Raw genomic sequence first — 57,671 nt, 5'->3', positions numbered from 1 at the left:
GTCGAGCCGGCGCTGGCCGGAATGACGGAACGCCATCCGGTCGTGATCCGGCGTGCTGCGCTCGAGCCCGTTTCGCCTGCCGCCGTGCTGGCCGCCCCGGGGTGTGCAGGGCTGATCATCGAACTGGTCAACGGCTGGCCCTGGCCCGCACACCTGAAGCTGGCCCGCAAGGCCTTGCTGGCGGGCAAGCGGGTGTTTTTTTACTGGCCGCGTGAGCAGGTGGTCGAGGTGGCTGATGCCGAGCGCCTGCGCAGCTACTGGCGCCTGTGCTGGATGGTTTGGCTGGTCAACCAGGGCGTGCGGATCTTGAACACATTGGGTGTGGCGCGTTGGGTGCGAGCGGCGACAGGGCTGTCCGCACCTGCCGCAGAAGCGGCGGCGGCCCCCGTGGTGGCGCCCAGCACGCCGGTGGAGCGGCTCCAGATCCTGGACAAGCTGGCATCGTCCGCGCCCACCAGCCTGCAGCCCGCCCTGGTCCAGGACAGCGGAGCCTGGCGGGTGGCCGGGCGTGGCGTCTACCTGCGCACGGATTACTGGGGTCGCATCACGTCGGGCGGCAGCTATGGCCATACCTGCCATGTGGCACATGAGCTGGCGCGGGCTTCCGATGGGCTGGTGTGCTTCATGGCAAACCATTTCTCGATGTTGGACGAGATGGGGCTGCACCAAGTCATTGTTGGCCCGCCCTATGCGGAGTCGTCGGAGCAGTCGCTGCTGGCGGCCAACGAGCATTTCTACGTCCAACTCAAGACCGCTTTGGAGGCGCTCCAGCCGGCCTATCTGTACGAGCGCGCCGTGCTCGGGAACTATGTCGGTGCGCGCCTGGCGGCCGAGCTCGGGATTCCCTACCTGCTCGAGTACAACGGCTCCGAGATATCCATCCAGAAAAGCTTCGGAACGACCCGCTTCGAGCACGAAGAGGAGTTCCTGCGCATCGAGTCTGTGGCATTCAAGCAGGCCACGGTGATCTCCGTGATCTCCGAGCCCGTCAAATCCGACCTGGTGGCCCGAGGCATTGCCGCCGACAAGATTCTGGTCAATCCGAATGGCGTGGATCTCGACAGCTATTGCCCGGCTTCACCCGACGAGCGCACAGCGCTGCGTGCTGAACTGGGCTTCGGTCCGGATGACCGCGTGATCGGGTTCACGGGCACCTTCGGCGGCTGGCATGGCATCGACACGCTGGCCAGTGCATTGCCGATGATCATCAAGCGGTGCAAGAACGCCCGTGTGCTGCTCATCGGCGATGGTCATAAAAAGGCCCTGGTCGATCAGGCCATCCACGAAAATGGCCTGTGGGATGTGGTTCATTGCGTGGGGCGCGTGCCTCAGCAGGAGGGCGCACGCCTTCTCAAGGCCTGCGATATCTGCATTGCGCCGCACAACGCGCACATGGTTGATGGCAAGTTCTTCGGGTCCCCGACCAAGCTGTTCGAATACATGGGCATGGGGGTCGGTATCGTTGCGAGCGACCTTGAGCAGATGGGCGAGGTTTTGAATCCTTCGGTCCGGGCCGAGGACCTGCCGGCGATCAACATGCTGGACAAACAACGGGCGATCCTGTGTGCGCCAGGGGATCTGCGACAGTTTGTTGAAGCCGTGGTCTATCTGTGCAAGCACCCCGAGGTTTCGGATGTCCTGGGGCGCAACGCCCGGCAGGCTGCGGAGTCGTACTATGCCTGGCGTCACCATGTCCAACGGCTGCTTGGCTTCGCGGCCGGCCATGTTCCCGCATCCGTGCTGGTGCCCCAGGCGCCCGTGCAGGCTGCGCCTTTGCTGGTCACGGGTGATCGCTACAAGGACGAGGTGCAGAACCAGTGGGACCATGACCCTTGTGGCTCCCACTACGTCAAGGACGTTCCGAAGCACACGCTGGAGTGGTTCCTGGAGGTCGAGCGCTACCGCTATGAACAATATGGGCCCTGGATGCCCCGCTTGATGGAGTTTGACCAGCACGCGGGTGAAGAGGTGTTGGAGATCGGTGCCGGCATGGGAACGGACCATGCCCAGTTCGCACGGCATGGCGCTCGCATGACCGATGTCGACCTGTCGGCCGGGCATCTGGCGTTGGCCCGGGAGAACTTTCTCCTCAGGGGATTGCAGGGCACTTTTGTGCACCACGATGCGGAGAATTTGCCCTTTCAGGACAATCACTTCGACTTGGTCTATTCCAATGGCGTGATCCATCACACGCCCAATACCCAGCAGGTGGTGGATGAGATCTACCGGGTGCTGAAGCCCGGTGGCAAGGCGATCATCATGGTCTACGCCGAAAACTCACTCCATTACTGGCGCAATTTGGTGCTGGAAATCGGCCTCGGCCAGGCCCAGATCTACGAGAAGTCGATCGGAGCCATCATGTCGGAAGCGGTCGAGATCAGCGAGAACGACGCCAAGCCCCTGGTCAAGGTGTACACACCGGCCCGTTTGAGGCAGATGTTCTCGGCCTTCACCGACATCGAGATCACCCAGTGCCAGCTCACCCCGGCGGAGGTCCCGCCGATCCTCAAGCGAGTCCCCCTGGAGACCCTTGGGCGCTGGATGGGATGGAATCTTGTCATCAAGGCTTACAAGCCACGGGCCTGAAGCATGTTCTCCTTTCTGAGGCGATTCCTGACCCGGTCCAGGGCCAGCAGCATCACGGTGCCCCAGTCCGTGGACATGGCCTGGACGCTGGCGCCGGAGGATGTGGCCGCGCTGCGCTCCCCTGCGCGCCTGCCCATGGGGCCGAACCCGGCCCGCATGGAGCGGCTGCGCAACGAGTGGCCTGCCGAGATCGACCGCACGGTGGCCGCTGCCGAGCAAGTGCTGAGCCATCGGTTCAGCTTGCTGGGGGTTGACGATTTCGAGCCCGGGGACTTGTCGAGGCCGCCGCACCCCGATGGCTATCGCTGGATCGACTGGCACCTGGACCCGGGGCGCCAACTGCGCTTCCCCACAGGATTTCCCCACAAGAGCTGGGACATGGCCACCATGAGGCCTGGCCTGGCAGACATCAAGCTTCCCTGGGAGCTGGCTCGCTGCCAGCATTGGCCCCTGCTGGCCCAGGCCTGGGCGCTGACGGGCGATGAGCGCTACGCGTGCGAGATCGCGCACCAACTCGACGATTTTGTGGCCGCCAACCCCGTGGGGGTCGGTGTCAACTGGGTCTGCACCATGGACGTGGCACTGCGTGCTGCCAATTGGGCCGTGACCTTGCAGATTCTGCAGGCCTGGGAGGGGCCGGATCCGGATTTCTGGTCCAGGGCCTGCCATCACCTGCTGGCGCTGGGCCATTTCATCCGAGGCAACCTGGAAGACAAGTACGAGGTCACCAGCAATCACTTCCTGAGCAATGTGGTGGGGCTGCTGTATGTGGCTGCGGTCTTTGTTGATCGACCTCAGGGGCAGCAATGGCTGGATTGGTGTGTCGCCATGTTGGAGCGCGAGATGCGGGTCCAGATCCTGCCGGACGGTGCCGACTTCGAAAGCTCCATTCCCTATCACCGCCTGGTCACAGAACTGTTTCTCGGCGCCTGGCACGTGAGTCACTGGATCCGGCGACCCTTGTCGGAAGGTTTTCGTACCAGTCTGGAGAAGATGATCGACTACCTGGTGGGTGTGATGCGCCCTGATGGGCTCATGCCTCAGGTGGGGGATGCCGATGATGGCCGTTTGCACATCCTGTCCGGGTATGGCAACTGGCAACCGCAGGACGCACGGCATTTGCTGGCGCCTGCGGCGCTCGCCCTTGGACGACCGGATTGGCGTGGGTTGGCCGGTCCGGTGGGGGCCTGGGAGGCGGCCTGGTGGGGTTTCGACGAAGTGACGGGCACAGAGGTCTCGGTGCCTCTCGGTGTTTGGCCAGCCCATGCCACGTTCTACCCGAACGCCGGACATGCCGTCTCGCGGGCTGGCGGTCACTACTTGTTGGTCAGCAACGCCATCGTTGGGACCGAAGGTTTTGGCAACCACAAGCACAACGACCAGTTGTCCTTTGAGCTGCACATCGCGGGGCAACCGTTGATCGTTGACCCCGGGAGCTATGTCTACACCTCTGACCCGGAGGCGCGCAACCGTTTTCGGGGTACCGCCTTTCATAACACCGTCATGGTGGATGGCATCGAACAAAACGAAATGAACCCTGAGTGGTTGTTCCGATTGTTCGAGAAAGCGTTGCCGCAGACCCTGGCCTTCGAGGCCTCTGCGTCCCGCATGGTCTACGAGGGCTGTCATGAGGGCTATGCGCGCCTGCCGGTGCCGCTTCGCCATCGGCGCCGTTTCGTGCATGATCGGCAGACGGGCCAACTCGATGTCGAAGACGAACTTCGATCAGAGGGCGGACATGAGCTCAGTTGGCACTTCCATCTGGCGCCGGGTGTCTCGGCCCAGTTGGATCCCGGTGGGGCGATATTGAGGCTGTGGGCTGGCGGCCAGCACTTTGAACTGCAATGGTCGGGCCCGGAATTGGTGGCCGAGCTGACGGCCAGCCAGTACTCTCCCTCTTATGGCCGGGCACAACCCTGCCTGGCCTTGAACCTGCGGACGAAGATGCAGATGGTGGGAGGCTCGTGCTGGGCCTTCCGTCTCTGTCAGTCCTCGCCTCGCGCGGAATGCTTGTCATGATTTCTTCCAAATCGATGCGTTGGCACCCCACGCATCTGCTCCGGCTGGTGCTGAAAAATCGGCGGGTGCTGTTTGCCGTCACCAAGGTGGAGCTGGAAAAGAGGCATTCCGGCTCTGCCTTTGGCCGCTTGTGGCTCTTGCTGTACCCACTGCTGTTGCTGAGCATCTACCTGTTCATCTATGCCGTGGTCTTCAAGACCCAACTGCCCGGCTATGAGGGGCTGGGGTACGCGATCTATGTGTTTTGTGGCTTGATACCCTTCATTGGTTTGTCGGAAAGCCTGTCTGCCGGGACCGTCAGCCTGAGGCAGAACATGCATCTCATCAAGAACGTGATGCTGCCGATCGAGTTGGTACCGATCCGAGCCGTCTTCGCCAGCCTGGCCACCCAGATGGTGGGAATGGCGGTGCTGCTGATCCTGGTGCTGTGGGGCGGCTACGCTTCCCTCAAGCTGCTGTGGCTGCCGCTGGTGCTCTTCTTTCAGGTGCTGCTGCTGGTCGGTCTGGTCCTGATCCTGTCGGCGCTGGCTGTGGCATTGCCTGACATCGGCAATGTGGTGAATCTGCTCATCCTGCTGATCATGTTTGTTTCGCCGATCGGTTTCACCCGGGACATGGTGCCGGGTGCCTTTGCGATCCTGGTGGATCTCAATCCGGTCAGTCATATGCTGGAAGCGTTCCGATACAGTCTGCTGGTGAACTATCCTTTCAATGGCTTCAAATTACTGATGTTTGTGTTGTTGTCCTCGGGCGTTTTCCTGCTGGGTTCGCTGTTTTTCCACCGATTCAAGGGCGTGTTGGTGGACTATGAGTGAGCGCATCATCGAGCTGAGCAATGTCAGCAAGGTGTACCGGCTGTACAAGAAGCCGCACTATCGGTTTCTCGATATGTTCGGGTTGTTGAAAGTCCGGGATGCCTACACCGAACACACGGCTCTGAGTGGGGTCACGTTGTCGATCTCCCGGGGCGAAAAAGTGGCCTTCATCGGGCGCAACGGGGCGGGCAAGAGCACCTTGCTCAAGCTGATCACAGGCGTCATCGAGCCCACGTCGGGCCATTTGGACGTGCGCCAGGGCGTGCATGCCCTGCTGCAGATCGGTTCGGGATTCCACCAGGACTTCACCGGGCGCGAGAATGCCTTGGCCTACCTGGCCCACCAGGGCATCTCGGGTGCGCAAGCCAACCGGATCCTCACGGACATCGTCGACTTCGCCGAGCTGGAGGAGTACATCGACCAACCCATCAAGACCTATTCCACCGGCATGATGGCCCGCCTGATGTTTGCCACCTCGACCGTGATCGAGCCCGAGCTACTGGTGCTGGATGAAATCCTGGGGGTGGGCGATGCCTACTTCGCCAGCAAGAGCTTTGAGCGCATCCGAGCGTTGTGCAGCACCCGGGGAAGCAGCCTGTTGCTGGTCTCGCACGATGTCTATTCGGCCGCCAAACTGTGCGATCGGATGATCTGGATCGACAAGGGCCAGTTGGTGTGCGATGGATCGTCCAAGGATGTCATCAAGGCCTATGAAACCTCCATCCGGGCCCAGGAGGAAAAGCGGTTGCGCACCAAGCGCCTGGTCCACAGCGAGGCGGCTGTGGCACCTGCCAGCACGCCGTCGCAGTCCGAGGGGCGACGCCTGTTGTTGGAGTTCTGTTCCCTGGCGCCGCTGTCCCAACCGGTTGGCCTGTCCGCGCTGCGAGTGAGTCTGCCAGATGCATGGAGCATCGACATTCCCCTGATGGGCGATGCGGCCTTCCTGGACACTGGACCTGCCAGTCTCGTGGCGGGCGAGAGTAATTGGGGTGAATCATTCCTGTTGGACGAGCAGCCAGCCCGTTGGGTGAACCCATATGGGTCACCTTTCCTGAAGGTGGGCGCGGTGGTGCGCCTGCCTGAACTGGTGGCTGATGATTGGGAGCGCCTCATTTTCTCGGGTCGCGTTCAATCCCACGATGGCGCTCACTTGGCGCTGCGGGTGTTCGATCAAGAAGGGCATCAGCGTCTGAGTCGGACCCTGGGGGACAGTGCGGGGCAATGGCGCGATTTCCAGATCGGGATGGCACAAGGCTCCGATGATTCAGCCCGTTGGTTGGCACGCCACATTGGTAATCAACGGATTGCCATTGAGGATGTTTATTTTGTTGATACCCATGGTCAGGACACCTATTACCTTCGTCATGGGTACCCGGCCCAGCTCTTGATCCGCTGCCGCGTCCATGACGAGATGCTGGATGAGTGTCCGCACGTCGTCGTGGCCCTGCACCGCGATGGGTCTCAGGATGTTGCCCGTTACCTTTGTCGGGATCTGCGCCTTCAGGGTCGCGCCCGGCCTCTGGTGGACATCGACTTCAAGTTGGACGCCGTCCCGTTCAGTGCGGGCACCTATACGGTGACGGTGTTGATCGCCGAGCCTGGTTATTACGACCGGTTCCAGGAGCAGTACTTCTCGATCAATCCCGGCGTCTATGCCTGTCGGTCCAGATCGCTGGAGTTTGAAATCATCGACGATTCACCGCTGTCCGTCGGCACGGTGGTGGTGGGGCAGGCCAGTTGGTCGGCCCAGATGAACCTGTCTTCGGCACGCGACCCGGACGAGTCAGGTGTTGCGCCTGAGTTGGCGATCAGACTCACCCAGGCCCAGCAGTTGGCCGATTTCAAGCCGATCACGTTTTGTCCCGCCTGGGATTTCGGCCTGGATCTGCGCCGAGGCGGCCGTCTGGCCCGCGAGCGGGAGGCGATACTTGAGGACCTTCGAGGCTTACCCAAACCTGTCGATCTTCAAGTGCCTTGGGTCAATGGTCTGGATCTGGTTTTGCCCACCAAAGGCGATCTGGCCCGTGTCCTTTATGTTGGGGGCAGTCTTGAGCCAAATGAAATGACTGTCTTGGAGGCCTTGAGCCCTCCTGGCGGGGTGGTGGTCGATGCCGGAGCTAATATTGGCCTTTTTACGCTCCTGTTGGCCAATAAAGTCGGTCCTACGGGTCGTGTCTATGCCTTTGAGCCGAGTGGGCGCGAGCGTCGAACGTTGTTGCGCAACATTGATATCAATGCACTTCACCACGTTCATGTGGAGGCTGCAGCTCTCGGCAGCCGACGCGGTCCGGGCAAACTTTATCTTGCGAGTGATGAATTAGCGGGGCACAACTCGCTCAACGGCATATTGAGATTGCCGGTCATTCGGACCACAGCAGGCGTACAGCCCTCTGTCTGGACGCCTGCCTGGGAAGGGTGCCGAAAACTGTCGTTCGAGGCTGAGGGTTGGGCGGAAATCTATTTGTATAGCGAGCTTGGATTTGTCTATGCCATCCAACCGGCTGGGCCGTCCAGCATGGCGGGCGAGTCAGCGCCGTGTGAGATCTTGGCGACTATTTTTCCAGATTGGGATATCTCATTCAGTGCGGGTCTGACGATGCATTGGGATGGTCAACTGCTTCTGCGCGGTGGGCCTGGGGATCACCTTTGTCTTCGACGGCTGGTGAAGCGCGATGAGATCGTTGAGGTGGTTTGGCGAGGGGTTGTGATTGCGGATGAGCAGGGGCCCTCGGAGTCGATCCGGATCGAGTGTCTGGATGAGTTTATGGGCGATGAGCAAGTGAAGCGATTTGACGTCCTCAAAGTCGATGTCGAGGGCTCTGAGTTGGCTGTGCTCGAAGGCGCGCAGGAATGCCTTCAACGATGGAGGCCTCACGTTCTTTTTGAGACGTCCAGCGAACAGCGCCCAGAGGCCTACGCTGGCATCGTTCGCTTGCTAGATTCGTTGGGCTATCGGATTCATGACTTTGATCCCATCACAGGTCGATTGGCCTCGCCGTGCGAGACGCCACGCAGCCCCAACGTGGTCGCGGTCCATCAATCGCGATGGGCGGATGTCCCGTCTCATGTGAAGTTGGGGTGATCCATTGCGTAGTTTTCACACGAATTTGGCAGGGAGTTCACGATGTGCGGCATAGCAGGGGCATACCGCCCTCAGGGACGGCCTGTTTGTGAGGATCGGGTTCTGGCCCGCATGAGGGATCGCATGGTGCATCGCGGGCCAGATGGTGGAAGCCTCTGGCGTGCGGTGGATGGGCGGTGCGCCCTGGTCCACAGGCGCCTGTCCATCATCGATCTCTCGACCTCTGCTTCGCAGCCGATGTCGAATGCCGCCGGAACGGTGCATCTGGTTTTCAATGGCGAGATCTACAACCATGCCGAATTGCGCCGTGCCCTGGTCGCCACCGGCAAGTACCAGTGGGTGACCGACCATTCAGACACCGAGGTGCTGCTGCATGCCTACGAGGAATGGGGGCTGGACTGTCTGCACCGTTTCTACGGCATGTTCGCGTTCGCCGTCTATGACGAGCGGGTTCCCGGCCGGCCGGTCATGCACCTGGCCCGCGACCGCCTGGGGGTCAAGCCGCTGTATTTCTCGCGCACCTCATCGGGGGAGTGGCTCTTTGCCTCCGAAATCCGGGCTCTGTTTGCCCACCCTGAGCTGTCGCCCCAGATGGACCGCACGGCCTTCTGGCACTACCTGACCTTCATCGTGACGCCAGCGCCCATGACCTTGTTCAAGGGCGTGTTCAAGCTGCCGGCTGGACATGTGATGAGCATCGATGCCCAAGGCCAGGCCTCAGCCCGTGTCTGGTGGGACTGCGTGCCCTCCGCGTCGAAGACGCTGACGGAGGCCCAGTTGAGCGAGCCGGAAGCGGTTGAGCAACTGACGGGACTGCTGCGCAAGTCCATCGAGCGGCGCATGGTGGCGGATGTGCCCTTTGGTGTGCTGCTCTCCGGGGGCGTCGACTCAAGCATGAACGTGGCCTTGATGAGTGAAATGATGGACCGTCCGGTTTCCACCTTCACGATCGGCTACGAGGGCGAAGACAAGTCCAACGAGTTCGAGTTCGCCCGCCGCATCGCGCAGCGCTACAAGACCGAGCACCACGAGACCCTGATCAACCGTCAGGATGCTCAGGACTTTCTTCCCTTGCTGGTGCAGCTCCAGGATGAGCCGATTGCCGACAACGTCTGCATACCGCTGTATTTCCTGTCCAAGCTGGTCAAGGAAAGCGGCACGACCGTGGTCCAGGTCGGCGAGGGTGCCGATGAGAACCTGCTGGGCTATTGGTGGGTTGAGCACTACCGCCAGAAGCATGAGAGTCTGTATGCCCCCTTGCGCCAGGGCCAGTCATTGCCCTGGTGGCGCCGCCTGTTGTCCAGGGGCAAGTCGGGGCTGCCGAACCTGGGGCGCGAGGACCTTGAGATCCAAAAGCGGGCGATGGCTGGGCAGGAGCTGTTCTGGGGTGGAGCGGTCTGTTGGTGGGGTGGCATGCGCGAGCAGCTGACACCGCTGCTGGGGCCGTTCTCGGACACGGTCGATTGCCCCGTACCGGGTCTGCTGCCTCCGGCCTTTGCCCAACTGGACAGCCATGCCGTGGTCAATCACTACCTGGGGCCCCTTTCTGGCCAACTGGCGCAACCCGAGGTTTTGCAGAAGATCACCTACATGGAGCTCAAGCTGCGCCTGCCCGAGCACCTGCTGATGCGGGTGGACAAGCTGACCATGGCGCATTCGATCGAGGCCCGGGTGCCGTTCCTGGATCACGATCTGGTCGAGTTCGCCATGCGCCTGCCCCTGTCCTATAAGTTGCGCAACGGAGAAGGCAAGTACCTGCTGAAGCGGGCGGCGGAGCCTTACCTCGACCACGACATGATCTACCGCAAGAAGCAGGGCTTTGGTGCGCCGATGGAGTCCTGGTTCAAAGATCCAGCCTTTGCCCGTCGCTGCCATGCCGCGCTGGACCGATCACGCTTGCTGCGTGAGGGGTTCTTCGACGCCGGCTACCTCAAGGACCTGTTGCAGCAGCAGACGGGTTCGGGCGGGGGCTACAGCTTTCATCTGTGGACGGTCCTCAATGCCTTGCTGTGGTACGAATCGTGGATTGAAGGCCATGCCGATTGTTTTTGACGTTCGGGCAGAGGTGCATTGATGTGTGGATTTGCCGGAGCGTTGGCGCTGGGGGCCGGGCAGGCCGTTGACCCCGCGCGCTTGCTCGACATGCGCGAGGCCATGCGCCATCGGGGGCCCGATGGCGAGGGCCTCTGGCTGGCACCGGACCGTCGCATCGGCCTGGCACACCGACGCCTGGCAATCATCGACCCGGTGCCGGCGTCGGCCCAGCCGATGGGCAACCAGGCGGGAACGGTGCAATTGGTCTTCAACGGCGAGATCTACAACCACGCCGTGTTGCGCCTTGAGCTGATGCGCTGCGGGCACGTGTTCAAGACCGATCATTCGGACACCGAGGTGCTGGTGCACGGCTACACCCAATGGGGTGTAGCCGGATTGCTTCAGCGCCTCAAGGGCATGTTCGCCATCGCCCTTTGGGATTCGCAGCAGCAGCAGCTCTTCCTGCTGCGAGATCGGCTGGGTATCAAGCCCCTGTATTGGACGGTCAGCCACGGGCTGCTGCTGTTCGCCTCGGAGATCAAGGCCATCCTGGCGCATGGCGGGGTGCGCCGCACCATGAACCCGGTGGCGATGTACCACTACCTGAGCGGCATGGTGGCCCCGGCGCCGCTGACGATGTTTGAGGGTATCAGCAAGTTGCCGGCAGCGCACGGTCTGGTCTTTGGGCCAGGCACGGCCCAGCGGGCTTTCTCATATTGGGATCCGCTACCGCGGGTGTGCCATGCCGCAAATGACGAGGCGGCGCGGCTGGAGGTGACCCGGGCCCTGTCCGAGCGGTTCCAGTCCTCGGTCAACGAGCACCTGGTGTCTGACGTGCCGGTGGGGGTCTTTTTGTCCGGCGGCGTGGACTCTTCGTCCATCCTGGGGGCCATGACCCGTGCCGGCCAGCAGGCCGTCGAATCGTTTTCGGTTGGGTTCAAGGACCACGAGCACCTCAATGAACTGGCCCAGGCCCGCGAGGTGGCCCGCCACTTCGGCAGTCGACACCATGAGGTGATCATCGGAGAGTCGGACCTGCGAGAGTCCTGGGATGAGATCCTTTTCAGCCAGGACGAACCCCTGGCCGACTGGGTCTGCATTCCCCTGTTCCATGTGTCTCGCCTGGCGGCCCGGCATGTCAAGGTCTGCATGGTGGGGGAGGGCGCGGACGAGCCATTTGCCGGCTACTCCGGCTACCAGGACTTCATGCGCGTGCACCAGACCCATTGGAAGACCTTCACAGGGCTGCCGGCCTGGTTGCAGAGCGCCCTGGCGGGGGGCGCCCGGCGCTGGGCCTCTCTGCGTTGGGATGCCTCGGTCGGGGCTGATTTTGCCGCTCGGGCTGCTGGTGATCGTGAGGTCTTCTGGAGCGGTGCCTCGACGTTCTGGGAGACGCAGAAGCAGATCTTGATGGACTGTCAGGCCCTGCCCGTGCCAGAGCCCGCGGCCTATCCGGCGGGGCTGATGGCCCCGGGCGAGGGCTATGACAGCTACCAGGTGATCGCTCCCTGGCGCGCCCATCTGGAGCAGGCCGGCGCCGGCCAGGACCTGCTCGGGCGGATGATCTACTACGAATTGAAATGCCGTCTGCCTGAACTGCTGCTCATGCGTGTGGACAAGATGACCATGGCCCATGCCCTGGAGGCCCGGGTTCCTTTCCTGGACCACGAGTTGATCGAGTTGGCCATGCAGATGCCTTCGGCCTGGAAGACTCGAGGGGGCGTGGGGAAGGCGGTGCTGAAGGACGCGATGCGGGGGCTGATTCCTGACGAGGTCATCGACCGGCCCAAGCGTGGCTTTGGCGCACCGATGGCCGAGTGGCTTCGGGGCGACTGGGGCCATGAGGTCGAGGCCCGCATCCTGGGCTCCGGCCTGTTCCGGGCCGGGTGGTTTCGTGCCTCCGTGCTGCGCACCCTGTTTGCCCGGCACCGTTCCGGGCACCGCAACCATGCCCACTATCTCTGGGTGATTTTCAACCTGTGCGCCTGGCATGAACGCTTCATCGAGTCGGGGGCGTGGGGATGACATCGGCCTTGACCTCGGCCAGGCCCACGTGCCTGTTGATCCTCGATGGCCGCCTGCCACCTGCGGGCGATGCCCAGACCGAGATGCTCGATCTGCAGGCCTTTGTGGCGCTGGCCTACCAGGGGCATTGGATGCGGCGGCTGCTGGCCTATCGCGAGGTGCGGCTGCTGACCTACAGTGCCCGGCACCTGCCGCGGCGCTTTCTGCTGATGCTCCTGTTGTGGTGTCTGGCCCGTCGCCGTTGCGTGATCGAGTCCCAGGACGGCCAGACCTTGTCCGTGCATTGGCCAGCGTTGCTGGCCCAGGCCTGGCACAGCCTGCTGGATGCTTGGGGCCGCCCTGGCCTCCTGCGGCGGGCCCGCCAGCAGGTGACCCTGCTCGCCCAGCCGCGCCCGCGTGCGACCCTGGCCGCGGTGCCCGCGCGTCAGGCGCCGTGGTACCTGAAGACCGATCTCTGGCTCGGGACGCCGGCCGGGGGCTCAATCACCCATGTGGCCGGGGTGGTCAACCACCTGGCCGACTTTGGCGGTTCGCCGATTCTCTGGGCCCCGACCGCCAATCCCCTGGTGGATCGGGCGGTGACCTTCCGCCCCCTCGCACTGCCGGACCGGTATTGGGATTTTCGCGAGTGTCCTCCCCTGGCCTTGAACGAGTGGATGGTCCGGCACTGGCAGACTCCCCAGGAGCAGCCCTCCTGGATCTACCAGCGCTACAGTCTGCACCAGTATGCCGGGGTCTGGGCAGCACGACATTTCAAGGTGCCCCTGGTGCTCGAGTACAACGGCTCCGAAGTCTGGATCGGCCAGCATTGGGGCAACGGTCTGCGCTACCCAGCCCTGGCCCAGGAGATCGAAATGCTGAACCTGCGGCAGGCCGATCTGGTGGTGGTGGTGAGCGCGCCGCTGCGGGCTGAACTGGAGGCCATCGGCGTGGCGCCGGAGCGCATCCTGGTCAACCCGAATGGCGTGGACCCGCAGGTTTATTCGCCCCAGGTGGACGGTATGCCCCTGAGGCGGCGCCTTGCGTTGGAAAATGCCTGTGTGATCGGTTTCATCGGGACCTTTGGCAAATGGCATGGGGCCCAAGTGCTGGTGGAGGCCTTTGCACGGGTGCTGGAGGCCTGGCCTTCCACGGGGTGCGGCAAGCCATTGCATCTGCTGATGATCGGCGACGGGCAGACCCAGGCACAGTGCCGCGACTTGGCGGTTCGGTTCGGGATCGAGGCCTCGGTCCATTTCCCCGGGACAGTGCCGCAAAAGGAGGGTCCTCAGTGGCTGGCGGCCTGTGACCTGCTGGTGGCCCCGCATGTGCCCAACCCCGATGGCTCCGCATTTTTTGGCTCACCTACCAAGGTCTTTGAATACATGGCCATGCAAAAGCCCATCGTCGCGTCGCGCCTGGGGCAGATCGGCGAGGTCTTGAGCCATGGGGTGTCTGCCAGGCTGGTCGAGCCTGGTTCGGTCGCGAGCCTGGCGGAGGGCTTGTTGAGTGTCCTGGCCGATCCGGAAGGGGCCCAGGAAATGGCCCGCCGGGCCCGCCTGGAGGTCCTGGCCCACTACACATGGCAGGCCCACGTGGGCCGCATCCTGACTGCCCTGGAGCGCCTGTGCGCCTGACCTTGTTGGATTATTGGCGCCTGGCCCGAGGCATGCCGCCCGACGTTCTGGTGCAGAAGGCCTGGTGGTTGCTGGTGCGTGTGGTACGGGCCTGCGCATTCCGGCTGCACGACCGCCTCTGGTCCAGCTATGGCGACATCCGCCGGCCTGAAGGGGCCTGGACTTGGGCCCTGCGGCCCGATTTCCAGGCTTTGGCCGCGCATGGGCCGGCCCTGGGCACCCTGGCGCGGCAAGCCATGGACCAGCAGGTCGATCTGCTCGGGTCTGGCCTGCTGCGGGTGGTGGCGCCAGTCCGGGTTCCGGGTGTGGCCGGCCACGTCTATTCCAGCCCCATGTCCGCGTCGGACGGGCGGACCCCATGGGCCAACCGCCACGCCGTCCACCGCTGGACCCAGGCCCTGTCGCCCGGCTATGAGCGCATGGATTGGCACCTTGATTTCAAGTCCGGATTCCGCTGGGAGGCCTCGGTCTGGTACCAAGACATCGTTTATGGCGACCGGCCAGGGGTCGATGTCAAGGTGCCTTGGGAACTGAGCCGCTGTCAGCACCTCCCCTGGATTGCCCTGCACGCGCTGGCCAGCTCTGAGATCTCTGTGATCGTTTCGGCACGTCAGGCTTTCGAGGATCAGGTCTGCGACTTCATGGCCGCCAACCCACCCCGGTTTGGCGTCAACTGGTGCTGCACCATGGACGTGGCGATCCGAGCCGCGAACTGGGCTTTGGCGGGGGCGTTGTTCCAGGCGACCGAGGCGGGCCTGTCGCCCGGCTTCCAGGCCCTGTGGCAGGCCGCGCTGCGCGATCACGGCCGTCACATCGTGGGCAATCTCGAGTGGTCGCCAGGGCTGCGCAGCAACCACTATCTGGCCAACATCTGCGGCCTGCTGTTCGCGGCCCGGGCGTTGCCAGCCGAGCCTGAGGCCCAGGCATGGTTGGGCTTCGCCGCCCAGGCCTTGTGGACGGAATGCGAGTTGCAGTTTCTGCCCGACGGGGCCAACTTCGAGGGCTCCACCAGCTATCACCGGCTGAGCGGTGAGATGGTGGTGTTTGCAGCCGCCTTGCTGGTCGGTCTGGACCCCGGGGTGCTGGAGGCGGCCCTGCAGCAATGGCCGCGGCTTCTGGTAGCCCGTGGGCCGGGGCCCCATCCTGCGGCCTGCTTGCCACAGCCCGCGCCGCCGGCACGCCTCATCCTGGAGCGCCTGGCCCATTGTGTGGCGGGTATCGAGCGCTTCTCCCGGGCCATCACCCGACCAGACGGACAGGTGGTGCAGATCGGCGACAACGACAGCGGACGCTTTTTCAAGCTGATGCCGGCCTGGATGCCGGACACCAAGGCCGGTGCACTGCGGACCGAAAGCCACACCGACCACCGACACCTGATCGAGGCGGCCCGTGCGTTGCTGGCGCCTGCTGCATCGCCGGCTTCGGTGGATGCTGCCGTGATCCAGGCCTTGTGCGGAGCCCGTTCCATCGCCCCGACGCAGCAGCAACCCGAGACCGCAGGGATGGTGCACTTCGCTGATTTCGGCCTCACCCTCTACCCGGGCAAGGCGTTGTGGTGCGCCGTCCGATGCGGCGCCGTCGGGCAGAACGGCCAGGGGGGGCATGCCCACAACGACCAGCTTTCACTGGAGGTGTGCAGCGACGGCGTGGCCTTCATCGTCGACCCAGGGACCTATCTTTACACCCCGCTGCCCGAGGAGCGCAACCGGTTTCGTGCCACGGCAGCACACAACACCCCGGTGGCCGAACTCGAGCAGAACGGCTGGTTGCCAGGTCGGCTGGGGCTGTTCAGCCTGCAACGGGTAGGCGCTTGCGCCGTGATGGAGGTCGGGCCTCGGAACTGGGTCGGTCGGCACGAGGGTTTCGGGCCCCCCTGCGAGCGCCGGCTGGTGATCGGTCCCGAGGCGTTGGTGGGCGAGGATCTGTTCGAAGGTGGGTTTGCTGTCCACTGGCAGTGGGCGCCAGGAACCCTGCTGCGTGAAAGCCAGCCTGGTGTCTGGCTGGCAAGCCGCCAGGGCCGGTCGCTGCAACTGCGCCTGGATGCGGGGCAGGCCGTGCTGGTCGAGGGGGCTGTCTCAGTGGGCTATGGGCTCAGTGAGCCGGCCCCTCGGCTGCTGGTCACCGGGCTGCGGGGGCGCTTGGGCTGGTGCCTGTCGACGCCAGGGAGCATGGGCTGATGCGACGCAAGGTCCTGATCACGGCCATCCACCACTGGCACTCTCCGTTCCAGGTGGGCAGCCATGCCTTTGCCCGCGAATGGGCCCGGCTGGGGTGGGAGGTTGCCTATGTGTCGGCACCGCTGACGCCGCTGCACCGACTGATGCCCCAGGATCAAGATCTGAACTGTCGCCGCGCCAACCATGCGGCCGGTGGCCAGCGTGATCCAGAGACCGGAGTCTGGCACTACGTGCCCTATGCCTGGGTGGCCCCTGACCTGCGGTTCCCTCTGGAGCGGGCTTGCGTCCTGCGCCATTGGCAGCGCAGTGCGGCGCCAGCCCTCATGCCTTTGCTGCGGAGCCAGGGATTCTCTGAAGTTGACGTGCTGTTTCTCAATACAGCCTTTCAGCCGTTCTGGCTGCAGGCGATGCCCCACCGAACGTCGGTTTACCGTGCTGCGGACCTGAACTCGGGCTTTCGGGGGTTCGGCCAGGGTGCGCAGGCTGTCGAGCGGGGCTTGATCAGCCAGGTGGATTGCGTGGTGGCCGCTGCCCACAGCCTGCAGGCGCCTTTGACGGCGATGGGCGCACGGCGCGTAGAGGTGATTCCCAACGGGATTGATGCGTCTGTTTTCATGACCCCCCAAGCCCGGCCTGAAGAATATCTGGGGCTCACAGGCCCCATCGCCGTTTATGTGGGGGCCTTTGGCCCCTGGTTTGACTTTCGGCTGCTCCATGCCTGTGCCAAGGCATTGCCTCACTTCCATTTCGTGCTCATCGGCCCCCTGAGCCCCGATCAATTGGTGGCTTGTCTACCTAACATCCATGTGCTGGGGCCGCGACCCCAGCGCCTGGTGGGCGCCTACCTGCAGCACGCCCAGGTTGGCATCATTCCGTTTGATCGTGAGCGGTACCCCGGGCTGGTCAATCATGTACACCCCCTGAAGCTTTACGAATACCTTGCGGCAGGCCTGCCCGTGGTAGCCACCTACTGGGATGAACTGGGCGCCTTCGAGCATCCGGCGCAGCTGTGTCATGGTGCTGAGGCTTTTCGGTCGGCTTTGCAGGCCCAGGCGTCGGCCCAGGTGGATCGGCAGCGAGCACGGGATTTTGCGTTGGCCAGCAGTTGGCAGGGGCGCCTGCAGCAACTCCTGCCGACCCTCAATGGGCTGGCGCACGCATGAGACCGGGGACGCGTTTCATCTGCTATGACTACCTGCAAGTGGCCGGTGGGGCTGAGCGGGTGACGCTGGTCATGGCCGAGGTCTTGGGTGGGGCCGAGATCCTGGGTGGGGTGGAGGTGCTGGTATCGAGGGTCTATCCGACCGTTTTGCCATTGCTGGCGGCGGCCCGTCTGAAGCCGCGAACCCTTGGGCGTTGGTTCACTCGATGGCTGACCCGGATCCCCGAGGCCATGGTTTGTTTTGCTTGGGGCGGGGGGGCTTTGGCGCATGCCGACATCGTCATCTACAGCGGCTTCTATGCGCCGTGGGCCGTCCATTGGCAAAAATCCGGCCGGCGGATCTATTACGGGCACAGCCTGCCCAGGTTTGCCTACGAACTTCGAGAAGACTATCGACGGCAGATGGCGCCGATACTGCGACCCTTCTTCGATCTGTTCACTGCAGTGGTTCGCTGGCGCTATGCAGCAGCGATAAAACACATGGATCTCCTGCTGGTCAATTCCGAGAATGTGGCTCGGCGCATGCAGCGGTACCTGGGCTTGCGGGCGCAGGTGTTGCACCCCCCTGTCGACATCGGATCATTCCGTTGGCTGGGTGATCATGGCTATTACTTATCAGTGGCTCGGTTGGAGCCGCTCAAAAGAGTTGAAATCATCATCGACGCTTTCATGGCGATGCCCGACCGGCGCCTGATTGTGGCTTCGGGCGGATCACAGTTCGAGCGCCTCAAGGCCATGGCATCGGGCGTTACGAACATTGAATTCACCAACTGGGTTGACGAGCGAGAAATGCAGCACCTCATCGGCTATGCCCGTGCCACGATCTACGTCCCGGTAGATGAGGATTTCGGTATGTCGCCAGTGGAGTCCATGGCGGCTGGCAAGCCGGTGATCGGGGTGGCAGAGGGGGGGCTGCTGGAGACGATTCGTCACGGCGAGACCGGTTGGCTCATCGAGGGAGCGCCGACGGCCGAGGCGGTATGTGTCGCGGTGGAGCGACTGGAGGCGATGGATCCCGGCCTTACACGTTGCGCTTGCGAGCAACAGGCGCAATTGTTTGGATCTGATCGGTTTGCTCGGTCCCTCAAGGAAATAATCGATGCATTGTGAGTCGATGGGCCGTCTGGGCTGTAGTCAACCGCGGTCGTGCGGGCCGTTGTCTTCAGCATGCGGTCAACGGTGTCGTCCCCGCGGTAAGCTATCGGCCTAGAAGATCGGGCGTTCATCTGTTGGAGGTCCCTCGGCATCCTGAGCTTGACACTTGCGTCGGTTGATGCCTGCATCGGGTTGTTGGTGAATCCAGGAGTGGACTACGCATTGCCCATTGATACTTTCAGTCTCATGGCGTTTGAAACTGTTGTTGAGTTTTGATGAGTGCCCTGGAGAGATGACCTGTTGTCCCACTGAACATTTTGAGTGCCATTTGGTGTGAATGCACAACAGGGCTTTGAGTCCAGAAAATTGGTGCCGAATGTATGCGTGCGGGATGAGCCACAAGGAGGCCGATGCTGTCAGTGCTGTCTTCAGCACATTGAGGCCTTGCCAAAGGTGCATCCGCTCAACTGACACCCCATTCCCGATCAGGTCGGTTTTTGACCTGATTGGTGTTGCTTCCCTGACTTGGTCGTTATTTGAAAACGGTTTGAAACTCGATTCCTGATTATGAAGCAGAGCTGTCACATATATCGGCCCGAAATAGATGGGCTTCGGGCATTTTCTGTGATGGCTGTGATGCTGTTTCATGCGGGCCTGGAATCGTTTCGAGGCGGCTATGTCGGTGTTGATGTATTTTTTGTCATCAGTGGCTATTTGATCTCGAAAATAATTTTATCCGAAAAGGAGCAGGGGCGCTTCTCCTTGATTGACTTTTATTTGCGACGAATTAGAAGAATCATTCCGATGCTTTTTTTGGTGTCGCTAATTTGTATTCCGATAGCTTGGCTCTGGTTTTATACCAATCAGTTGATTGATTTTTCGAAAAGCATCGTTGCTGTTTTGACATTTTCTTCAAATTTTTTATTCGGGAGTCAGAAGGGGTATTTTGATGCGTCAAATGAACTGAAGCCATTGCTGCACACCTGGAGTCTTGGTGTCGAGGAGCAATATTATATTGTATTTCCGGCTTTGCTGATTTTGGCTGCGCGAATGGGGCCGCGTAGTCGATTTTTATTGATGGCTGTGCTTGCGTTGGTTAGTATTTTGTTTGCTCAATGGGCTGCGATGAATAAGCCGGATTTTGGCTTTTATATGCTGCCAACTAGATTTTGGGAGTTTATGCTGGGTTTTCTCTGCACCCAACTCGAGCCTATGCTCGGGCGCTGGCCGACATGGCGTAGGAATTTTTTATCGGCATTGGGGTTGTTGATGTTGATGGCTTCTGTCTTCTTCTATGATGAGAAGACCCCATTTCCTGGTTTTTCAGCCTTGATCCCGACGGTAGGTGCCGCGCTAGCGATCCTTTTTGCACTTCCGGACACCTGGGGGGGGCGATTGCTCGGTAGTCGGCCCATCCCCACCATCGGATTGCTCAGTTACAGCGCCTACCTCTGGCATCAACCAGTTTTTTCATTCGCCCGTTTTAGAAGCTATGGTGATATGGCCCCAGAGAATCTGGTCTTGTTGATTCCAGGGATCTTGGTTCTGTCTTGGCTTAGTTGGCGTTTCATTGAAACCCCGATACGGCGTAGAGCCCTTCTTCGGCGTACGAGAGATCTCTTGTGGGTTCTGGGTCTGGCGTCTCTAGTGGGACTTTCTACGGCAGCTTATGGAATTTATGATAACTACATGGGTAAAAGATCAACGCCCTATTTTTTGAGGTCGCTGGAGAGGAATTCTGATTATGTTGCGGATAACTATTATCTGATTGGTCAGAGTTGGGAGCTGCAGCGGGAAATCAACGGCATACCATTTTATGCTGTTAATAATGTTCCTCGGGATCGAGAAATGGTTTTTGATTCTGGGGATCTGCGCTCGAAAATGCTGGTTGTTGGAAATTCTCATAGTGTGGATTTTTATAATGTTCTACGCTTCTCTCGGAAAATGTCAGATCATTTTCAGGTGGCCAGATTTGGAGCCAATATCGTTGAGATCAATGATGAGCTTTTTCTATCTCCGAATTATCGAGCGGCAGATGTTGTTGTCTATTGCTCGCTGATGTCGAAGGCTGATCTTGAGGTCCTTGAGTCGGTTGTGGTCAAGACGAAGCGCGATGGAAAGAAGGTCTACGTTTGTAAGAATGTCTTTACGTGGATGGAGCGAGCCATTTTCACAAAACTGGATCGGCTGATCGTGGAAGGTGTTGCGCGTGGTGATGGATATGATCAGATCTCTGATTCGGTCAACGCGCGATACGCGCAGGATTTCCATTCGCGAAAATACGTTAACGAGGATTGGAAGGAATCCAGTCTGAATCTGGAGGTGCTGGTTGACCGATTGGTCCATGAACACTCGATCCAGGTCATCGACAGGATGGCATATGTTTGTCGTGGTTCGAGTTGTGAAATTCTCAGCAAGACACTGGGAAAGTACTTCTACGACATGGGGCACCACACACTGCTGGGTGCTAAATACTTTGCGTCCATCGTAGACCGCACGGAAGTCTTGGACGACATGCTCAAGCCTTGAGTTTCAGCCGTCAAGGCGGTCAGGCGTTCTCACTTGGATACGCATATGCGATCCACGTCATATGAGCGGTCCATGCTCCCATCTTGACCCCGGTGCGCTTTGTCCGTTTCCGGTTACCCCGCAGGGGGCGGTGCGTATCAAGACAGCTCTCTGGGTTCAGGCCGTGCGGCCCTAATCATGGCTTTCAGTGAACATTGCAGTATCGGACCGTGCATTCATGGGCTCCGATTGCACCTCAATCATGGCGATACGTTGGTTCAAGCGCTTCAATTCACGTTTGAGCTGAGTACTTTGGATGTCTGCATGCAGGGCTTTGATGATGAGCAGCAGCATCCCCAGCAACAAAGCCAGGGCGGGCGGATAGGCGAACCCGAATGTCCTGGCCAACAGATCGGTCACACCAGGCCAAAGCCCCAGGATCGCGGCACAGGCAGCCACCCCTATCCAGAACAGCCCATGCACCAGGTGCAGGTGATCGCGTCGAAGCAGGTAAAGGATGAACACGGCCAAGCCGATGCCCAGCAGACTGGTGGTGATTTGTAGTTGGGCCATGACGGAGCGGGGCGAGATCGGGCGAAGAGAGTCGAAGAGGGGCGGCGGAATCAGTGCGGAGTCTTGGATTCGCTTTGCAACAGGCCTTGCAGGTTCTTGAACAGGGGGTTGTTCGGCTCGGCCATCAGCGCCTGACGGATGTCTTTCTCGCTGGCTGGCTTGTCGCCCTTCACGTATTGTGCGACGGCCCTGGCGTAATACGCCAAGGCGCTGGGGCGTCGGGCAATGATCGGATCGAGCAGGGCCATGGCTTCGACAACCTTCTTCTGGCCCAGGTAGGCCAAGGCCAGTTCAATGCCGTACAGGTCCTTGTCAGGGCGCTTCTGAATCAAGGCTTGATACTCTTTGATCGCTTCTTCCGGATGCCCCGAAGCCGCTGCCGCCTTGGCGTGCCGCTGATGTGTCAACTCTTCCGCTTCAGCCGATTCTGCTGGCCGTTTCAGGGATTCACCATAGCTGTCGTAGGCCTGCGCAAACTTTCTCAGCCGCGAGTAGGCCTCTCCGCGTTGGAAGTAGAAGCCAGCGGTGGCGTAGCCTTGCTCAGCGGCCAGATCGAAGTGTTTCAATGCCTCTTCGGGTTGATTGCGCTGAAGCAGGACGATGCCTAGATTGGTATGCGCGGGGCCAAAGGGCTCACCGAGGGCAACGGCATTGCGCAGGCTTTGCAGGGCGCTGTCTTCGTCGCCTTTGCTCAGTTGCTCCACACCGAAGTTCAGCATCGGACGCCAACGGCCCACGGCATTGGCTGGTGCCTTGAGATCGACTTTTGCCGCGGCGTCCGCCCAGGCTGAATAGGGGTCCTGCAAGGACTGGAGTCGTTCGACCGACAGTCCACCCAGCACCAGAGCCAGCAGGGCCGCCAAAGGGTAAAGGACCTTGCCCGGGCTGAACCCGGTCAAAGGCACGGCGATGAGGGCCGGGATCGGCAGCGCCCATAGGTAGCTGCGGTACAGCACGAATGGGTCCTGGATCCAGACGGTGCTGAATTCGGTCACGAACAGCAGCAGCGGAATCAGCAGGCACAGGCCCATCAGGCCGAGGACATCGGCGCGCCGGATCACCAGCCAGCCCGATATCATCAGCAGGCTGACATAGGCGAGCGCGCCCGCGCTCTGGGGCCAGCCCAGCAGTGACATGGGAAATGCCGGGTGCAGGTCGATCGACATCCAGCTGACATTCGGAAACAGCCAGAGCAGCCCGTAATGAAAGAACAGTGTCATCTCGTTGACGATGCTCAGGGGGTAAATTTGGGCCGTCACCCCGGGCTGCAGGGTTTCCAACTGGCGGGCATAGGCTTTGCCGTAGTCTTCGAAGATCCGGCCCAGCAGATCGCCGTAGCGGGTGGCGAATACGCTGGCGAGCAACAGCAGCGTTAGCGCCGTGGCTGCTGCCATCCAGGCCATGGTCTTGCGGCTGGGTCGGGCCAGGAAGACGTACAGCGGCAAGGCCAGGGTGACGGCCGTCACCGCGTACTCTTTCGAGAGCAGCGCCAGCACATAGCAGAGCAGAGCCAGGCCGAACCAGCTCTTTCGCCCTTGTGTCAGTCCCCGTACGAAGCTGAGGCAGGCTGCCGCGGTGAAGAAGGCAGCCATCAGAATGGAGCGCTGGATGAGGTAGGCCACGGCATACACCGCCATCGGGTTGAGCGCGAAGACCACGGTGCCTGTCAGCAGGGCGGCGCGGCGCGAGGCTTCGAACGAGGGGGCGCTCCGCATGTCTTCGGGAAAGACCGTCTTCTCGATCAGCGCCCGGGCCAGGCCATACACCAGCCACACGGTGCCGAGGTGGAAGGCCAGGTTGACCGCTCGCTGCTTCCACCAGCCATCGCCCAGCAGATCCCGCACCCAGACAAAGCTGCCATAGGACAGCATGCGCACCTTCAGGGCGAGGCCTTGGTACAGATTGAAGACCGATCCATCAGTCAGCCGGGCATCGTCAAAGATCAGGGCATGGTGGATCCCGAGGCCGTAAATCAGCACCAACATCGCACTGAGCAGCAGCAGGGGGAGGATGGTTTTCAGGCTTTTCATGGGTGGGTCGAACTTCCTGTCGCTGGATGGGGAGTGGGCGGCGGGATTGACTCGGACGATTCGCCAATTCGGTGCCGTGACTTTGGTTGCGGGCCGATCGAGGGGATCTCCCAGCGCGACAGGCACAGCAGCGTGGTGATGGCCATGTACTTGAGGACACTGAACCACGAGTTGAAAATGCGTGACTTGCCGCTCAGTCGCAACTGCATCTGGACCGGGACCTCTTCGATGGAGAGGCCGGCGCGGCGGATCATCAGCAAGGCCCCGACGTCCTGGTAATCGAGCTGGGTGGCCGCTGGAGCGGCCACGACGCTCATGGCCGCATGGTTGTAGAGACGGAAGCCCGAGGTCAGGTCGCGCAGGTCAAAGCCGGACAGGCGTCTGAACCAGGCCCAGGCCAACAGGCGCAGGCGGCTGGCCCGTTCGGGAAAGGCCCCGATGACCACGTCGGCCTGTGGCGATGCGGCCAGCAGCTTGGGAATTTCCTGTACCTCGTGCTGGCCATCTGCATCCATCGTCAGCACATGGCCAAACCCTGCCCGCAGGCCGTAGCGGATGCCGGTCTGCATTCCGCCCCAGGCGCCCAGGGGCAGCACCGGGCGAATCACCCGTGCGCCGGCGTTGAGCGCGGCCTCCCCGGTGCCATCCTGGCTATGGTCGTCGATCACCAGCACGTCGCGATGGCCCGCCACGCGGAGTTGTCCGATCAGTGTCGCGATGGTCTCGACTTCATCACGGGCCGGAATCACCACCAGCATCGTGCGGTCCGGCCGTCGGGGCGCGGGCCATTCGGCGCACAGGGCATATTGATGGCGCAATGCCTGTTCGCAAGCCGCCATTGCGAAGCGGCTTTCCAGGGCCGTCCGCCCACGCGCCCCAGCGGCTGCCAATTCGGCGCGCCGGGCCGGAAGGTCCGCCAGGCAGGCCTGCCAGGACTCGACCCGGGTCGGATCTGAAACCAGCCAGCCGGCGCCACTTTCCCGGATCAGCCAGGGCAGGCCTGATCCCGTCAGGTCGGAGACCAGGCAGGGGCGTCCCAGGCGCATGGCCTCGAGCACCACCATGCCAAAGGCCTCGGTGCGTTCACAGGAGGCGAGGCAGAACAACTCGGTGTCGGCCAGCAGCCGGGTCTTGCCGGCCTCGTTGAGTGCACCCAGAAGGCGTATACGTGGTGAGGTGCCCTGTGGCGTCAGTTGCCGGATCAAGGACTCGAGCTTGGGGCGTTGTTCGCCCTCGCCGATGATCAGCAGTTCGAGCCCCGGTGTGGTGGCCACGGCTCGGATCAGGGTGTCAAAGCCTTTGTAATGTGCAAGTCGGCCGATGGACAGCAGCCGGAAGGTTCCGCTGTTCCAGCCTGCGATGGGCGCGTCCGTGGCTGGGGGCGGGTTGGGGTCCAGGGCCAGCGGGACCACGGCGCAGGTGGAGCGGCAGGGCCGCAAGGGGTTGCTGGCTTCGAGGTAGTCGGGTGAGGTGGCAATGATGCGCGCGGCGCGCGACAGGACGGCCCGCTCGAACGGGCGATAGGCCACGTAGGCCAGCCTCAACGCGCTGCGCCGGGGGTTGACCAGCACGTCGGAATGCCAATGCACAACCCAGGGTGTGCGTAGCGCGCGAGGGAGCGTCAGGCACCAGAAGCTGGCGTTGTTGGGCAGGTGCAGGTGCAGGATGTCGGGTCTGAACTCATCCAGCAGTTGCCGCAATGCGGGACGGAAGCCCAGCGCGATCGGGGCATAGACCAGTTGGATCTGTACCGGAACCCGGACCAGCCAGGCTGGGTCGTCGGGCCTGGGCCGACCGTGGACCAGCACCCGGGCATCCACGCCCTGTCGGCGTTGCTCGGCGACAAGCCCTTCCAAGAAGGTTTCCATACCACCCAGGTCCGGGGGGTAGAACTTGCCGATATGGAGTACTCGAAGCGTCATGCGTCCTGCGGGTGGGCTGCTGGACGGCAGGTGACCGAGCGCGCCGGTCGTTCGATCGCGCGGTCACGATGAGCAACCCTCCAATCCGCTGGATTCTAACTACATGATTTTGGATTGGTAAAGATAGGTTGCTGTCGTGTTGGAGGCCCTGATCGGCAGGGCCTCCTGGGGTATCGGTGGGGACCGGGCCCGTTTTACCCCTCCGCCACCCTTTTGGCCAGGTGGGCCAGCGCCTCTTCCGCCTGATCCACCAGCACCAGGCACAGGTCGCCGGGTTGCAGGCGGTCCAGGGCCACGTCGATGGCCTTGAACTCGCCCTGGATCTCTTCGACATGGCGGGTGCGGGTGGCGCCGGCCAGGCCTTGGCGCAGCAGGGCCATCACTTCCCCGTCGGCGCGGCCGCGCTGGCAGGCGTCTTCGTACAGCACCACATCGTCAAAGGCCTGGCCCAGGATGGCGGTCTGTTCGGTGATGTCTTCGTCGCGCCGGTCGCCAGCGCCGCTGATGACCACGGCGCGGCGCTGGGCCGGCATGGCTTCGACGGCCGAGACCAGGGCGCGCATGGCGTCTGGGTTGTGGCCGTAGTCGGCAATCACGGTGGCGCCGCGGAAGTCCATCACGTTGAAGCGGCCGGGGGCGTTGTCGCTGTCGTTGACAAAGCTGGCCACGCCGCTGCGGATGGTGTCCCAGCTCAGGCCCACGCCCCAGGCGGCGGCCACGGCAGCCATCACGTTGTCCACCTGGAAGCCGATGGTGCCATTGCGGGTGATGGGCACGTCGCGCAGCAGGATGTGCTCGCGCCAGGTGCCTTCAGCCACCACGATGGCGTCGCCATCGACATAGACGGTGCGCTTGCCCTGGGCCCGGTGGGTGGCCATGACGGGGTGGTTGCGGTCGCGGGCAAAGTAGATCACCTGGCCTGGGCAGCTTTCGGCCATGGCGGCGACCATGGGGTCGACGGCGTTGAGCACGGCGTAGCCCTGCGGGGCCACGTTCTGCACGATCACGCGCTTGACCACGGCCAGGTCTTCCACGGTGTCGATGTAGTTCATGCCCAGGTGGTCGCCGGCGCCCACGTTGGTGACCACGGCCACCTGGCAGCGGTCAAAGCCCAGGCCTTCGCGCAGGATGCCGCCGCGGGCGGTCTCGAACACGGCTGCGTCCACATCGGGGTGCAGCAGCACGTTGCGGGCGCTCTTGGGGCCGCTGCAGTCGCCGCTGTCGATCTGGCGGCCGTTCACGTACACGCCGTCGGTGTTGGTCATGCCCACGCGCAGGCCGCTGGCGCTGAACAGGTGGGTGATCAGGCGGGCGGTGGTGGTCTTGCCGTTGGTGCCGGTGACGGCCACCACCGGGATGCGGCCGTCGTCGCCGCTGTTGTACAGGTGCGAGACCATGGCCTCACCCACCTGGCGGCCCTTGCCGAACGAGGGCATCAGGTGCATGCGCAGGCCGGGGGCGGCGTTGACTTCAACGATGCCGCCGTGTTGCTCTTCGAGCGGGCGCAGCACGCTTTCGCAGACCACGTCCACGCCGCAGATGTGCATGCCCACCATCTGGGCGGCGGCCACGGCGCGCGCGGCCACTTCGGGGTGCACGTCGTCGGTCACATCGGTGGCGGTGCCGCCGGTGCTCAGGTTGGCGTTGTTGCGCAGGATCACGCGTTGGCCCTTGGGCGGCACGGATTCGGGTTTCAGATCTTGCAGGGACAGGCGGGCGATGGCGATGTCGTCAAAGCGGATCTTGGTCAGCGAGGTGGCGTGGCCCACGCCGCGGCGCGGGTCGGCGTTCACGATGTCGACCAGTTCGCGCACGGTGTGCACGCCGTCACCGATCACCTGGGGCGGGTCGCGGCGGGCCGCGGCCACCAGGCGATCGCCCACCACCAACAGGCGGAAGTCGTTGCCGGGCAGGTATTTTTCGACCAACACCTCTCCGATGTCGGCGGCGGCCTTGTAGGCCAGGTCCAGGTGGGCGCGGTCGACGATGTTGACGGTCACGCCCTTGCCCTGGTTGCCGTCTTGCGGCTTGAGCACCACGGGCAGGCCGATTTCGAGGGCCGCAGCCCAGGCGTCGTCGGGGCTGGTGGCCGGGCGGCCCAGCGGCACGGGCACGCCGGCGGCGCGCAGCAGCATCTTGGTCAGGTCTTTGTCTTGCGCGATGGATTCGGCCACGGCGCTGGTGGTGTCCACCTCGGCGGCCTGGATGCGGCGCTGGCGCGAGCCCCAGCCAAACTGCACCAGGCTGCCCGAGGTCAGGCGGCGGTAGGGAATGCCACGCTTGACGGCGGCCTCGACGATGGAGCCGGTGCTGGGGCCCAGGCGCTCGTCCTCATCGGTTTCACGCAGCTTGACGATGGCCTCGTCGATGTCGAAGGCCGTGTTGTTCTGTGCCGCCGCGATCAAGGCCAGCGACAGGTCGAAGGCCTGGCGGCCGACGGCTTCTTCGCTGTACTCGATCACCACCTGGTAGATGCCGGCTTCGGAGGTGGTGCTGGTGCGGCTGTAGGTGACCGGGCAGCCGGCCTGCGATTGCAGCGCCAGGCCGGCCGCTTCAAGCACGTGGGCCAGCGACACCGGGCCTTCGTTGCTGTCGTGGCGCAGGGGCCCCAGGCCCGGGAAGAGGGCGCGGATGCGGGCTTCGAAGCCCTCCAGGGCGGCAATCGAGCGCTCGGCGGGGGCACATTCCACCACGGCCTCGATGGCGGTGTGGCGGCTCCAGATGTTGGGGCCGCGCAGGGCCCGGATGCGTGAGACTTCCATCTGTTTCTCTTGGGTTCAGTGGGCGCTGGGGAGCAGCCGGTGTTCAGCGGAAAAAGGCGGTGCTGCCTGCGGGGCGAACCGGTTGTGGATCGGGATCGAAGGTCTCGATGCCGGCGGCGATCAGGTCGGGCGAGATGTCCAGGGCCCAGGCCGTGGCCACCGCGGCCAGCAGGGCCTCTTCGGTCATGGGGAAGGCGGTGTTCTGGCGCTCGCGGATGTCGCCCAGGTCGGACAGCACCTTTTCGTGGCTGCCTGCGGCCAGCACCACATAGCCTTGCTTGAGGTAGACGGCGCGGCCCTGGCTGGCGCGGTGCGCCTCGATGGCGGGGATGTCGGCCTGCAGGCCGTACAGCACCACCGAGCCGTCGCACAGCGAGGCCATGTCGCTGACACGGGTGTCGGCGGTGTTGAGCACCGCCACGCCATCGGGCAGCACCACGTCCACCTGGGTGCGCATCACGCGCACCATCTGGTCGGCTTCGTGCACGTCGTAGTGGCTCAGGGCTTCAAAGCCTTCGAGGTCGGTCACCACGCCCACCTGGCAGCGATCGTAGGGCAGGCCGTCGCGCAGAATGGTTTCGGCCCCGTTTTCGATCACCGTGGCCTGCACCGAGTGGTTCATCAGCAGGCGGTGGCCGGCTTCCCAGTGGGCACAGTTCACCGATTCGACGCGGCGGCGGTCCAGGAACAGGCCGTCTCGGCAGGCCAGGCCGGTCTGGCGGCCGCTCAGGTGGGCCAGCCAGGCCACCATGCGGGCGATCTTGTGGGTGTCCCGGGTGCCGGCCACGCCCACCACCGGGATGCGGCCCGGGGCGGTGTCGCCCTCGGTTTCGGGGAACAGGTGGTCGACGATGGCGCGGCCCACCGGGCGCGGCGAGCCCTCGGCGGGCTTCAGGTGCATCAGCAGGCCGGGGCCGGCGTTGACCTCGACGATGGCGCCGCCCTGGTCGGCCAGGGGGCGCGAAATGTCCTGCGCCACCATGTCGATGCCGGCGATGTCCAGGCCCACCACGCGGGCGGCCAGGGTGGCCGCATGGGCCACTTCGGGGTGCACGCTGTCGGTGCAGTCGATGGCCACGTTGCCGTTGCGCTCGATCACCACAACGCGGCCGGCGACCGGCACGGCGTCGGGCGTCAGGCCCTGGCGCTGGATCTCGAGCTGCACCTTGGTGTTGGTTTCGATGACGATGGTTTCGAGCGGAAACTCTTCTTCGATGCCGCGGCGCGGGTCGGAGTTGAGTTGGCTGTCGATCAGCTGGCGCACGGTGCTGCGACCGTCGCCGGTGATGCCGATGATCTCGCCGCGGGCGGCGGCCACCACCCGGTCACCCACCACCAGCAGGCGGTGTTCGTGGCCCGGGATGAAGCGCTCGACCATCACGTCGCTGCCTTCCGGGTAGGCCACGTGGTAGGCGGCTTCGATGTCGGCCTGCTCGTGCAGGTCGAGTGTCACGCCGCGGCCATGGTTGGCGTCCGAGGGCTTGACCACCACCGGCAGGCCGATGTCCTGAGCGGCTTCCCAGGCTTCCTCGGGGCTGTTGACGATCTGGCCCTCGGGCACCGGCACGCCACACGACTTGAGCAGCGATTTGGTCAGGTCCTTGTCGCCGGCAATGCCTTCGGCAATGGCGCTGGTGAATTCGGTCTCGGCTGTCCAGATGCGGCGCTGGCTGGCGCCGTAGCCCAGTTGCACCAGGTTGCCGTCGTTCAGTCGGATGTGGGGGATGCGGCGGTCGGTGGCGGCGTCAACGATGCAGGCCGTGCTGGGGCCGAGGTAGCAGTTGTCCACCTCGGTGCGCACGCGGTTCACGGCCGTCTTCACGTCAAAGGCCTCGCCTTTGATGGTGGCGATCAGCAGTTTGTGGCCTTCGTCCAGGGCGGCACGGGCCACGCGCTCTTCGCGGGCACGGAACACCATGCGGTACACGCCGTGGCGCGAGGTGCTGCGGGTCTGGCCAAAGCCGGTGGGCATGCCCGCCAGGTTCAGCAACTCGATGACGATGTGCTCCAGGATGTGCCCGGCCCAGGTGCCTTCCTCCAGCCGCTGCAGAAAGCCGCCTCGTTCACCGACACCGCAGTGGTGTTCGATCAAGGCGGGCAGCAGGGTGACCAACCGGTCTTTGAAGCCCGGGATCTTGTTGGAGGGGTAGTCTTCCAGTTCCCCGAGGTCCAGCCAGACTTCCAGCACGGAGCGGTAAGTCCAGATGTTGGGGCCGCGCAGGTAATTGATGCGCAAGAGCTTGAGATCGTCGGCTTTGATCATGTTCGAGTCGGGTTCTGGGCCTGGCGCCATACCGCCAGTCAGGCGAGATTGTGCGCTCAGTTTGGGGGGCTCGGTCACGCCACATTCTCCCGCAGCCTGCCGCATGGCCTCGGTTTCGGCGAAAATCGACTTTTCCTGCTTGAGCGCGGGAGGTCGAACGGTGCCGCGCGGTACGGAATCAAAATGCAACATTCACATCCTGTAGGTTCATCTGGCGAAGCGGCGGATCCCGGAAGAATCAACCCCCAATCTCAGCTTGCACGTGGTGAAAACGTGCTCGCTTCCCTGCCGGTTGACCTGGACGAGCGTCTTAATTTCTCCAACGGCCTGCTGGTGGTCACCGAGCAACGCCTGCTCAGCTGGGCCCCAGGGGCCGGGCAATGGCAGTCCTGGCCCCTGCACGCGGGCCTGCGCCTGCGCCACAGCGACCACGCCGGCGTGGGCCTGCTGGAGCTGCTGGGCCCGGGCGAGCGCCTGGCGCGCTGGCGTTTCACGATGGCGCTGGACGTGCACGCCATGCGCGTGATCAAGGTGTTCGAGCAGCGCTTGGCCTTGTTGGCGGGCGCCGCCCCGGTCGAGACGGATGAGGCGGCGGCCTGCCCCTCGTGCGGCGCCTTGCTGCCATCTGACAGCGAGGAGTGCCCGGCCTGTGCCCGTGAGCTGCAGGCCCCCACCTCCACCTGGGTGCTGCTGCGCCTGTGGCGTTTTGCCCGACCCTATCGCAAGCAACTGTTCACCGGGTTCGCGCTGACGCTGGCTTCCACCGCGGCCACCCTGATCCCGCCGTACCTGACCATCCCGCTGATGGACGACATCCTGATCCCGTTCCAGAACGGCAAGCAGATCGACCCCATGCTGGTGCTGCTGTACCTGAGCGGGCTGCTGTTGTCGGCGCTGGCGGCCTGGGGGCTGAGTTGGGCGCGCACTTACATATTGGCGCTGGTGTCCGAGCGCATCGGTGCCGACCTGCGCACCACCACCTACGAACACTTGCTGCGGCTGTCGCTGGATTATTTTGGCGGCAAGCGCACTGGCGACCTGATGAACCGCATTGGCTCGGAAACCGACCGCATCAACGTGTTCCTGTCCTTGCACGCGCTGGATTTCGTCACCGACGTGCTCATGATCGCCATGACCGCGGTGATTCTGTTCTCGATCAACCCCTGGCTGGCCCTGGTCACCCTGGTGCCGCTGCCCTTCATTGCCTGGCTGATCCACACCGTGCGGGACCGGCTGCGCACCGGCTTCGAGAAGATCGACCGGGTCTGGTCGCAGGTGACCAACGTGCTGGCCGACACCATTCCGGGCATCCGGGTGGTCAAGGCCTTTGCCCAGGAGCAACGCGAGGCCGACCGCTTCAAGCAGGCCAACCGGCACAACCTGGAGGTCAACGACAAGCTCAACCGCACCTGGTCGCTGTTTTCGCCCACGGTGTCGCTGCTGACCGAGATCGGCCTGCTGGTGGTGTGGGGTTTTGGCATCTGGCTGGTGTCCAAGAGCCAGATCACGGTGGGGGTGTTGACCGCCTTCATCGCCTACATCGGGCGCTTCTACACCCGGCTGGATTCGATGAGCCGCATCGTGTCGGTGACGCAAAAGGCCGCGGCAGGTGCCAAGCGCATTTTTGACATCCTGGACCACATCTCGAATGTGCCTGAGCCCAGCCAGCCGGCACCCCTGCCGCGGGTCTTGGGCCGCATCGAAATGAGCGGCATCGGCTTCCGTTATGGCACGCGCACGGTGATCCGCGGGGTGGATCTGGACATCCAGCCTGGCGAAATGATCGGCCTGGTGGGGCACAGCGGCTCGGGCAAGAGCACGCTGGTGAACCTGATCTGCCGCTTTTATGACGTGACCGATGGGGCCATCAAGCTCGACGGCACCGATGTGCGCCGCTTCAAGGTGTCGGACTACCGCAGCAACATCGGCCTGGTGCTGCAGGAGCCGTTTCTGTTCTTTGGCACCATTGCCGAGAACATCGCCTACGGCAAGCCGGGCGCCTCGCGTGAAGAGATCGTGGCGGCCGCCCGGGCCGCACATGCGCATGACTTCATCCTGCGCCTGCCGCAGGGCTACGACTCGCTGGTGGGCGAGCGTGGTCAGGGCCTGTCGGGCGGTGAGCGCCAGCGCATCTCGATTGCACGCGCCCTGCTGATCGACCCGCGCATCCTCATCCTCGATGAAGCCACCTCGGCGGTGGACACCGAGACCGAGAAGGAAATCCAGCGCGCCCTCGACAACTTGGTTCAGGGGCGCACCACCATCGCCATCGCCCACCGGCTTTCCACCCTGCGCAAGGCCGATCGGTTGGTGGTGATGGACCGTGGCCAGGTGGTCGAAGTGGGCCCGCACGACGAGTTGATGGCCAAGCAGGGGGCCTATTGGCGCCTGTACGAGGCGCAGGCCCGCCGCGTGGACGCATCGGACGACGACGGCGCCACCCTGACCCCCAGCGCCCTTTCGGCGCATTCGGTGCATTCGGCCCACCCGGCCGGCCAACCCTGAGCTGCCCCATGACCTCACAAGCTGATTTCAAGTTGAGCCGCCACCCGCTGGGCCGGCTGGTGCTGACCGATGCCGAGGGCGTCGAGCACCTGGGCGTGACCCCGGTACGCGCCTTTCCGATTGCCGCCCCCGATGAAGGGCTGTCGCTGGTCGGCCCTGAAGGGCACGAACTGGCCTGGGTGCCTCGCCTGTCGGCCCTGGCGCCCGAGTTGCGCCAATGGATCGACGAAGAACTGGCCAGCCGCGAGTTCAGCCCCGAGCTGCGCCGGCTGGTGGCCGTGTCCTCGTTCTCCACGCCTTGCACCTGGACGGTGGAGACGGACCGCGGGCGCACCGATTTTGTGCTCAAGACCGAGGACGACATCCGTCGCCTGGACCGCGGGCGCCTGCTCATCACCGGCAGCCAAGGCATCGTCTACCAGATCCGTGACCTGCAGACCCTGGATCGGGGCTCGCGCCGACTGCTCGAACGCTTCCTCTGAGCCGGGCTCTTCAACCCTCTTTCCATTCGACTGCCATGCACAAATCCGCACTGGTTCTTTTCTCCGGGGGGCAAGACTCGACCACCTGCCTGGCCCACGCCCTGACGCGCTACGAGCGGGTTGAAACCGTGGCTTTTGATTACCGCCAGCGCCACAGCGTGGAGCTTGACGCCCGGCTGGCCGTGCTGGGGGCGATGCGCCAGGCCTATCCAGCCTGGGCCGCCAAGTTGGGCGAGGACCACCTGCTGGACCTGGCCGTGCTGGGCCAGGTCAGTGAGACCTCCCTGACGCGCGACATGGCTTTCAAGATGGAGCAGGGCGGCCTGCCCAACACCTTTGTGCCGGGGCGCAACCTGCTGTTCCTGACCCTTGCCGCCGCGCTGGCCTACCGGCGCGGTCTGGAAGTCATCGTGACCGGGGTGTGCGAAACCGATTACTCAGGCTACCCCGACTGCCGCGACGACACCATGAAGGCCATGCAGCTGGCCTTGTCCCTGGGCATGGACCGGCGCCTGCTGATCGAGACGCCGCTGATGTGGATCGACAAGGCCGATACCTGGGCCCTGGCCGAACAATTGGGGGGCAAGCCCCTGGTCGATCTGATCGTGGAGCATTCGCACACCTGCTATTTGGGGGATCGTGAGCATCGCCATGCCTGGGGGTGGGGGTGCGGTAGTTGTCCGGCATGCGAACTTCGAGCGCGGGGTTACGAGCGCTACAGCGCCGCTGCCACCCCCTGAGCCCACTTTTTTGAGTCGACATTCCGAAAAATCGAAAATTTTTTGAAAAGGGCCTCAATTTTTCCTGCGCAATGCCGTAACACCGTACGAGGACGCCTAAAAACCTTTCCCGTCATGATGTAAACGAACTGTATCCGCCGGAACTGCCATGCAACTCCCACCTGTTGATCGATCGATGAACTGGGCCTATTCAGGCGCCGGCCAGTCGTTGGCAGGCGCGGACAAGTCCATCAGTACCAAACCGGCGGGCACGGCCGTGACGAACGCGCCCACCGAGTCGACCATCGTGACCGTCTCGGGGCAGAAGGCTGCGAGCCCGGACAAGCCTTCCTCTTCCAACGATCAGCCCAACAAGGACTGGACGGCGGTCAAGAAAAAGGCCACCACGGAAGAACCCAAGACCCCGCCACCGGAGCCCATCTCCAAGAAGTTGATCGACTTTCTGAATTCGATGTGGAAGGCCAGTGGCTCGGTGGTTGAGTTGGCGGCCGAACAAGCCAGCGCCGAGGCCAACCGGCTCGAAAAGGAAAAGCAGAAGCAGGGTTTGTCGACCAATCTGTTGGTCTACACCGACCCCAAGGTCAAGCGCAGCGGTGGCTTGTGAGCGTGGTGCTGGCACCGCATTTGCACCGCATGTAGACGACCAACTGCGCTTTTTGTAGAATGGAAGGCTTCGCAGCGTTTTAAGCCCCGCGGCGAAGTTCGTTGAAGGTCAGTGCTGCCTGGTTTTCCAGATTGGCATCCAAGCCCTCGACACCCCCCACCTAAGAGGTTTCCAGCAGAGAAACACCGACCGTGGAAAAGGGCTTTTTGTAGCCAGCCTGCGATTTTTCGACGGCTGGCAACCAACTCGAAAGCAATACATGTCTACGTTCAGCGCTAAGCCCGCAGACGTGAAGCACGAGTGGTTTGTGATTGACGCCACCGACAAGGTGCTCGGCCGGGTAGCCAGCGAAGTTGCCCTCCGTCTGCGCGGCAAACACAAAGCCATTTACACGCCTCACGTCGATACTGGCGATTTCATCGTCATCATCAACGCCGCCAAATTGAAGGTCACCGGCACCAAGTCCCTGGACAAGGTGTACTACCGTCACTCCGGCTTCCCCGGTGGCATCACTGCTACCAACTTCCGCGACCTGCAAGCCAAGCATCCTGGCCGTGCACTCGAGAAGGCCGTCAAGGGCATGCTGCCCAAGGGTCCTCTGGGTTACGCCATGATCAAGAAGCTCAAGGTGTACGGCGGTGCTGAGCACCCCCACACCGCGCAGCAACCCAAAGTGCTGGAACTGTAAGGAGCCGAGATGATTGGTGAATGGAACAATGGCACCGGCCGTCGCAAATCCAGCGTCGCCCGTGTGTTTCTGAAAAAAGGCACCGGCAAGATCACGATCAACGGTAAGGACATCCAGGCCTATTTCGGCCGCGAGACCTCCATCATGATCGCGAAGCAGCCCCTGGCCCTGACCAACCATGTCGAAACCTTCGACATCCAGGTCAATGTGCACGGTGGTGGTGAATCCGGCCAAGCCGGTGCAACCCGTCACGGCATCACCCGCGCCCTGATCGATTACGACGCCACGCTGAAGCCCGCACTGAGCCAAGCCGGCTTCGTGACCCGCGACGCTCGTGAAGTCGAACGTAAGAAGGTCGGCCTGCGCTCTGCTCGCCGCGCCAAGCAGTTCAGCAAGCGTTAAACCGCTTTCTTTTCTGCAAAAACCGCAACAAGTTTGGCTTGTTGCGGTTTTTTTTGTTTTACGCTCGCGGTTTTTCTCGTTTCGAACCCCTTCATGCGATTTCGCCTGCTCCGCCGTCGCCTCACCATCAGCACGCCCCGCATGGCCGTGCGCAGTGCCATGCCCTGGCCGCTGCGCTGGGTGCTGCTGGCGCTGGTGTTCGGTTTTTGCGCTGCCGTCGCCCTGTGGGCATTCGAGACGGGCAAGAACATTGCCGGGCTGGATCGGCACACCCGTGAAGAGTTGGCCGCATTGCGTCAGCAGGTGGCGCAGATGCAGGACGAGCGCGACAAGGCCCAGTCCATTGCCAACACCTCGGGCAGCCTGCTGACGGCTGAGCGTGCCACCCAGGAGCGCCTGCTGGCGCAGATCCACCAGTTGGAACTCGACAACCGCAGCCTGCGCGATGACCTGGGCTTTTTTGAGAAGCTGATCCCGGCCAACAGCGTCGAGGACGTGGCCATTCGCGGCCTGCAGGCCGAAATCGTGGCCAGCCAGCAGCTGCGCTGGCAGGTGCTGGTGATCCAGCCCGTCAAGAGCGGCCCTGAGTTCAAAGGCCGGCTGGAACTGGTGCTGAGCGGTACCCAGGCCGGCAAGCCCTGGGAGCAGCCGCTGCCGCAAGGCCCGGTGCCCTTGCAGTTCAGGCAATATCGCCGCCTGGAGGGGCTGGTCGACTTGCCGCTCCAGGTTTCGGTCAAGCAGGTCACGGCCCGCATTTTTGATGGCAGCAGTTCGCGCGCCGTCCAGACGCTCAAGCTCTGAGTTTTTCACCTGGCTCACTTCCTGAAAGGACGGCCCATGTTCGCGAAAAAGAAGCAACCGCCCATCAAAAGCCTGATCGCGCAAGGCAGCCGCATCGACGGCAACATCACCTTTGCCGAAGGCCTGCGGGTCGATGGTGACGTGGTGGGCGACATCCGTGTCGATGAGTCGCAGCCCAGCTTGCTGGTAATTTCTGAAACCGCGACCGTGATGGGCGCGGTGTACGCCGACCACCTGATCATCAATGGGCGCATCCAGGGGCCGGTGCATGCCCGTGAGCTGCTGGAGTTGCAGCCCCGCGCCCGCATCGAGGGCGATGTGTATTACAAGGCGCTCGAGATGCACCAGGGGGCTGTGATTGCCGGCATGCTGTGCCCGGCGGCGCCCCTGGATGAAAAACCCCTGCTGACACTAGCGGCTAATAGCCGCTGATCTGAATTCCCGAGCGAATTCTTGTACTATTCGAGCCAAACCCGTTTCCGGAGAACCCCATGAGTGCTGTTGTCGAGTCGCTGCCGACTGAAATGCCCGCCCCCATTCTTTTCACAGACAGCGCTGCCGCCAAGGTGGCCGATCTGATCGCCGAAGAGGGCAACCCTGACCTGAAGCTGCGCGTGTTCGTGCAGGGCGGCGGCTGCTCGGGCTTCCAGTATGGTTTCACCTTTGATGAAATCACCAACGAAGACGACACCACCATGACCAAGAATGGTGTTTCTTTGTTGATCGACGCCATGAGCTACCAATACCTGCTGGGCGCCGAGATCGACTACAAGGAAGACCTGCAGGGCGCGCAGTTCGTGATCAAGAACCCGAACGCCACCACCACCTGCGGCTGCGGCTCCAGCTTCTCCGTCTGAGGGTGCGCCTGACGCTTCCCCGCACAACCGCCCTTGAGGCGGTTTTTTCTTGGCGCTCCAACTCCGAAGCCTGCTGCGCATGACCGTCCTCGATCCGGAAATCCGTTCCCAGCAACGCCTGTTGTGGCTGGTGGCCCTGGGCTTTTTCATGCAGACGCTGGATGCCACCATCGTCAACACCGCGCTGCCCGCCATGGCGCAAAGCCTGCACGAGAGCCCCCTGCGCATGCAGTCGGTGATCGTGGCCTACTCGCTGGCCATGGCCATGCTGATTCCCGCCTCGGGCTGGGTGGCCGACCGATTCGGAACCCGCCGGGTCTATGTGGTGGCCATCACGCTGTTCGCCGTCGGCTCCCTGCTGTGCGCCATGTCGACCTCTCTGCCCCTGCTGGTGGCCTCGCGGGTGGTGCAGGGGCTGGGCGGAGCCTTGTTGCTGCCGGTGGGGCGACTGGCTGTGCTGCGAACGTTTCCGAAGGAGCGTTTTCTGCAGGCCATGAGCTTCATTGCCATCCCCGGCCTGATTGGTCCCCTGATCGGGCCGACCTTGGGGGGCTGGCTGGTCGAGGTCGCCTCCTGGCACTGGATTTTCCTGATCAACCTGCCGGTGGGGTTGATCGGGGCGGTTGCCGCTTACTTCTTCATGCGCAGTGGTCCCGCCGTCACTGTGGTCCGGTTCGACTGGTCAGGCTACCTGTGGCTGGCCACGGGCATGGTGACCTTGTCGCTGGCCCTGGACGGCCTGTCGGGTCTGGGCCTGGGGCAGGCCGGGCTGCTGGTGCTGCTGGTGTTCGGGCTGGCCAGCCTGGTGGCCTATTGGCTGCATGCCATGCGCAGCCCGGCGCCGTTGTTTTCGCCCCAGCTGTTCAGTGTGGCGTCGCTGGCGATCGGCTTGCTGGGCAATCTGTTTTCGCGCCTGGGCAGCTCGTGCATGCCTTTTCTGGTGCCCTTGCTGCTGCAGGTCAGCCTGGGCTATTCGCCCTTTGAGGCCGGCCTGATGATGCTGCCTGTGGCCATGGCCGGCATGGCGGTGAAGCGCATCACCACGCCGCTCATCACCCGGCTGGGCTACCGCCGCGTGCTGGTCGGCAACACCGCCCTGGTGGGCCTGGCCATGATGAGTTTTGCCCTGATCAACCCGGGCCAGCACTTGGCCCTGCGCCTGCTGCAGCTGGCCTTGTTCGGGGCGGTCAATTCGATCCAGTTCACGGCCATGAACACCCTCACCCTGAAAGACCTGGAGGGCTCGCAGGCCAGCAGCGGCAACAGCTTGCTGTCGATGGTGCAGATGCTGGCCATGGGCATGGGGGTGGCTGTGGCGGGCGCCGTGCTGGCCGGTTTTTCGGCCCTGTTGGGCCCAGGAGCCAATGCCAGCCCTGCTCACCTGGACACCCTGGCCTCGTTCCACGCCACCTTTGTGGCCATGGGGTTCATCACCTTGGCCTCGGCGGCCATCTTCTGGCAATTGCCCTCCGGCCTGGAGCCGGGCTTGGTGCGGGGCGATGCCTCGGCGGCCGGGCCGCACGAGCCCTGAGCAGTGCGGTGCGCGCAGCGCCGGGGTTCAGGCTGGGTAAAGCGCACCCAGGATGCGCGGGCCTTGCGCCCCGGTCACGCTGGGCAGGTTGCCGGGTTGGCGCAGCAGAGCCTGGCGCGCCAGCCAGGCAAAGGCCACCGCCTCGACCTGCAGTGGGGGCAGGCCGGCCAGGCCGCTGGATTCGACGCTCACTTCAGGCAGGTGGTGCTGCAGCCGGCTGATCAGCTGGCCGTTCAGGGCCCCACCGCCGCAAACCAGCAGGCGCCGGCTGCCCTGTGCGTGGGCCTGCACGGCCTGGGCGCAAGACAGCGCGGTGAATTCGGTGAGTGTGGCCTGCACCTGGGTGGCGCTCAGGTGCGGGTGGGCTTTCAGGTGTTGCTCCAGCCAGGCCGGGTTGAACAGGTCGCGCCCCGTGCTTTTGGGCGGCGGCAGGTGCAAAAAGGGCTCCTGCATCAGGTCGGCCAGCAAGCCGGGGTGGATTTGCCCTTGTGCGGCCCATTGCCCATCGCGGTCGAAGGCCTGGCCCGTGTGTTGCAGGCACCAATGGTCCATCAGCGCATTGCCGGGCCCGCAGTCAAAGCCCAGTACCGGTGCGGTCGGCTGGTTCTGGGGCGGGATCACGGTCAGATTGGCGATGCCGCCCAGGTTGAGCACCGCCAGGGTCTGATCGGCCTGGCCAAACACCCGGGCATGAAACGCGGGCACCAGCGGTGCGCCCTGGCCGCCCGCCACCACATCGCGGGTGCGAAAGTCGGCCACCACGTCAATGCCGGTGTGTTCGGCCAGCAGGGCCGGGTTGTTGAGTTGCAGGGTGTAGCCGGTGCCGTCGTACTGCCCGGGCTGGTGCCGCACGGTCTGCCCGTGCGCGCCAATGGCCGCCACATGCCAGGTCGGCAGCACGGCCTCGGCCAACAGGCGCGACACCACCACCACATAGGTGCGGGCCAGTGCATTGGCCGCCATGGCCGCGCGGTGCAGCTCATCGGGGCCGGGGCTGTTGAGTTCGAGCAGCGATCGCTTGAGTTCGGCCGTGAAAGGCAGGGCCACGTGCGCCAGCACCTGGGGCTGATCGCCCTCAAAACGGCACAGAACGCCATCGACCCCATCGAGTGAGGTGCCGGACATCAGTCCGATGTAGTGGTCTGCCTTGCCTTGCATGGGCTGATGATAGCGGGCTGCGCGCTGTGCTCAGCGTGCGGCCTTCGCTCCCAGCGTCAATCGGCGCTGGCCTGTTGCACCGATGCAGCAGCCGACAGCTGGATGCGCATGGCTGAAGCCAGGCGGTTGAAGGCCGGGCGCGCTGCCGGAGACACCGGGACGGCCTGCGCCTGGTGGGCGATGGTCATCGGATCCTGGTGCACGCCATTGACGCGGAACTCAAAATGCAGGTGGGGCCCGGTGGCCCAGCCGGTGGAGCCCACGGCGCCCACGGTCTGGCCCTGACTCACGGTCTGGCCGCGGGTCACGCCGATGCGGCTCAGGTGGGCGTACACCGTCATCTGGTTGTTGCGGTGCTTCAGCATCACCACATTGCCGTAGCCGTTCTGCACGCCGGCAAAATCAACCACGCCATCACCCACGGCACGCACGGCGGTGCCGGTGGGGGCTGCGTAGTCGGTGCCCAGGTGGGCACGCCAGGTTTGCAGAATGGGGTGGAAGCGCATCTTGAAGCCGCTGGTCACCCGCGAGAACTCGACGGGCGAGGTCAGGAAGGCGCGGCGCATGCTGTTGCCGTCCAGCGTGTAATAGCTGCCCTTCTGGCCGGGCTCCTGGAACCACAGGGCCTGGTGGGCCTTGCCGTCGTTGATGAACTCGGCACTCAGCACGCGGCCGGCACGCAGGGGTTCTCCGTCGGCTTCCAGAGTTTCATAGACGACCGAGAAACGGTCGCCCTTGCGCAGGCTGCGGTGAAAGTCGACATCACCCGAGAAGATCTCGGCCAGTTGCGTGGCCACCGTGTCGGGGATGCCGGCTTCGTCGGTGGCGGCAAACAGCGAACTGCGGATGGTGCCGCCGGCCAGCTTGCTGCTGGTGCTCAGCGGGGCGGTCTCGATGTGCGAGCTGAAGCTGCCGCGCGCCGTCTTTTCGAACACCAGGCGTTGGAAGGTGTTGCTGTCGTCAGGCGTCCAGCGGGCCACCAGGCGCACCAGGCGGTGGTCTTCGGTGGCCTCGGCCGTCACCTGGCGGCCATTGCGGCCCAGCAGGCTGATGCGCACCAGGGCGTCGTTGCGCAAAAAGGCGGCGGCCACCGGGTCGCTGATGCCCAGTCGTTGCAGCAGGGTGTCCACACTGTCGGTGGGGCGCACCGTGTCGGAGCGGAACAGGTTGAAGCGGTGGATGTCCAGTGCCTCGGCCTGCTCGGCCACCGAGATCGGTTGCACGGTTTCGGTGATCTGGCGCACCGGCAGGTCGGCCGCGTCGGGGGCCATGGAGGCCACGGCAAAGGCGCCGCCGCCGCCGCCCAGCAGGAGGGCAGCCACCACGGTGGTGATGCGCTTGGGATGGTGTTCGACCTGGTGGGCCAGTCGTGTCAGCAAAAGCTCGCCGGCGGCGATGAAACCGTTTTTCAAGAAGCTATCCCCAGAGTCGTTTGCCTATTTTCGAGGCAGTGTGTCGGGGGCGCGGCGCCTGATGATTCCCGACGGTGGCAGGTGTTCGGATGGACACGAACCCGTTCGCAAAAAGCGGGCCAATTAAAATCCACTTTTGCGAGCCGACCGAGTATAGCTGCCCGCCCCGCCCCGACATCTGAAAAAACCCTTATGAATCAAGCTGCTGCTGTTACAAATCACCCCGTCACCGACCGTGTGCGGGAGGCGCTGGCCGTGACCCTGCGGGGCTGCGACGAACTCATCCCGCAAGACGCCTGGGTGCAGAAACTGGCCCGTTCCGAGGCCACCGGCGTGCCTTTGCGCATCAAACTGGGGCTGGACCCGACGGCGCCCGACATCCACATCGGCCACACCGTGGTGCTCAACAAGATGCGCCAGTTGCAGGACCTGGGGCACACCGTCATCTTCTTGATCGGTGACTTCACCAGCATGATCGGCGACCCTTCGGGCCGCAACAGCACCCGGCCGCCCCTGACGGCCGAGCAGATCAAGGTCAACGCCGAGACCTACTACAAGCAGGCCAGCCTGGTGCTCGACCCCGCCAAGACCGAGATCCGCTACAACAGCGAATGGAGCGATCCGCTGGGCGCGCGCGGCATGATCCAGCTGGCCGCCAAGTACACCGTCGCCCGCATGATGGAGCGCGACGACTTTCACAAGCGCTTCACCACCAACCAGTCGATCAGCGTGCACGAGTTCCTGTACCCGCTGATGCAGGGCTACGACTCGGTGGCCCTGAAAAGCGACCTGGAGCTGGGCGGCACCGACCAGAAGTTCAATCTGCTGATGGGGCGCCACCTGCAGCAGGAGTACGGGCAAGAGCCCCAGTGCATCCTGACCATGCCCCTGCTCGAAGGCCTGGATGGCGTGGACAAGATGTCCAAGAGCAAGAACAACTACATCGGCATCAGCGAAGAGCCGAACACCATGTTTGCCAAGGTGCTGTCGATCTCCGACACCCTGATGTGGCGCTGGTACACCCTGCTGTCGTTCAAGAGCGAAGCCGAGATCGCCGCCCTCAAGGCCGAGGTTGAAGGCGGGCGCAACCCCAAGGACGCCAAGGTGGCCCTGGCCAAGGAGATCACCGCCCGCTTCCACAGCGCTGCCGCCGCCGACGCGGCCGAGCAGGACTTCAACAACCGCAGCAAGGGTGGCGTGCCCGATGAGATCCCGGAAGTCACCCTGTCGGGCGCCCCGCTGGGCATCGGTGCCCTGCTCAAGGCCGCCGGCCTGGCCCCTTCGGGCAGCGAGGCCAACCGCCTGATCGATGGCGGTGGGGTGCGCGTGGATTCGAGCGTGGTCAGCGACAAGGGCCTGAAGCTGGCCGCCGGCACCTACGTGGTGCAGGTGGGCAAGCGCAAGTTCGCCCGCGTGACGCTGGGCTGATCACAAGCCGGTCTGCCCGGGTGGGGGCCTGGCTCAGCCCAGGTCGTCGCACAGATCGGTGTCGGGGATGTCGCCCACCGTGTGGCGGGTGCGTGAGGCTTCGCCCACCAGCCAGTCGCTGAAGGCCTTGACCTCGGGCCGGTGCGCCGTGCGCGGCCCCACCAGCAGCCAGTAGACCAGGGGTGAGTCGAGGCGAAAGCCCGGCAAGACCTCGACCAGGTCGCCCGAGGCCAGGCTGTCGGCGATCAGGGGCATGCGCGCCAGCGCCACGCCCTGGCCCGTGAGCGCGGCCTGCACGATCTGGTGCGCGTAGTTGAAGTAAAGCCAGCGCTTGGGCTCGACATTGCTCAGGCCCTGGGTCTCGAACCAGCGCCGCCACGACAGCCATTCCATGTGCTGGGTGCGGTGGGCGTCGCCGGCTTCGATCAGGGTGAACTTGGCCACATCGGCGGGTTTGCGGATGGGTTGCCCGCTTTTCAGCAGCCAGGGGCTGGCCACCACGGCCAGTTGCTCGCCGAACAGGCGTTGCGCGCCCCGCACCGAGGCCCCGGGCAGGCTGTAGCGCAAGGCCAGGTCGATGTCGGCGGTTTCCAGGTCGACGGAGGTGTCGGTGGCGTCGATGCGGATGTCGATGTCGGGGTGGCTGCGCTGAAAGGCCTCCAGGCGCGGGATCAGCCACATCGACGCGAACGAGGCCCAGGTGGTGATGGCCACGCTCTTGCGCCCCGCGCTCTGGCGGATCTGGCGCACCGTGCTGTCCAGCCGCTCCAGCGTGGGCAGCAGGGTGCGCAGCAATTGCGAGCCGGCGCTGGTCAACTCCACCGCCCGGGTGTGGCGCAGAAACAGGGGCACGCCGATCTCTTCTTCGAGCGACTGGATCTGGCGGCTGACGGCCGACTGGGTCAGCGCCAGCTCTTCGGAGGCGGCGCGGAAGTTCAGGTGCCGGGCCACGGCTTCAAAGGCGCGAAGGTGGCCCACGGCGACGGGGCGGGTGCGCAGGTGGGTGATGGAGGGGCTGGCTTTGCTCATGCGGCGGGCATCGTCTCATTCATGCGAAAGAGGTATCAATCGCGGGTGTGCAATTCATTGGACCATCCGCATTCTGACGCCGATCATGAAGGCTCCTCAACGGTTTTTTCTCACTCAAGGAGTTCATCATGCTGTCCCGCCCTGTTCTGGAATCGCAACAATCCGCCGCTTTTGCACCGGCCGGCCGCGCGTTCCCCGGCGGCTGGAATATCAAGCCCGGGCGCGCACTCACCTTGTGCCCGCGCGAGCGCAGCGTGATCGAGATGAACCAGGGCCGACTGTGGCTCACCTTCACCGGGCCGCACCGTGGCCACGCCAATGACCTGGGCGACCGCTTTCTGATGCCGGGTGACTGGCTGGTGGTCGAACCGGGCCAGACCGTGGTGCTGGAGGCCTTTGTGCTGGCGCAGGAGTTGGCTCAGGCTACACCGGTCGATGTGGTCTTCCGCTGGGACCGTGCGCTGCCCCTGGTGGCACAGACCCAGCGCCGGCCTCAGCCGGCCAGCGCCTTGCCCACCGACCTGGCCTTGCCCCTGGCCGACCTGAGCCGGGGCCTGTGGCAGGGCTGGCAGGCCGGTGGCGCCGTGCTGGGGGCGCTGGGGCGTCTGGCCACGGGCAGCGCACGCCTGAGCTGGCTGCTGCTGCAGGGCGGCCGACAGCGTCACCCCGCCTGAGCGCGTCAACGCGTTCTGAGAACGCAGGCCTCAACGCTGCTGCGACAGGGCCTGCACATCGCTGGCCCAGCCGCGCAGGCGCTTGGCGGCCTTGTCGCGCTGTTCGGGCGTGGCCTGGCGCTGCAACTGGGCGTAGATCTGGCAGCCTTCTTCGATCGAGTGCTCCTGCTGTTCGCGGTGGGCGGGCACCGGCGGGTTCAGGGCCCGGGCCAGGTAGGCCAGCCAGGCTTGCTCGGCCTGGGCTTGGGTCTGGGGGGCCCCGCTGCTGCGCAGGCGGCGCAGGGTGCCGAGCATGTCCTGGTGGCGCCGCTGCTGCTCGGCCAGCCGGATGCGCGGGTCGAACGCCGAGGCCTGCAAGGCCTCGCGCAAGCCCTGGCGCTGTGCTGCATTGAGGCGCCCATACAGCGATTCGGCCCGGTCGGTGTACTGCTCGATGCGCTTGTCCAGCAGCTCGCTGGGTGACAGCTCCACCCATTCGCTGCGCAGCTTGGCCTCGTTCTTGGCGAACTTCTTGTCCATGTGCTCCAGCTGGGCCGGGCTCAGGCTCAAGGCCAGGCGGGCAATCATGGGGGCGCTTTGCTCGGCCAGGGCCTGCAGGCGCTCGCGTGCCGGGGGCAGCAGGCTGCACAGCTGGGCGGCATCGGGTTCGGTGCTGGTCAGGCGCTCCAGGTTCAGCAGCAGTTCGCGGTAGCGTGGCAACTCGCGCGTGCGGTGCCAGGCCTGCAGATCGGCCAGGTCCTGCTTCAGGCGCAGCGATTGTTCGCCATTGAAATCGCCATAGGCATCGGCCCACCAGTAGCTCACCTCGGGCAGGGCGTTGTAGCTCAGCTTCACGGCGCTGCAGGCGCTCAGCCACAAAACCGCCATGAGCAGCGTTGCCAGCGAGATAATCCGGCGCAATGACAGGATGGCCGGCGTTGTTGTGACCGGGCCGCCAAAAGCAAGAGGACGTTTCATGTCGGGATTTGGATCTGCGCTGGATGTGGTGGTGATGGCTGCGGGCAAGGGCACGCGGATGAAGAGCAGTTTGCCCAAAGTCTTGCACCGTGTCGCGGGCAAGGCCATGGTGCGCCATGTTCTGGACACTGTCGAGTCGCTGTCGCCCCGCCGCGTGGTGCTGATCACCGGGCACGGCGCCGAGGCGGTCGAGGCGAACCTGGCCGCTCACCCCTTGAGTCAGGGCGGTCAGCTGCAGTTTGCCCGCCAGATGCCCCAGTTGGGCACCGGCCATGCGGTGCAGCAGGCGGTGCCCCTGTTGCCGGATGACGGCGTGGTGCTGATCCTCAACGGTGACGTGCCCCTGATCGCCGCCGACACCGTGCAGGCCCTGGTGCAAGCCTGTGCCGGTCAGCACCTGGCCCTGCTCACCGTGGTGCTGGACGACCCCACGGGCTACGGCCGCATCCTGCGCGACGGCGACAGGGTGCTGGGCATCGTCGAGCACAAGGACGCCAGCGAGGCCCAGCGCGCCATCGCCGAGACCTACACCGGCATCATGGCGCTGCCCGCCGCCCGCCTCAAGACCTGGCTGGGCCGCCTCACCAACGACAACAGCCAGCACGAGTACTACCTGACCGACATCGTGGCCATGGCCGTGGCCGACGGCGTGGGCGTGCTGGGCCTGCCCACCACCGACGAGGTGCAGGTGGCCGGCGTGAACAGCCCCCAGCAACTGGCCGCCCTGGAGCGCGCCTGCCAGGCCCGCCGTGCCGAGGCGCTGATGGCCGACGGCGTGCGCCTGGCCGACCCGGCCCGCCTGGACGTGCGCGGCACCCTGCAATGTGGCAGCGATGTCGAGATCGACGTCAACTGCGTGTTTGAAGGCCAGGTGGTGCTGGGCGACGGCGTGCGCATCGGCGCCCACTGCGTGATCGCCAATGCCCGGATTGCCGCGGGCGCGGTGATCCACCCCTTCACCCACATCGAAGGCGAGAAGGCCGGCGTGCAAGTGGGCCCCGGTTCGCTGATCGGGCCGTTTGCGCGTCTGCGCCCCGGTGCCGTGCTGGGGGCCGAGGTGCACATCGGCAATTTTGTCGAGGTCAAGAACTCCACCCTGGCCGACGGTGCCAAGGCCAACCACCTGGCCTACCTGGGCGACGCCACCGTGGGTGAGCGCGTCAACTACGGCGCCGGCAGCATCACTGCCAATTACGACGGCGCCAACAAGCACCGCACCGTGATCGAGGCCGACGTTCACGTGGGCAGCAACTGCGTGCTGGTGGCCCCCATCACCGTGGGCGCTGGCGGCACCGTGGGTGGCGGCTCCACCCTCACCAAAGACACCCCGCCCGGCGCCCTGAGCGTGAGCCGGGCCCGCCAGGTCAGCATTGCCAACTGGCAGCGCCCTGCCAAGGGGAGCAAGTGATGGGGGAGGCGGGCGACACAGATCGCGACGCCGAACTGGCCCGACTGCGTGCCGAGCTGGCCGAGCAGCGCGAGCAGCAGCAGGCTTTTCTGCGCGCCATCTCGCACGACCTGCGCTCCCCTGTGCGCCACATCGTGTCGTACGGCCAATTGGTGCGCGAACTGGTGCAAGAGAGCAATGCCGACCCTTCGGCGGTGCAGTACCTCGACACCATCACCCAGTCGGCACGCCACCTGGGCCAGATGATCGACGGCCTGATCGCGCTGGCCCGCATCGGCGCGGCCGAACTCCATGTGCAGCCCCTGCCGCTGGCCGAGGTGCTCAGCGATGCCGTGAGCCAGGCCCAGGCCGCCTGTGGCGAGCGTGTGGTGCAGTGGCAACTGCCCGAGGCCCAGGGCCTGCCCCGGGTGCAGGCCGACCTGGCCCAGCTGCGCGATCTGTTGCGCCTGCTGTTGGACAACGCCGTCAAGTTCACCCGCCGCCAGCCCGAGGCCCGCATCGCCATCGCTGTGGTGCACCAGGGCGAGCGGGTGCAGCTCACCCTGCAGGACAACGGTGCCGGCTTCCGGCCCGAGCATGCCGACCAGTTGTTCGGCGTGTTCCAGCGCCTGCACACCGTGCGCGACTTCGAGGGCCTGGGCCTGGGTCTGGCCATGGCGCGCCGCATCGTGGAGCGCCTGGGCGGCGAGCTGTCCCTGCAGGGCCAGCACGGCCAGGGTTGCACCGTGACCCTCAGTCTGCCGGCGGCGTGAGGGGCACAGACAGGCGGGGCTCGAACTTGCTGCGCTTGACGCTGAAGAAGGTCTTCACATTGCGCACATGGGCGTCGCTGTTGAACAGGCGCTGCGTCAGCGCCAGATAGGCCGGCATGTCGGCCGCCCCCACCACCAGCACGAAATCCGGGCCCGGTGACACCCGGTAGCACTGCTGCACCGATTCATCCGCCACCACGCGGGCCTCGAAGGCCTCCAGTTGCTCGGCGTCCTGGCGGTCCAGCGTCACCTCCACGAGGGCCGTCAGGCCGTGCCCGAGCGCCTGGGCCAGACGCTCAGGGTTGAGCAAGGCCACCTGGCGTTCGATCAAGCCTGCCTCGCGCAGGCGCTTGACCCGCCGCAGGCAGGTCGGCGGCGAGATCCGCAGTTGCTCGGCCAAGGCCTGGTTGCTGGCGCTGGCGTCAGCTTGCAAGGCGTCGAGCAGTTGCAGGTCGGTCGAATCGAGTTCAATGGATTTCATTTGTCATTCTATTTTGAATGAAAATTTCACCAAATCTGTTATGTGAATTTAAATTTCATTTCTCTAATAAAAATCATCGAAATATTTTTCTGCGCCCTGCCTAAGATTCGCTCCAATCTTTTCTGCAACCCGTTTTCAACCCTTCCGGGAGCTTGCTCATGTGTGGCATCGTTGGCGCCGTCTCAACCCGAAACATTGTTCCTGTGCTGGTGCAAGGCCTGCAGCGCCTGGAGTATCGCGGCTATGACTCTTGCGGAGTCGCGGTGTGGGCCGATGGCCTCAAGCGGGCGCGCAGCACCTCGCGCGTGGCTGAGTTGATTGCCCAGGTGCAGACCGAGCAGGTGCAGGGCGTGACCGGCATCGCCCACACCCGCTGGGCCACCCACGGCGCCCCCGTGGTGCACAACGCCCACCCGCATTTCAGCCAGGGGCAGGGGGCCGATGAGGGCCGCGCCCCCCGCGTGGCCCTGGTGCACAACGGCATCATCGAGAACCATGACGAGCTGCGGGCCCAGTTGCAGGCCCGGGGCTATGTGTTTGCCAGCCAGACCGACACCGAGGTCATCGCCCACCTGATCGACAGCCTGTACGACGGCGACCTGTTCGAGGCCGTGCAGGCCGCCCTGGCCCAGTTGCATGGGGCCTATGCGATCGCCGTGCTGCACAAGGACGAGCCGCACCGCGTGGTGGGCGCCCGTGCCGGCTCGCCCCTGATCCTGGGCGTGGGCCGCAGCGAAGGCGAGGGCGCGGGTGAGAACTTCCTGGCCAGCGATGCCATGGCCCTGGCCGGCGTCACCGACCAGATCGTCTACCTCGAAGAGGGCGATGTGGTCGACGTGCAGCTGGGCCGCTACTGGGTGCTGGGCCGCGATGGCCAGGGCGCCCTCAAGCCGGTGACCCGCCCCGTGCGCACGGTGCACGCCCACAGCGGCGCGGCCGACCTGGGCCCCTACCGGCACTACATGCAAAAAGAGATCTTCGAGCAGCCCCGTGCCATTGCCGACACGCTCGAAGGCGTGGAAGGCATCGTGCCCGAGTTGTTCGACGGCGTGCCGGCCCAGGCCGGTGAAACCGGTGCCGCCGCCTGGCGCGTGTTCAAGCAGATCGACTCGGTGCTCATCCTGGCCTGTGGCACCAGCTATTACAGCGCCTGCACCGCCAAATACTGGCTCGAATCCATCGCCAAGATCCCCACCCAGGTCGAGATCGCCAGCGAGTACCGCTACCGCGAATCGGTGCCCAACCCCAAGACCCTGGTCGTCACCGTCAGCCAGTCGGGCGAGACTGCCGACACCCTGGCCGCGCTGCGCCACGCCCAAAGCCTGGGCATGGAACACACCCTGACCATCTGCAACGTGGCCACCAGCGCCATGGTGCGCGAGTGCAAGCTGGCCTACATCACCCGGGCCGGCGTCGAGATCGGCGTGGCCTCCACCAAGGCCTTCACCACCCAACTGGCCGGCCTGTTCCTGCTCACCCTGGCACTCGCGCAAAGCCGCGGCCTGCTCAGCCCCGAGCAAGAGGCCGAGCACCTCAAGGCCATGCGCCACCTGCCGGCCGCCTTGCAGGCCGTGCTGGCGCTTGAGCCCCAGGTCATCAGCTGGGCCGAAGACTTCGCGCGCAAGGAGAACGCCCTGTTCCTGGGCCGTGGCCTGCACTACCCCATCGCGCTCGAAGGGGCCTTGAAACTCAAGGAGATCACCTACATCCACGCTGAGGCCTACGCCGCCGGCGAGCTCAAACACGGCCCCCTGGCCCTGGTCACCAGCGAGATGCCCGTGGTCACCGTGGCGCCCAACGACGCCCTGCTCGAAAAGCTCAAGAGCAACCTGCAAGAGGTGCGCGCCCGCGGCGGTGTGCTGTACGTGCTGGCCGATGCCGACACCCGCATCGAAACCGGTGAAGGCCTGCACGTGATCCGCATGCCCGAGCACTACGGTGCCCTGTCACCCCTGCTGCACGTGGTGCCGCTGCAACTGCTGGCCTACCACACCGCCTGCGCGCGCGGCACCGATGTGGACAAGCCGCGCAACCTGGCGAAGAGTGTGACGGTGGAGTGAGGGGGCGGGCCGGCTTGTCGACTGATCCATGGGAATAAAGTCTGTCGGACTCGTAATAAGGTCTGTCGGACAAATCCGATGAATCTGCCGCTGTTACAAGTTCAGCTTTGACACCGAGGGCCCCAAGTGGGGCCCTCACGCTTTGGTGCGGCCGTCAGCGCGGAGAGCACTGCGGTTCAATTGCCGCTCGGTCACCCTGCTGCTTGGCGACCACTAAGGGCACCAGTGCACCCGTCCATGGCGAACCCAGAAGTGCGACTGACAAGGCAAGCATACGTCCCTGGCCGATCCATCTCGCGGGCTGGTCTGGTCTAAACCCAATGTCTCAGATGAGGTCTTGGTCCGCCTCGCGCTGAAGCACGGTGCTTATGACCTGCCCCCTTCAGCCGTACCAGCGATTCGGAAGGGTTCCTAGTTGAAGGTTAAAGGATCTGGGCAGGCATCTCGTCACGAGCGGTGTCGCCTGCGACGACCAACGAGCAGGTGGCCCGTTGCCGTGCAATGCGAACTCGATAGTCAGCGACCTGGCAACGCCATCGAAGTGACGCACCGTGTAGTCCCGCATTGCAAACTGCCCGTCGGAGTCGGGAATGAAGAGCCTTACGTGGTCGTTGAAGGACGCGATGACGAAGTCGCTTAGGTCAAGGCTATCAAGGGTGATCCCGAGAATGAATGGGCTCAGCGTCTCGACGCCAACGACCAGAAGCCCACGACGCTTCAATTCGTGGCGCACATGCACCATGCGGCGTTGCGACGTCTATTGATTCATGCAAAGCCCCCATTGCTTCTGACGACCTGCGCATTGATCCATCGCCCCTGCGCACCGACGAGGAACGACACCAAGTCAGCGACGTCGGCAGGCTCGCCCAATCGGTTCAAAGGCGAGAGGCCAGCTAACACCTCCAGTTGCTGTGCGGACTTCCCTTTCAGGAACAGGTCCGTCACCGTCGGGCCCGGCGCGACCGCGTTGACCGTGATGTTCCGGCCTTGCACCTCGTTGGCGAGCACCCGCACCAGCCCCTCTACAGCGCACTTTGAAGCGATGTAAGCACCATACCCAGGCGTGGATTTGGCAATGACGCTGCTCGACAGCACCACAATCCGCCCGCCGTCTTCGAGCACCTCTGAGGCCTTGGCCAGGACAAGGAAGGCGCCGCGGACATTGATGGCCATGGTCCGGTCGAACGCGTCGATCTCATCCGAAGAGATCGGCGCCAATGCCATGACGCCCGCGTTGCTAACCACTACGTCCACCCGTCCAAATGCCTGCTCGGTCATCCAGAACAGATTGGCGACATCAGCCGCTTGGCTGACGTCTGCCTTCACCGCGATGGCCTGACCGCCACGACATTCAATCGCTGCGACCACCGCCTCGGCTTTCAGACGGTCAGTGGCATATCCAATGGTGACGGCAAAGCCGTCGTCGGCCAATCGACATGCGATGGCCTGACCGATACCACGCGAGGCCCCGGTCACGATCGCCACTTTGTTGACTGACGCACTCATGTAGCCCGCTCCTCATGGGTGGAGGACCACGGCGCAGCTGGGATCAGATCATCCAGTGCCATGGCGCGCAAAAAGGCTGTCTGCCTTTCGTGGTGTGCCTCGTCAAGCTGCTCGGTGCCTTTGCGCTGGCCGTCGATGACCACACGGGAAGGCCGTTGACCGCGAGGCGTCTCCAGCACCCGGCAAGCGGCCTCACCCACAGCTGAGACATCGAGTGCGCCGCCGTTCGCTGCGTCGATCGTAGCGAGCCGCTCGGCCAGCCCGTCCATCCGCGACACCAGCTCACCATATTGCATTTCGATCGCTGGGTGATCAGGCGCATGGGCATGGGCGAAGTGCTCGGTCCCGGCGGTGAACGCACCAGGTACCAAGATCACGCTCTCGATGCCTGCGGGCCGAACCTCCATGCCCATGATTTCCGCCAGTGCGTCGCCCGCCACCTTGCTCGCGATGTACGGCCCCAGAAACGGCTCATGGATGCGGGATGTGGTGCTGCCGACGTACATCAGCAGGCCGTGCCCCTGACGTCGCATCACCGGCAGTGCCGCACGGTTCACGCGCAGCCACGAGAGTGCGTTCGTGTCGATGATGTGAGCCACCTGTTCGACGGAGAAGGCCTCCGTGAGACCTTGCATCAACATGCCAGCATTGTTGACCACGACGTCCAGGGAACCGTGACGGGCAAGGATCATGTCGATGGCAGCCCGGCAGCTCACTTCGGAGAGCACATCCAGTTCCAACACCTCCAGCATGAGGCTCTCTTCCCGCGCTAACTGCACCAGGACATCGACACGTTCCCGGTTCTTGCCGCGGGTATTGCGCATGCTGGCGAACACGCGATGCCCAGCGCGGGCCAATGCCAGCGCGATCGCGCGGCCAATGCCAGACCCGGCACCGGTCACCAGCACCGTTTGAGGTGTACTGCTCATGATGCGGCGCACTCCCTCACTGCCCGACACGAACGATCAACTTGCCTCGGGCGTGCCCTGTGGCGAGCCGCTCCAGTGCTGTGCTGACGTCATCGAACCGGAAGATGGCGTCTGTGATGACTTGCAGCCTTCCCGTTTCGAACATGCGGAATGCCGCTGGGAGATAGCGCGCCGCGTCGCTGAAGAAGACAAACGCACCTGTGTGCCCCTCGGGAGCTTGGATGCCAAATTCCACGGTGGTCGCCACACGCCCTCCCGTGTTCAGCACGGCCCACGACTTGGTGAGCGTGTCACCGCCGATGGTGTCGATCACGAGGTCGATGCCGCGCAGCTGTGAGACATCCTGCGTGCGGTAGTCAACTACTTCGTCGGCGCCCAGACTGCGGACCAAATCGTGGTTTCTCTCTGACGCCGTGGTGATCACTCGGGCACCGGTCTCGTGTGCCAGCTGAATCGCCATGCTTCCGACACCACCGGCGCCGGCATGGATCAGCACCGTCTCGCCATGCTGGAGTGCACCGGCGTCGAACAAGGCCTGGCTGGCCGTGCCGAAGGCCGTTGGCAGCGCAGCGCCCTGCTCGAAGCTTATGCCAGCGGGCATGGGCACGACCGCGCTGGCCGCCACTACCGCGTGCCGGGCGAGGGCGCCACCGGCGCCCGGCGCCGTTCGGCCGACCACGCGGTCGCCCACCTTCAAGTGCGTCGCTGCGGCGCCGATCGACACCACGACGCCACTGAAATCGGTGCCCGGGACGTAGGGCAGCGTGATGGGGAAGATCTGCTCCATGTAGCCCGCGATGATCTTGAGGTCGAGCGGATTGATCGCCGCGGCCTCGACGCGGACAAGGACTTGATCGGGGAGAAGCGCTCCGAGGCTGGCATCGCCAAGGGTGACGCCCTCCGGACCACCGAACGCTCGAATGATGGCTGCTTTCATGATGATTGCCTCCACCTCAAGCCTGCGCCGGGAACTGCCCCAGCTGCAGAAAGAGACCGAACCAATCCTCCATGTGCCAGGTGGTGGTCACTCGGCCGTCCGCGAGCGTGTGGAACTCATGGAGGCGAAAGCTGACAGCCTTGCCGGTCGGCGCGATGCCGAATAGCGCGCCGCGATGGGTGCCGCTGATCTCAGCGCGGACACCGATCTTGCCGGGCTCCTGCACCATGTCATGGATGGTGATCTTCACGTCCGGGAAGGCTTCTGCCACGCTGCGGATGATGGCCTTGATGCCTTGCGGCCCTGGGGCTTGCCCAGGCGCCAGTGGGATGTCATCCCAGTCTGCGGTCAGCACGGCATCGACGAGGTCGACGTTCTGCTCCGTGAAGGCGCGATAGAAGGTCTCGACGGCTTCGCGTTCGGTGCGAAGGCGGATGGCGAGTTGTTGATCGTTCGTCTGCATTTGTAAACCGGGTGGTTGTTGTCGATGGGGTGATTCTGGGAATCCTCATACAATCTGTCCAACAAATAACCTGTATACGTGTTTATCAGTGGCATGGATTTTCACGGCATTGATCTCAATCTCCTCGTCGCATTCGATGCCCTGATGGGCGAGCGCAATGTCACTCGGGCAGCAACGCGTGTGGGCGTCAGCCAGCCCGCCATGAGCGCAGCTCTGTCGAGGCTTCGCAAGCTGCTGGGGGATCCACTCTTCCTGCGGGGCGCCAGCGGCCTTCTGCCGACCCAACGTGCGCGGGATCTGGCCGAGCCGCTGTCGCAGGCGCTCGCGCAGATCGGGGCCACACTGCTCGCCCCCACTGAGTTCCTGCCGGAGCGGGCGTCGCTGGTCTTCAATCTCGGGCTGCAGGACTATCCGACCTACGTGCTGTTGCCGCCGCTGCTGGAGGCACTGGCCGAGCAGGCGCCCGGTATCGCCTTGAATGTGCGTGCCTTCAATGACCGCAATCATGCGGTGGACCTGCTTGACGCAGGTGCTATCGACGCGGCCGTCGGCGTGGTGCCGACGCAGACGGATGGGCGCATCCTCACGCGTCCCTTGCTGGAGGACGAGTTCGTCACGATCCTTGCCCGCGACAATCCGGCGGCGCGACGCGGGATGTCCATGAAGAACTTCCTGTCCTTGTCGCATGTGCTGGTCTCGCCCGAAGGCGACCGCCATGGCATCGTGGATCAAGCCCTCGCGCGCGACGGCAAGGTGCGCAAACTCGGACTCACTTTGCCTCAGATGTTCGCCGTGCCTGGCGTCGTGGCCCGCACAAACATGGCCGCCACGGTGATGAAGCGCTTCGCGCTGTCATCCGAGGCTGCATCCCACCTGCTGCTCTTTCCGCCTCCGCTCACCCTGCCAGCGATCACGTTCCATCTGACCTGGCATCGGCGCAATGACGCCAGCCAATCGCAGGTGTGGCTGAGGAATCTGATCGCATCAACGGCGTTGCGGCTTTGAGCCCACGCAGCGAACGATCGAGGTCGGCCGATCGGGTTGCCATGTGCCAGCTTTGCTACGAGCGGTACTGGAGCGCCCTTCCGCAGTGACGGCTCAGCCCAGTTGCACAACGACCTTGCGAGCGGAGACGCCGCGCCGGAGAGTCTCCATCGCTTCCGGAATGTCTTCCAGTCTCGATCCTGCGATCAACGGTTCCGGCACCAGCTGAAGCCGTCCATCTCTCAGGGCGGCCTCCGCGAATGTGCCGAATGTCGCCGCCCCCAAGGGATCGTCCACCAGGGCAGTGCCCCAGATTGCGCTGGTCGGCACGCGCAGGATGCCTGCCCTCAGCGCTTGGATGGCCATTCCGCCAGCCAGACGAGGCAATGTCGCTAGGCGCCAGCCTATCTGGGGGCCGATCGGGGCGCTGTCCAGGGGGCAGGGCATGCTCGCCATTGCCACCTTCGGCCGTGGGTTCCGGCCAGCGGCGAGCTGCAGGCATGCGCGTCCCGAACCGACGCCGATGGCCAGTACACCGGCGATCGTTGTGCCTGCCGCAGCCTCAAGCAGGCGTGCCACCGCCCGAGGTTCCCTGTAGTCCTCCACGGCGGCCGCGCCCAGTCCCACAAGCAGTGCATGGTTGTGCGGCGATGCGGTGCTCAGAACACGGTAGCCAGCAGCCCTAGCCAACTGGATCGCCACTGAGCCGACGCTGGTGGCGCCACCCCAAACCACCACAGACCCTTTGGGCGCTGTGGGATAGCCGACATGCGCGGAAGCGGGGTTAGGGTCGAGCCCGAGCTGGTTGCGCAGAAACAGACCGGAGGCTGCGGTGGCCAGTGCAAGGGGCAATACCGCCGCCTGCGTGAGGGTGACCTCCGCCGGCAGGCGGCAGCAGCAGGTCTCCCGAAGAATCACCTGCTCCTGGAAGGCACCTTCGGCGGCTCGATTTCCTGCACGGTCTGCGCCAAGCGCCAAACCCAGGACCCGATCGCCCACTTGGATTCGCCGGCACTGGTCGCCGACAGCAACGACCTCTCCCGCCACATCCGAACCCAGGACGGCCGGAAACGCGACCCAAGGTGTGACCAGTCCCCCCAGCGTCTGGACGATCCGATCGAAGGGGTTGAGGGCGATCGCTCGGACGCGCACCCGGACCTCGCAAGGGCCAGGCGCGGGTGTGGCGACTTCGGTCATCCTCAAGGGGCGATTGAAACCGTCCAGCACGGCAGCGCGATGCTTCGAGGTGGTCATGGTGTCGTTCCCGGAAGAAATGGCGCAGCTCAGCGGGGAGTGGCGGCTGCGCGGGCGGCGGCTCGTTCGAGCTCGGCCAGCACCCGGCTCCAGTCCAGCGGTAGATCCGAGACGCGGACCTGCACGCGGTGGTATTCGACCTTTGCGATCGCTGATGATCCTTGGCGAACGGCAGTGAGGTGCTCGGGCGATCGGACGAAGGCGTCGATCGACGCGTCGTCACGCCAAACGGTCGCAGTCCAGACTTCGTGGCCCAGCACGCGGGAGCGGACCGAATACCCCACGATGCCGGGTTGCGCAGGCAGCATCTCGACGACCTGATCGGCGCCGCGATCAAAGGCCGCTCGCTCCGCGCCGATGAGCTGAGCATGCGTGATCGCCAGAACGACCGTGTCACGGCCTGCCCCGGTTAGCCGAGCCTGTGCTGTGGCCAACCCCGGCCACGCGAAGGGTTTGGACAAGGCCAGGCCGGAACAGGCGGACAAGCCGCCGAGCAGGACAAAGGCCAAGGCCCCGAAAGGCGCAAGCGTCCAGATGGACTTAAAGAAGGACATGAGAAGGCAGTTCAGGGTGTGAACCTGCAGCAGGTGAGGCCTCCAATGTAGGCAGGATGGGCGATACGATCTACAGCGTAGCGTCCGCGTTTCTTCTTCAATCGTCCAGAACTGCCATGCCTGAATCGCCCCGGATTTTGAGGAGGCTCAACACTCTGAGAGGATTGAGCCATGAGCAAGTCGAACAAGTTCTCACCCGAGGTGCGTGAGCGCGCGGTGAGGATGGTGCAGGAGCACCGTGGGGAGTACCCGTCGCTGTGGGCGGCTATCGAGTCCATCGCGCCGAAGATTGGATGTGTGCCACAGACCTTGAACGAGTGGGTCAAGCGTGCCGAGGTCGATGCTGGCGTGCGTGAAGGCGTCACGACCGGCGAGGCCCAGCGGATGAAGGAACTGGAGCGCGAGG

The 57,671-nt window shown here is 64.0% G+C and carries 45 protein-coding genes (1 of these 45 running past the window's edge); 28 read left to right on the top strand and 17 right to left on the bottom strand.

Going from position 1 to position 57,671, the window contains the following annotated elements; translation table 11 throughout:
• The 11 genes from F624_RS33535 to F624_RS34145 form a co-directional block, all read left to right on the top strand.
• Window positions 1-2,586, top strand: partial view of a methyltransferase domain-containing protein gene (locus F624_RS33535; protein WP_019575899.1) — the 3' portion only. 57 nt of this gene lie to the left of the window's left edge; the window shows 2,586 of its 2,643 coding nt (coding positions 58-2,643); its start codon lies off the left edge, out of view; it ends in the stop codon at window positions 2,584-2,586.
• A 3-nt stretch (window positions 2,587-2,589) separates the two neighbouring features.
• A complete protein-coding gene (locus F624_RS0118845; protein ID WP_019575898.1) occupies window positions 2,590-4,605 on the top strand; it encodes a heparinase II/III family protein in 2,016 nt (671 codons plus the stop codon).
• Window positions 4,602-5,420 carry an ABC transporter permease gene (locus F624_RS0118840; protein WP_211224166.1) on the top strand — a complete coding sequence of 273 codons (819 nt, stop codon included), beginning with the start codon at window positions 4,602-4,604 and terminating at the stop codon, window positions 5,418-5,420. Before F624_RS0118845 ends, F624_RS0118840 begins: the two co-directional genes overlap by 4 nt.
• Window positions 5,413-8,502 (top strand): FkbM family methyltransferase, encoded by a 3,090-nt coding sequence (locus F624_RS33530; RefSeq protein WP_019575896.1) that lies wholly within the window; start codon window positions 5,413-5,415, stop codon window positions 8,500-8,502. The genes F624_RS0118840 and F624_RS33530 overlap by 8 nt, the downstream gene beginning before the upstream one ends.
• Window positions 8,503-8,544: 42 nt before the next feature.
• Window positions 8,545-10,554: an asparagine synthase (glutamine-hydrolyzing) gene (gene asnB / locus F624_RS0118830; protein ID WP_031255528.1), complete on the top strand. Its 2,010-nt coding sequence runs from the start codon at window positions 8,545-8,547 to the stop codon at window positions 10,552-10,554.
• 21 nt (window positions 10,555-10,575) lie between these two features.
• Window positions 10,576-12,561, top strand: coding sequence for an asparagine synthase (glutamine-hydrolyzing) (gene asnB, locus F624_RS0118825; RefSeq protein ID WP_043426273.1), 1,986 nt, complete (start codon window positions 10,576-10,578; stop codon window positions 12,559-12,561).
• Window positions 12,562-12,569: 8 nt separating this feature from the next.
• Window positions 12,570-14,177 (top strand): glycosyltransferase, encoded by a 1,608-nt coding sequence (locus F624_RS0118820; protein WP_169426644.1) that lies wholly within the window; start codon window positions 12,570-12,572, stop codon window positions 14,175-14,177.
• A 32-nt stretch (window positions 14,178-14,209) separates the two neighbouring features.
• The gene (locus F624_RS0118815) at window positions 14,210-16,354 is read left to right on the top strand and encodes an alginate lyase family protein (RefSeq protein ID WP_169426642.1); all 2,145 of its coding nucleotides are present in this window, start codon (window positions 14,210-14,212) and stop codon (window positions 16,352-16,354) included.
• Complete coding sequence (locus tag F624_RS0118810) at window positions 16,354-17,517, top strand: GumK N-terminal domain-containing glycosyltransferase (RefSeq protein ID WP_019575891.1); 1,164 nt, start codon at window positions 16,354-16,356, stop codon at window positions 17,515-17,517. Before F624_RS0118815 ends, F624_RS0118810 begins: the two co-directional genes overlap by 1 nt.
• The gene (locus F624_RS0118805) at window positions 17,514-18,626 is read left to right on the top strand and encodes a glycosyltransferase (protein ID WP_019575890.1); all 1,113 of its coding nucleotides are present in this window, start codon (window positions 17,514-17,516) and stop codon (window positions 18,624-18,626) included. Before F624_RS0118810 ends, F624_RS0118805 begins: the two co-directional genes overlap by 4 nt.
• A 552-nt stretch (window positions 18,627-19,178) precedes the next feature.
• Window positions 19,179-21,140: an acyltransferase family protein gene (locus F624_RS34145; RefSeq protein ID WP_084679561.1), complete on the top strand. Its 1,962-nt coding sequence runs from the start codon at window positions 19,179-19,181 to the stop codon at window positions 21,138-21,140.
• 171 nt (window positions 21,141-21,311) lie between these two features.
• On the opposite strand, the gene F624_RS0118795 is transcribed toward F624_RS34145, so the two are convergent.
• From F624_RS0118795 to F624_RS0118775, 5 genes are all read right to left on the bottom strand, one after another.
• The gene (locus F624_RS0118795; protein ID WP_019575887.1) at window positions 21,312-21,692 is read right to left on the bottom strand and encodes a DUF2304 domain-containing protein; all 381 of its coding nucleotides are present in this window, start codon (window positions 21,690-21,692) and stop codon (window positions 21,312-21,314) included.
• 50 nt (window positions 21,693-21,742) lie between these two features.
• Window positions 21,743-22,411 (bottom strand): tetratricopeptide repeat protein, encoded by a 669-nt coding sequence (locus tag F624_RS36400; protein ID WP_337955903.1) that lies wholly within the window; start codon window positions 22,409-22,411, stop codon window positions 21,743-21,745.
• 1,307 nt (window positions 22,412-23,718) lie between these two features.
• Window positions 23,719-25,590: a glycosyltransferase gene (locus F624_RS0118785; RefSeq protein WP_019575885.1), complete on the bottom strand. Its 1,872-nt coding sequence runs from the start codon at window positions 25,588-25,590 to the stop codon at window positions 23,719-23,721.
• Window positions 25,591-25,838: 248 nt separating this feature from the next.
• Window positions 25,839-28,406, bottom strand: coding sequence for a cyanophycin synthetase (gene cphA / locus F624_RS0118780; protein WP_019575884.1), 2,568 nt, complete (start codon window positions 28,404-28,406; stop codon window positions 25,839-25,841).
• A 43-nt stretch (window positions 28,407-28,449) separates the two neighbouring features.
• Complete coding sequence (locus tag F624_RS0118775; protein ID WP_043426279.1) at window positions 28,450-30,669, bottom strand: cyanophycin synthetase; 2,220 nt, start codon at window positions 30,667-30,669, stop codon at window positions 28,450-28,452.
• A gap of 183 nt (window positions 30,670-30,852) precedes the next feature.
• On the opposite strand from F624_RS0118775, the gene F624_RS0118770 reads away from it, so the two are divergent.
• The 10 genes from F624_RS0118770 to mdtD all read left to right on the top strand — a co-directional run bounded on the left by F624_RS0118770 (window position 30,853) and on the right by mdtD (window position 39,279).
• Window positions 30,853-33,174, top strand: coding sequence for a cyanophycin metabolism-associated ABC transporter (locus F624_RS0118770; protein WP_031255510.1), 2,322 nt, complete (start codon window positions 30,853-30,855; stop codon window positions 33,172-33,174).
• Window positions 33,175-33,182: 8 nt separating this feature from the next.
• On the top strand, window positions 33,183-33,656 hold the full coding sequence (locus F624_RS0118765) for a cyanophycin metabolism-associated DUF1854 family protein (protein ID WP_019575881.1): 474 nt from the start codon (window positions 33,183-33,185) through the stop codon (window positions 33,654-33,656).
• 35 nt (window positions 33,657-33,691) lie between these two features.
• Complete coding sequence (gene queC, locus F624_RS0118760) at window positions 33,692-34,396, top strand: 7-cyano-7-deazaguanine synthase QueC (protein ID WP_019575880.1); 705 nt, start codon at window positions 33,692-33,694, stop codon at window positions 34,394-34,396.
• Between the two features lie 148 nt (window positions 34,397-34,544).
• Entirely contained in the window at window positions 34,545-35,000 is a 456-nt protein-coding gene (locus F624_RS0118755) for a hypothetical protein (protein WP_031255509.1), read from the top strand.
• A gap of 259 nt (window positions 35,001-35,259) precedes the next feature.
• On the top strand, window positions 35,260-35,688 hold the full coding sequence (gene rplM, locus F624_RS0118745) for a 50S ribosomal protein L13 (protein ID WP_019575878.1): 429 nt from the start codon (window positions 35,260-35,262) through the stop codon (window positions 35,686-35,688).
• A 9-nt stretch (window positions 35,689-35,697) separates the two neighbouring features.
• Window positions 35,698-36,090: a 30S ribosomal protein S9 gene (rpsI, locus tag F624_RS0118740; protein ID WP_019575877.1), complete on the top strand. Its 393-nt coding sequence runs from the start codon at window positions 35,698-35,700 to the stop codon at window positions 36,088-36,090.
• Between the two features lie 93 nt (window positions 36,091-36,183).
• The gene (locus F624_RS0118735; RefSeq protein ID WP_019575876.1) at window positions 36,184-36,891 is read left to right on the top strand and encodes a DUF6776 family protein; all 708 of its coding nucleotides are present in this window, start codon (window positions 36,184-36,186) and stop codon (window positions 36,889-36,891) included.
• 36 nt (window positions 36,892-36,927) lie between these two features.
• Complete coding sequence (locus F624_RS0118730; RefSeq protein WP_019575875.1) at window positions 36,928-37,323, top strand: bactofilin family protein; 396 nt, start codon at window positions 36,928-36,930, stop codon at window positions 37,321-37,323.
• Window positions 37,324-37,382: 59 nt separating this feature from the next.
• Window positions 37,383-37,748 carry an iron-sulfur cluster insertion protein ErpA gene (gene erpA, locus F624_RS0118725; RefSeq protein WP_027476533.1) on the top strand — a complete coding sequence of 122 codons (366 nt, stop codon included), beginning with the start codon at window positions 37,383-37,385 and terminating at the stop codon, window positions 37,746-37,748.
• A 79-nt stretch (window positions 37,749-37,827) separates the two neighbouring features.
• On the top strand, window positions 37,828-39,279 hold the full coding sequence (gene mdtD / locus F624_RS0118720) for a multidrug transporter subunit MdtD (protein WP_019575873.1): 1,452 nt from the start codon (window positions 37,828-37,830) through the stop codon (window positions 39,277-39,279).
• 27 nt (window positions 39,280-39,306) lie between these two features.
• On the opposite strand, the gene F624_RS0118715 is transcribed toward mdtD, so the two are convergent.
• The gene (locus tag F624_RS0118715) at window positions 39,307-40,437 is read right to left on the bottom strand and encodes an anhydro-N-acetylmuramic acid kinase (RefSeq protein WP_019575872.1); all 1,131 of its coding nucleotides are present in this window, start codon (window positions 40,435-40,437) and stop codon (window positions 39,307-39,309) included.
• Window positions 40,438-40,493: 56 nt separating this feature from the next.
• Window positions 40,494-41,849, bottom strand: coding sequence for a M23 family metallopeptidase (locus tag F624_RS0118710; RefSeq protein ID WP_019575871.1), 1,356 nt, complete (start codon window positions 41,847-41,849; stop codon window positions 40,494-40,496).
• Between the two features lie 192 nt (window positions 41,850-42,041).
• On the opposite strand from F624_RS0118710, the gene tyrS reads away from it, so the two are divergent.
• A complete protein-coding gene (gene tyrS, locus F624_RS0118705; protein WP_031255508.1) occupies window positions 42,042-43,277 on the top strand; it encodes a tyrosine--tRNA ligase in 1,236 nt (411 codons plus the stop codon).
• Window positions 43,278-43,310: 33 nt separating this feature from the next.
• Here tyrS and F624_RS0118700 read toward each other — a convergent pair whose 3' ends face one another.
• Window positions 43,311-44,306 (bottom strand): LysR substrate-binding domain-containing protein, encoded by a 996-nt coding sequence (locus F624_RS0118700; RefSeq protein ID WP_019575869.1) that lies wholly within the window; start codon window positions 44,304-44,306, stop codon window positions 43,311-43,313.
• Window positions 44,307-44,434: 128 nt separating this feature from the next.
• Between F624_RS0118700 and F624_RS33515 the strand changes: the two genes are divergently transcribed.
• Window positions 44,435-44,980, top strand: coding sequence for a DUF2917 domain-containing protein (locus tag F624_RS33515; protein ID WP_019575868.1), 546 nt, complete (start codon window positions 44,435-44,437; stop codon window positions 44,978-44,980).
• A 30-nt stretch (window positions 44,981-45,010) separates the two neighbouring features.
• Here the strand turns inward: F624_RS33515 and F624_RS0118690 are convergent, their stop codons facing one another.
• On the bottom strand, window positions 45,011-45,937 hold the full coding sequence (locus F624_RS0118690) for a DUF6279 family lipoprotein (protein ID WP_157443518.1): 927 nt from the start codon (window positions 45,935-45,937) through the stop codon (window positions 45,011-45,013).
• Here F624_RS0118690 and glmU point away from each other — a divergent pair.
• Together glmU and F624_RS0118680 are read left to right on the top strand one after the other, a co-directional pair.
• The gene (gene glmU, locus F624_RS0118685; RefSeq protein WP_019575866.1) at window positions 45,936-47,345 is read left to right on the top strand and encodes a bifunctional UDP-N-acetylglucosamine diphosphorylase/glucosamine-1-phosphate N-acetyltransferase GlmU; all 1,410 of its coding nucleotides are present in this window, start codon (window positions 45,936-45,938) and stop codon (window positions 47,343-47,345) included. The two genes, F624_RS0118690 and glmU, sit on opposite strands and share 2 nt — an antisense overlap.
• Window positions 47,345-48,097 carry a sensor histidine kinase gene (locus F624_RS0118680; RefSeq protein WP_019575865.1) on the top strand — a complete coding sequence of 251 codons (753 nt, stop codon included), beginning with the start codon at window positions 47,345-47,347 and terminating at the stop codon, window positions 48,095-48,097. The genes glmU and F624_RS0118680 overlap by 1 nt, the downstream gene beginning before the upstream one ends.
• Here the strand turns inward: F624_RS0118680 and F624_RS0118675 are convergent.
• Window positions 48,078-48,578 carry an Lrp/AsnC family transcriptional regulator gene (locus tag F624_RS0118675; RefSeq protein ID WP_019575864.1) on the bottom strand — a complete coding sequence of 167 codons (501 nt, stop codon included), beginning with the start codon at window positions 48,576-48,578 and terminating at the stop codon, window positions 48,078-48,080. The two genes, F624_RS0118680 and F624_RS0118675, sit on opposite strands and share 20 nt — an antisense overlap.
• Window positions 48,579-48,736: 158 nt before the next feature.
• Between F624_RS0118675 and glmS the strand changes: the two genes are divergently transcribed.
• Entirely contained in the window at window positions 48,737-50,638 is a 1,902-nt protein-coding gene (gene glmS, locus F624_RS0118670) for a glutamine--fructose-6-phosphate transaminase (isomerizing) (protein WP_019575863.1), read from the top strand.
• Window positions 50,639-51,020: 382 nt separating this feature from the next.
• Here glmS and F624_RS32660 read toward each other — a convergent pair whose 3' ends face one another.
• Genes F624_RS32660 through F624_RS0118645 form a run of 5 tightly spaced genes read right to left on the bottom strand, consistent with a single transcriptional unit; the run spans window position 51,021 to window position 54,473 of the window.
• Window positions 51,021-51,380 carry a siderophore-interacting protein gene (locus tag F624_RS32660; RefSeq protein ID WP_019575862.1) on the bottom strand — a complete coding sequence of 120 codons (360 nt, stop codon included), beginning with the start codon at window positions 51,378-51,380 and terminating at the stop codon, window positions 51,021-51,023.
• Between the two features lie 23 nt (window positions 51,381-51,403).
• Window positions 51,404-52,144, bottom strand: coding sequence for an SDR family oxidoreductase (locus tag F624_RS0118660; RefSeq protein ID WP_019575861.1), 741 nt, complete (start codon window positions 52,142-52,144; stop codon window positions 51,404-51,406).
• Window positions 52,141-53,073, bottom strand: a complete 933-nt coding sequence (locus F624_RS0118655) for an SDR family NAD(P)-dependent oxidoreductase (RefSeq protein WP_031255504.1) — start codon at window positions 53,071-53,073, stop codon at window positions 52,141-52,143. Before F624_RS0118655 ends, F624_RS0118660 begins: the two co-directional genes overlap by 4 nt.
• A 16-nt stretch (window positions 53,074-53,089) precedes the next feature.
• Window positions 53,090-54,010 carry an NADP-dependent oxidoreductase gene (locus tag F624_RS0118650; RefSeq protein ID WP_031255503.1) on the bottom strand — a complete coding sequence of 307 codons (921 nt, stop codon included), beginning with the start codon at window positions 54,008-54,010 and terminating at the stop codon, window positions 53,090-53,092.
• A 16-nt stretch (window positions 54,011-54,026) separates the two neighbouring features.
• The gene (locus F624_RS0118645) at window positions 54,027-54,473 is read right to left on the bottom strand and encodes an ester cyclase (protein WP_019575858.1); all 447 of its coding nucleotides are present in this window, start codon (window positions 54,471-54,473) and stop codon (window positions 54,027-54,029) included.
• 93 nt (window positions 54,474-54,566) lie between these two features.
• Here F624_RS0118645 and F624_RS0118640 point away from each other — a divergent pair, with 93 nt between their 5' ends.
• The gene (locus F624_RS0118640; protein WP_019575857.1) at window positions 54,567-55,478 is read left to right on the top strand and encodes a LysR family transcriptional regulator; all 912 of its coding nucleotides are present in this window, start codon (window positions 54,567-54,569) and stop codon (window positions 55,476-55,478) included.
• Window positions 55,479-55,571: 93 nt separating this feature from the next.
• Here F624_RS0118640 and F624_RS0118635 read toward each other — a convergent pair whose 3' ends face one another.
• The gene (locus tag F624_RS0118635) at window positions 55,572-56,711 is read right to left on the bottom strand and encodes a zinc-binding alcohol dehydrogenase family protein (RefSeq protein WP_019575856.1); all 1,140 of its coding nucleotides are present in this window, start codon (window positions 56,709-56,711) and stop codon (window positions 55,572-55,574) included.
• Between the two features lie 29 nt (window positions 56,712-56,740).
• On the bottom strand, window positions 56,741-57,265 hold the full coding sequence (locus tag F624_RS32655) for an antibiotic biosynthesis monooxygenase family protein (protein ID WP_019575855.1): 525 nt from the start codon (window positions 57,263-57,265) through the stop codon (window positions 56,741-56,743).
• Window positions 57,266-57,436: 171 nt separating this feature from the next.
• Here F624_RS32655 and F624_RS0118625 point away from each other — a divergent pair.
• The coding region (locus F624_RS0118625; protein WP_019575854.1) for a transposase at window positions 57,437-57,671 on the top strand (235 nt) is incomplete at its 3' end.

This window comes from Curvibacter lanceolatus ATCC 14669 (assembly GCF_000381265.1).
GTDB classification, from domain to species: Bacteria; Pseudomonadota; Gammaproteobacteria; order Burkholderiales; family Burkholderiaceae_C; genus Curvibacter; species Curvibacter lanceolatus.
This window is presented reverse-complemented; position numbering and strand designations above follow the sequence as displayed.

Bases quoted from the DNA above. Each gene is read 5' to 3' on its own strand.
- F624_RS0118690 (WP_157443518.1), bottom strand. From the start codon at position 45,937: ATGAAACGTCCTCTTGCTTTTGGCGGCCCGGTCACAACAACGCCGGCC.
- F624_RS0118765 (WP_019575881.1), top strand. From the start codon at position 33,183: ATGACCTCACAAGCTGATTTCAAGTTGAGCCGCCACCCGCTGGGCCGG.
- F624_RS33515 (WP_019575868.1), top strand. From the start codon at position 44,435: ATGCTGTCCCGCCCTGTTCTGGAATCGCAACAATCCGCCGCTTTTGCA.
- F624_RS0118775 (WP_043426279.1), bottom strand. From the start codon at position 30,669: ATGATCAAAGCCGACGATCTCAAGCTCTTGCGCATCAATTACCTGCGC.
- F624_RS0118845 (WP_019575898.1), top strand. From the start codon at position 2,590: ATGTTCTCCTTTCTGAGGCGATTCCTGACCCGGTCCAGGGCCAGCAGC.
- F624_RS0118770 (WP_031255510.1), top strand. From the start codon at position 30,853: ATGCAACATTCACATCCTGTAGGTTCATCTGGCGAAGCGGCGGATCCC.
- F624_RS0118650 (WP_031255503.1), bottom strand. From the start codon at position 54,010: ATGAAAGCAGCCATCATTCGAGCGTTCGGTGGTCCGGAGGGCGTCACC.
- F624_RS0118675 (WP_019575864.1), bottom strand. From the start codon at position 48,578: ATGAAATCCATTGAACTCGATTCGACCGACCTGCAACTGCTCGACGCC.
- F624_RS0118810 (WP_019575891.1), top strand. From the start codon at position 16,354: ATGCGACGCAAGGTCCTGATCACGGCCATCCACCACTGGCACTCTCCG.
- F624_RS0118815 (WP_169426642.1), top strand. From the start codon at position 14,210: ATGCCGCCCGACGTTCTGGTGCAGAAGGCCTGGTGGTTGCTGGTGCGT.
- F624_RS0118700 (WP_019575869.1), bottom strand. From the start codon at position 44,306: ATGAGCAAAGCCAGCCCCTCCATCACCCACCTGCGCACCCGCCCCGTC.
- F624_RS0118795 (WP_019575887.1), bottom strand. From the start codon at position 21,692: ATGGCCCAACTACAAATCACCACCAGTCTGCTGGGCATCGGCTTGGCC.
- F624_RS33530 (WP_019575896.1), top strand. From the start codon at position 5,413: ATGAGTGAGCGCATCATCGAGCTGAGCAATGTCAGCAAGGTGTACCGG.
- F624_RS0118680 (WP_019575865.1), top strand. From the start codon at position 47,345: ATGGGGGAGGCGGGCGACACAGATCGCGACGCCGAACTGGCCCGACTG.
- tyrS (WP_031255508.1), top strand. From the start codon at position 42,042: ATGAATCAAGCTGCTGCTGTTACAAATCACCCCGTCACCGACCGTGTG.
- F624_RS0118840 (WP_211224166.1), top strand. From the start codon at position 4,602: ATGATTTCTTCCAAATCGATGCGTTGGCACCCCACGCATCTGCTCCGG.
- F624_RS0118655 (WP_031255504.1), bottom strand. From the start codon at position 53,073: ATGAGCAGTACACCTCAAACGGTGCTGGTGACCGGTGCCGGGTCTGGC.
- F624_RS0118735 (WP_019575876.1), top strand. From the start codon at position 36,184: ATGCGATTTCGCCTGCTCCGCCGTCGCCTCACCATCAGCACGCCCCGC.
- glmS (WP_019575863.1), top strand. From the start codon at position 48,737: ATGTGTGGCATCGTTGGCGCCGTCTCAACCCGAAACATTGTTCCTGTG.
- F624_RS32660 (WP_019575862.1), bottom strand. From the start codon at position 51,380: ATGGTGCATGTGCGCCACGAATTGAAGCGTCGTGGGCTTCTGGTCGTT.
- rpsI (WP_019575877.1), top strand. From the start codon at position 35,698: ATGATTGGTGAATGGAACAATGGCACCGGCCGTCGCAAATCCAGCGTC.
- F624_RS0118805 (WP_019575890.1), top strand. From the start codon at position 17,514: ATGAGACCGGGGACGCGTTTCATCTGCTATGACTACCTGCAAGTGGCC.
- mdtD (WP_019575873.1), top strand. From the start codon at position 37,828: ATGACCGTCCTCGATCCGGAAATCCGTTCCCAGCAACGCCTGTTGTGG.
- F624_RS0118730 (WP_019575875.1), top strand. From the start codon at position 36,928: ATGTTCGCGAAAAAGAAGCAACCGCCCATCAAAAGCCTGATCGCGCAA.
- F624_RS0118660 (WP_019575861.1), bottom strand. From the start codon at position 52,144: ATGAGTGCGTCAGTCAACAAAGTGGCGATCGTGACCGGGGCCTCGCGT.
- F624_RS0118645 (WP_019575858.1), bottom strand. From the start codon at position 54,473: ATGCAGACGAACGATCAACAACTCGCCATCCGCCTTCGCACCGAACGC.
- glmU (WP_019575866.1), top strand. From the start codon at position 45,936: ATGTCGGGATTTGGATCTGCGCTGGATGTGGTGGTGATGGCTGCGGGC.
- F624_RS0118715 (WP_019575872.1), bottom strand. From the start codon at position 40,437: ATGCAAGGCAAGGCAGACCACTACATCGGACTGATGTCCGGCACCTCA.
- F624_RS0118640 (WP_019575857.1), top strand. From the start codon at position 54,567: ATGGATTTTCACGGCATTGATCTCAATCTCCTCGTCGCATTCGATGCC.
- queC (WP_019575880.1), top strand. From the start codon at position 33,692: ATGCACAAATCCGCACTGGTTCTTTTCTCCGGGGGGCAAGACTCGACC.
- erpA (WP_027476533.1), top strand. From the start codon at position 37,383: ATGAGTGCTGTTGTCGAGTCGCTGCCGACTGAAATGCCCGCCCCCATT.
- rplM (WP_019575878.1), top strand. From the start codon at position 35,260: ATGTCTACGTTCAGCGCTAAGCCCGCAGACGTGAAGCACGAGTGGTTT.
- asnB (WP_031255528.1), top strand. From the start codon at position 8,545: ATGTGCGGCATAGCAGGGGCATACCGCCCTCAGGGACGGCCTGTTTGT.
- asnB (WP_043426273.1), top strand. From the start codon at position 10,576: ATGTGTGGATTTGCCGGAGCGTTGGCGCTGGGGGCCGGGCAGGCCGTT.
- F624_RS0118755 (WP_031255509.1), top strand. From the start codon at position 34,545: ATGCAACTCCCACCTGTTGATCGATCGATGAACTGGGCCTATTCAGGC.
- F624_RS36400 (WP_337955903.1), bottom strand. From the start codon at position 22,411: ATGCTGAACTTCGGTGTGGAGCAACTGAGCAAAGGCGACGAAGACAGC.
- F624_RS0118635 (WP_019575856.1), bottom strand. From the start codon at position 56,711: ATGACCACCTCGAAGCATCGCGCTGCCGTGCTGGACGGTTTCAATCGC.
- F624_RS32655 (WP_019575855.1), bottom strand. From the start codon at position 57,265: ATGTCCTTCTTTAAGTCCATCTGGACGCTTGCGCCTTTCGGGGCCTTG.
- F624_RS0118785 (WP_019575885.1), bottom strand. From the start codon at position 25,590: ATGGAAACCTTCTTGGAAGGGCTTGTCGCCGAGCAACGCCGACAGGGC.
- cphA (WP_019575884.1), bottom strand. From the start codon at position 28,406: ATGGAAGTCTCACGCATCCGGGCCCTGCGCGGCCCCAACATCTGGAGC.
- F624_RS34145 (WP_084679561.1), top strand. From the start codon at position 19,179: ATGAAGCAGAGCTGTCACATATATCGGCCCGAAATAGATGGGCTTCGG.